Raw genomic sequence first — 54,804 nt, forward strand, 5'->3', positions numbered from 1 at the left:
AGGCGGCATGACGCAGACCCCCGACTCCCGGCGCGGCGCAAAGAACGAAGGTCTGGTCGACGGCGAATTCCTGCTGACCACCGACGACTTCCGCAAGATCGCTCAGATCCTGCACGCCCATGCAGGGATCGCGCTCAACGAAGGCAAGGCCGCCCTGGTCTATTCGCGCCTGGCCAAGCGCCTGCGCACCCTTGGGCTGCACAGCTTCCGCGAATACTGCGCCCTGGTGGAGGACGCCGACAGCCTGGACGAGCGCCAGGCCATGATGGCGGCCCTGACCACCAATGTGACGCGCTTCTTCCGCGAGCCGCACCACTTCGATCACCTGCGCGACAAGGTGATGCCGGAACTGGCCGCCCGCGCGCGAGCCGGTGGTCGGGTGCGCATGTGGTCGGCCGCCTGCTCCAACGGCCAGGAGCCGTATTCCATGGCCATCACGCTGCTGTCGGTCCTGCCGGAAGCTGCGCGGCTGGATGTGAAGATCCTGGCCACCGACATCGACCCGAACATGGTCGCTGAAGGCAAGGTCGGCTGCTACCGCGAGGACGCGGTCTCCCCCGTGCCGCTGGAGCTGCGCCGGCGCTGGTTCGAGAAGGTTCCCGCCGCCGACGGCCGCATCTGGTCGGTGTCGCCGGAACTGCGCGACCTGGTGGCCTTCCGCGAATTGAACCTCATCGGCGACTGGCCCATGCGCGGGCGTTTCGACGTGATCTTCTGCCGCAATGTGGTGATCTATTTCGACGAACCGACCCAGGAGCGCATCTGGAGCCGCTTCGTCCCGGCCATGGCGCCGGGCGCCACGCTCTATATTGGGCACTCCGAGCGGGTCTCCGGCCCTGCTGTGGCGACCCTGGAGACCGCAGGCCTCACCACCTATCAGCTGAGGGCCGCCAGATGACAGTTCGTGTACTGATTGTCGACGACTCCGCCACGATGCGCAGCCTCATCGCGGCCACGCTGCGCCAGGACCCCGAGATCGAGGTGCTGGGCTTCGCCAACGATCCCCTGGAGGCCCGTGAGGCGATCAAGCGGTTGAATCCCGACGTGATCACCCTCGACGTCGAGATGCCGCACATGAACGGTCTCGACTTCCTCGAGAAGATCATGCGGCTGCGCCCGATGCCCGTGGTCATGGTCTCCACCCTGACTCAGGCCGGCGCCGAGGCGACCCTGACGGCCATGGAGCTCGGGGCTGTCGATTGCGTCGGCAAGCCCGGCGCGGGCCATACCGCCGTCGAAGCCTTCGCCGATCTCGCCGAGAAGGTGAAGGCCGCCGCCCGCGCCCGGGTGCGCCCCTTCGTCGGGCACGTCACCAAGGTGGAGGACACGCGGTCCTACAGGGCTGACGACATCATCGTGGCCATCGGCTCGTCCACCGGCGGGGTCGAGGCGCTCATGACCATTCTTTCGGCCTTCCCGGCCACCTGCCCGCCCACCGTGATCACCCAGCACATGCCGGCCACCTTCACCCGCTCCTTCGCCGAGCGGCTGGACCGGGTGTCCGGCGCCAAGGTGGCCGAGGCCTGGGACGGCGCCCGGCTCGCCCCTGGCCATGTCTATCTGGCGCCCGGCGGCGAAGCTCATCTTGAGGTGTCGGGAACCACCCACCTGTCCTGCCGCCTGCGTGCGGACGGCCCCGTCAGCGGCCATCGTCCTTCGGTCGATGTGCTGTTTGAATCCGTCGCCCGTCTGAACCGCCCCGCCCTTGGGGTCATCCTGACCGGCATGGGCCGAGATGGCGCCCAGGGCCTCTTGTCCATGCGCCAGGCTGGGGCCCGCACCCTGGGCCAGGACGAGTCCAGTTGCGTCGTCTACGGCATGCCCCGCGCGGCCTACGAGATCGGCGCGGTGGAAAAGCAATCGCCGCTTGCTCGCATGAGCTCGGCCATCCTTGGAATATGCGCGGCCGCCGAACCGCAAAGGAGCGCCTGATGCCCGCCCCCGGAGCCATCAAGACCTTGATCGCCGATGATCAGCAGTCCATGCGCTCGCTGATCCGCACCAGCCTGAACGCCTTGGGCATCAACCAGACGCGGGAGGCCGCCGATGGCGAGGACGCCCTGCGCCTGCTGCTGGCCCAGCCGGTCAATCTGGTGATCACCGACTTCAACATGCCCAAGCTCGACGGGCTTGGCCTCCTGCGGGCCATCCGCGCCCATGGGCCGATCTCCAAGACCGCGGTCATCATGCTGACCGGCCGCGCCGACCGCGAGCTGGTGCAGCGGGCGGTCCAGTTCGGCGTGAACAACTATCTGGTCAAACCCTTCACGACCCAGATCCTGAAGGAAAAGATCGAAGCCGTTTTCGGACCCCTCGAATGATTGTTGAGAACATCTCGAACCGGCCCGGACGGCGAGTTCACGTGGTGCAGGGCGAGCACTATGTGACCGACGATCCCGAAATCACCCTGACCACCATCCTGGGCAGCTGCGTGGCGGTCTGCCTGTGGGATCCTCAGCGGGGCGTCGGCGGGATGAATCACTTCCTGCTGCCCGAGGGCAAGGCCGAGGGCGCCAATGAGGGCCGCCGCTACGGCGCCTTCGCCATGGAGCTCTTGATCAACGAGCTGCTGCGCATGGGCGCGCGGCGCGAGAACATGCAGGCCAAGCTGTTCGGCGGAGCGCGCATGTTCAGCGGTCTTTCGGACGTCGGCGCCTCCAACGCCGCCTTCGCCGAGCGCTTCCTGCGGGACGAAGGGATTCCGGTGGTCGGCACTAGCCTGGGCGGCTTTGGCGCCCGGCGTATCCAGTTCTGGCCGGTCAGCGGCCGGGCCCAGCAGAAGACCGTCACCGACACCAACGAACTCAAGGAAGTCGCCAAGCCGCGCGCCCCTGCGCCGCTGCCGGTGGCCGAAGGCGCGGTGGAGCTGTTCTGATGCGCCCAGCCCAGGTCGCCGCCCTCGCTCCTCCGGTCCTCGCCGCCCTGGCGGCGGAGCTGGACCACGCCGGAGAGCTGTGCGCGCGCCTGGAGGATCTGGTCACCCGCCTGGCGGCCGCCGTCGAAGGCGAACCGCGGGCCCTGGCGCTCAGCGAGGCCCAGACCCTCGATGTCCTGACCCAGCACCTGGCGGCCCTGTCGGTCTTCACCCGGGGCCTGTCAGGCGAACTGACCAGCGCCCGCACGGTGGACCCTGACGTGGTCCTGGCCCAGGTGCCCCTGAGCGACTTGGCCGGCCGGCTTCGCGCCTGCCTTTATAGCGCCACCCTGATCCCGCCCCCCAAGGACAATGGATCGGGCGACCTTGACCTGTTCTGAGGCCGCCCAGCCATGAGCCTTCATCCCGACATCCGGATGAACCTGGCGCGGTCCAACGTCCTGCTGATTGACGACAATGCGCAGGCCCTGGACGTGCTCGCCTCGATCTTCCGCGGCTTTGGCGTCCTTCGGCAGGTCAAGTGTGGTTCGGCCGCCGAGGCTCAGACCATCCTGCGCAGCCGGGAGATCGACCTGATCGTCTGCGACACGGTCATGCCCGACATGGACGGCTACGAGTTCGTGCGCTGGCTGCGCCGGGAGGGGCCGGAAGAGGCGCGTTTTTCCCCGGTCATCATGCTGACGGGTCACGCGGCGCGGAGCACCGTCGAGAGCAGCCGCGACTGCGGCGCCAATTTCATCGTCTCCAAGCCCTTCACGCCGGAGGTCCTGCTGCAGCGGATCTATTGGGTGGCGAAGGACGAACGGGCCATGGTGCGGAGCGACACCTATGTCGGCCCCGACCGCCGGTTCCGCAATATCGGCCCGCCCCTGGGGGTCAAGGGCCGCCGCAAGGACGACCTGTCCACCCATGTGGGCGCGGCCAAGGATCCGAACATGGATCAGGACGAAATCGACATGTTGCTTAAGCCACAAAAGGCCGCCCTATGAGCGAGGCTGAAGTCTTCAAGGTCAGGAACCGCCTGGCCCAGCACGTCACCGAGCCCGGCGGCATGACCGCCGGCATGGCCAACAGCCGCGCCGGGCGCGAGCTGGCGGCCCAGCAGGGCCGCTCCTATGAGGCCATCGGGGAAACCCTCGAGACCCTGGAATGGCTGTGCGACACCCGCGATGCGCCGATGGATTCGGTCTATGACCTCTCGACCCAGGTCCTCGATATCGCCGGTCTGTTCGACGACAAGCAGCTCTGCCGCGCGGCCTACAGCCTGTGCGAACTGGCCGACAAGCTGCGCACCCGCGACGAGGCGGACTGGGCTTCGATCAAGCTCCACGTCAACGGCATGCGGCTGATCTGGAATACCGAGGCGGCGGGGCGCGACAATCTCAACGCCATGGTCGAAGGCCTCTGGGCCCTGACCGATCGCCTTCGCGTGGATGACGCCGGCGGCGAGGCGACGCCCGCCGACTGACGAGAACGCCGCCCCCGAAGCGCAAGGCTCCAGGGGCGGGTCTCAGGCCGATCAGGCCTCGTTGGAGAAGATCACCGTGCCCGAGGCGGCGAACATGCCGCCCACCCCGTGGCAGACGCTGATCTTGGCGCCATCCACCTGGGCCGGCGCAATGCCGCGCATCTGACGAACGCTCTCCTGCAGGGCGTACATGCCGTACATCCCTGAGTGCATGTAGGAGAGGCCGCCGCCATTGGTGTTCAGCGGCAGCTTGCCGCCGATGGCGGTGTTGCGCTCATTGATGAAGTGCTTGGCCTCGCCCGGCTTGCAGAAGCCGAGGTCTTCCAGGCCGTAGAGCGGCAGATGGGCGAAGGCGTCGTAGATCATCAGGTGATCGACGTCGGCATGGCTGATGCCGGCCTCGTCAAAGGCCTTCTTGCCCGAGACCCGGAAGGCCTTGGACGAGGTGAAGTCCTCCATCTGGCTGACCATCGGGGTCTCGACGCTCTCGCCCGTGCCCAGCACATAGACCGGCTTCTGCGGGAAGTCCTTGGCCCGCTCGGCGCTGGTCAGGATGAGCGCGCCGCCGCCGTCGGTGACCAGGCAGCACATCAGCTTGCGGAACGGCCAGGCGATCATGTCGGAGTTGAGCACGTCGTCGACCGTGATCGGGTCCTTGTAGGAGGCGCGGGGGTTCTTGGCCGCCCACTCCCGCTGGATCACCGCCACATTGGCCAGGTCTTCCTCGGTCACCCCATAGGTCTTCATGTAGCGAAGCACCGGGATGGTGAACATGGTCGGGGGAGCCGTAACGCCATAGGGCATCTCGAACTGGCCCATGAGGCTGGAGGCTGCGCGGCCGAAGCCGCCGACACCCACCCGCGAACGGCCGGATTCGCCATGGGTGATCAGGACGGTGTTGCACAGCCCTTCGTTGATCGCCGCGGCCGCATGGCGGACGTGCAGCATGAAGGAACAGCCGCCGACGCTGGTGCCGTCGGCATAGGTGGGCGTGATCCCCAGATACTGGGCGAGCTCCACCGGCGAGATGCCGGCGCAGGCCACGCCGTCGATATCGGTGGGCTTCAGGCCGGCGTCGGCCATGGCGTTGAGGGCGGCGTCGGCGTGCAGGCCGATCACGGACACGTCCGGAATCTTGCCCATCTTGGTGGTTTCAGCGGCGCCTACGACCGCGACAGATTTCTGCTTCATGGTCGCCTTACCCCTTGGCCGGCTGGAAGAACGGCAGCGTGATGGTGTCGCTCATCTTCTCGAAGACGACCTCGAGAGGCATGTCGAGCACCAGGGCCTCGGGCGTCTGGGGGCAGCCGACGATGTTGGTCATCATCCGCGGGCCTTCTTCGAGCTGCACCACGGCGATGGCGTAGGGCTCGGTCCCCATGTCCGGGCGGGGGCGATGATTGATGACGTAGGAATGCAGGGTGGCGCGGCCGCTGGCCTTGAAGACCTCGACATTGCGCGAGCCGGTCTTGGGCGCGAAGGGGCGCGGGGGGAAATAGGCTTCACCGGTCTCCTTGCAACGCTGGAGCAGCAGCTCCCCGTTGCGGGTCCCGTCCCAGAAATGCTGGGTCTCCGGAGTCGGCTCCGGCAAAATGCGAGGCGGCATACGTCTCCATCCCTCAAAAATGTTTTCAAAAATCCCGGCCTGTTCCGGCCGAGCGGGCGCCAGAAAAGACGAGTGCGGCCCGCTTGTCGACCAGCTTAGAGCCTTGAGCGCGTTTCGTCCGATAACCGGGTCCCACTTATCAGGACAGGCTCTAGATCGGAGAGCCTGAAAGACGTCGCCGCTCGGCGCCCGCCACGAGCTCGCCCCAGACCTCGGCCTCCAGGGCCTTGGCCTCGGCGTCGTCGCGGCGTTCGAGCTCGGCGTGCAGGGCGATCAGGGCGACCCGCAGCTCGGCGTTGGCGCTCTGTAAGGCGCTCAGGCGAAGGCTCGTATCGCGACCCCCGGCCAGCTCCACCAGCCAGCGGCGGCGCGCATTGTCCTGGCTGAGCCGGGCGCCGGACCCCAGCAGGGTGCGCAGGGCGACGTTTTCCTGGACGAGGATTTCGGCCGCGCCGTCCCACATCTCGGCGGCCAAACCCAGCAGCATGGCCGAGAGGCCAAGCTCCCCGGCCCGCTGGGCGGCGGGGATCTGTGGCGCGGCGTTACGGGCGACGCGGCCCGCCAGATCGGCGAGCACCTGGGAGACATCGGGTTTCATAGGCGTCCCATCACATGCAGGGCGGCGCGGTCCTGGGCGTTGATCAGGGCCCAGGCCGGATAGACCAGGATCGGGTCGCGGTTGGCGCCGTCCATCCAGGCCCGGGCGCTGGAGACCCAGATGGCCTGGCCCTTCACGCAGGCGAACAGCTCCCACCACTTCAGCGCGGCAGGATCGACGCGCAGGCCGCTGGCCCTTTCCCAGGCGACGATGGCGCTCTCGCGCGGCAGCAGCCCGCCGGGCATGCCCTGACCGAAATACCAGACCGGATTGAAGCTCCAGCCCAGGTCCTCCAGCGGATCGCCCAGGTGGCACATCTCCCAGTCCAGCACCCCGTGGACGCCGCCCTGGTCGTCATAGAGGAAGTTGCCGGTGCGATAGTCGCCGTGCACCACGCCGACCTTCTGGGCCGGCGGCGGCGGATTGGCCCGCAGGTGGCGGATAGCCGCGCGGATGATCGGCAGGGGCTCGCTCTCGTCGGCGTCGAGCACCCCTTCCCAATGATCCAGTTCGCGCCGCCAGCAGTCCTCGGCGGCGACCGCAGGCAGGGTGTCGCTCAACTGAACCGCCGCCGCGTCGGCCGCGGCGATCTGGCCGAGGATTTCCCATTTCCGGGCGCCCAGGACCGCATGGGTCTCCAGATAGGGCGACGCCCACAGGGCGCCGGGTCCCGCCTGGAATCCGGCGATCTCCTCGGCCACGAAGAACGGGCTGCCCAGCGCGTCGCTTCCCTCCTCCAGCCACAGCATCTCGGGCACCGGCACGCCCGTGCCGTGAAACGCCCGATAGGCCTCGAACTCCACGCGGCGTTCGGTGTCGATCAGACTGTCGGCCGGGTCCCGGCGCAGGATCAGCCCGCGACGACGCGGCGCGCCGTCCGCCTCGGTCCACGACAGGGTGAAGCGATAGGTCTGGCGCGAGGCGCCGCCGGTGATGCGGGCGACCTCGGTAATCGCCACGTCACGGGCCTGCGGCATCTGGCCGGCGATATAGCCGGCCAGCCGCGTGGTCAGTTCAGCCTCCTCCATGGCTAGTGCATGCGGAAGCGGATGGGCAGGGTCTTGGGTCCGTTGACGAAGATGGCCTGGGACATCTTCGGTTCGCCGGCCAGCTCCAGGGACTCGAGCCGGGGAATCAGCTCCTCCCAGAGGATGCGCATCTCCATCTTGGCCAGGTGCTGGCCCAGGCACAGGTGCGCCCCATAGCCGAAGGCCAGGTGGCGGTTGGGCTTGCGATCGACGCGGAAGGCCTGGGGATCGTCGAACACCGCCTCGTCCCGGTTGCCCGAGGCGTAGCAGAGCATCAGCCAGTCCTGGGCCGCCAGGTCGCGGCCGGCCATGTGGGTCGGCTCGGCGACGGTGCGCATGAAGGTCTTCACCGGGGTCGTCCAGCGGATGGATTCGTCCACCAGGCCGGCGATCAGCGAGGGATCGGCCTTGAGTTTGGCCAGTTCGGCCGGGTTCTCGGCCAGGCCCCAGATGGCCCCGCCGGTGGAGGACGAGGTGGTGTCATGGCCGGCCGTGGCGACGATGATGTAGTAGCTCATCGCCTCGAATTCCGAGATCGGCTGGCCGTCGATCATGCTGTTGGCGATGACGCTGGAGAGGTCGTCGGTGGGGTTGGCGCGGCGGTCGGCCGATAGCTTGCGGAAATATTCGAAGAAGTCGGTGATGACGCCGGGCGTCAGCTTCTTGCCGGGATCGACGTCCTCCTTGCGGGCCAGTTCCGGGTCGGCGGCGCCGAACAGTTCCTGGGTCAGCATCAGCATCCGCGGCTCGTCCTCCCGCGGCACGCCCATGATCTCCATCACCACACGCAACGGATAATGCAGGGCCACTTCGCGGACGAAGTCGCACTGTCCGCCGGTGGCGGCCATCTGGTCGACGGCGGCCCTGGCGACGCCGCGGATGCGATCCTCCATGGCCCGCAGGTTCTGCGGCATGAACCACGCCTGGGTCAGCGCCCGGTACTTGTGGTGGTCAGGGGCGTCCATGTGGATCAGGGTGCGCAGCAGGTGCGGGCTGCCCCCGGTCATCTCGCGGATCTTGGCGTCGGTCTCCTGGTTGACGATGGTGGGCGACTTGTCACCGTTCAGGAACAGGGCGTTCTGGCGGCTGATCTCCAGGATGTCCGCATGCCGGGTCGCCACCCAGAAGGGCTCGAAACCCTTGGGCTCAGCGCGCCCGAAGGCGTTGTTGGCCCTCAGCCAGGCATAGGTTTCGTGAATACGCCCGTCCGCATAGGCCGCGGGATCGACGAGAATTTGCGCATGTTCGTCTGGTATGCGCGTCGCTGTTTCAGTCATGATCGCCCTGGACGGTATGCTTACGCGACGGAATGCTTACCTAGCGGCAGCAATTTCATTCCCCGACGTCAGCAGCCCGACACCTCCCTTGCTTTGTTCTATTTGGACAATTGATACTGCGAGCCTGAGCGCCGTCGCAATACCGACAATCAAATGGACGTAAGAAAGAGCGCCAGGAGGAGGACGCCATGCTGACCAAGGCCGACGATTTTCCCATCCATCAGACGGCCGAGCCGGTCGCCTATGCGGGGACCGACCGCAACTTCTACGACCGCTACTTTTTCAACGGCTACAGCCCCGATGGAGGGACGTATTTCGCCGTCGCCTTCGGCGTCTATCCGCACCTGAACATCGCCGACGCCCATTTCAGCGTCATCCGCGACGGGACGCAGCACTGCCTGCACGCCTCGCGGGTCCTGCATTCCGAGCGGCTGGACCTCAGCGTGGGTCCGATCTCGATCGAGGTGATCGAGCCGCTGCAGACGCTGAAGGTGACGGTGAAGGACGGCGAGGGCCTGGCGGCCGAGATCACCTTCACCGGCCGGGCCTTTCCCATCGAGGAGCCGCGGTTTACCCGCCGCAACGGGCCGCGGGCCTTCATAGACTATACCCGCATGACCCAGAACGTACGCTGCGAGGGCTGGATCGAGGTGGACGGCGAGCGGCGCGACCTTCCGGCCGGCACGGTCGGCTCCCGCGACCGCTCCTGGGGGGTGCGGCCGGTGGGCGCGCCAGATCCGCAGCCGCCGGTCCCCATGACCATGACCGGCTTCTTCTGGCAGTGGACCCCGCTGAACTTCGCCGACCGCAGCATCTTCTTCCACGTCAACGCCGATCCGGACGGCGCGGCCTGGAACACCCGCGCGGTGGTCCTGCTGGACGGCGCAGCCCAAGGCGGCGGCCAGCACACCGAGGCCGCCTGCATGACCGGCGTCGAACTGATCCCCGGCACCCGCCACGCCAAGGGCGGGGTGCTGGAGATTCCCATCGACGGGGGCGTAGCCAAGGTGAGCTTCGAGCCCTTCCTCACCTTCCTCATGCGCGGCATCGGTTATTCCGGCGCCTGGCGACACGGGGCCTATAAGGGCGAACTGGTGGTCGAGCGCGAGGATATCGACCTGGCGGCCGCCGACATGGGCGCGCCCGAGCACGTCCACATCCAGGCCCTGTCGCGGGTGCGGCTGACCTGGCCGGGCGAGGCCGAACAGAGCGGCCTGGGGGTCTTCGAACAGCTCATCGCCGGCCCCTATCGCCCCTATGGCCTGGGATGAGTCCTTGCCAACGGGGGCTCTTGCTGGTCGGGTCGACGGCGAGCCCCTGAGGACCCTGCGCCATGCGACGGATGCTGTCCCTGATGTTCGGCGCCACGCCGGCGCCCCGGCCGGCGGGTCAGCCCCCTGATCCGCCGTCGGGTCGGTCCTCGCCCCCTCCGGCGTCGGGGCCGGCAAGCGAGGGGGTCGAGCGGACCTGGACCTCCACCGACGGGCTCGAACTCTCAGCCCGGGACTATGCGCCGGCCGCGGGCCCGGCCCGCCTGCCGGTCATCTGCCTGCACGGCCTGACGCGCAACAGCCGCGACTTCGACGGCGTCGCGCCCGCCATGGCCGCCGCCGGCCGCCGGGTCCTGGCCCTGGATGTGCGCGGCCGGGGTCGCTCGGCCCACGACCCCAACCCGTCCAACTACAACCCCGCCGTCTATGCCGGCGACGTGGCGGCCCTGATGACCGAGGCCGGAATCGCCAGGGGGATATTCCTGGGCACCTCCATGGGCGGCTTGATCGCCATGACGCTGGCCACCCTGCGCCCGGACCTGATCGCCGGCGCCATCCTCAACGATATCGGACCCGAGATCGCCACCGAGGGCCTGACCCGCATCGGGAGCTATGTGGGCGCCGCCGAGCCCGCCGCCTCCTGGGCCGAAGCCGCCCAGCGGTCGAGGGCCGTGAACGGCGTCGCCCTGCCGAACCTGAGCGACGCGGGCTGGATGACCTTCGCCCGCCGCACCTGGCGCGAGATCGAGCCAGGCAGGATCGTTCCCGACTACGACCCCGCCATCGCCCAGGCCTTCGCCGGCGCGCCGGCCGGATCGACCCAGTCCAGCCCCGACCTCTGGCCGCTGTTCATGGCCCTGGCGATGAACCGGCCCCTGCTGCTGATCCGCGGGGGCCAGTCCGACCTGCTGACCACCGGAACCGCTGGGCGGATGCAAGCCCTGGCCCCACAGATGCGCCGCCTGGATATCGACGGCGTCGGCCATGCCCCGACCCTGGACGAGCCGGAGGCCCGCAGCGCCATTCTCGACTTCCTGAAGACCGCCCCCTGAAGAGCACCTCTTGAGGGCATCGCCTGACGGCTCCGGCGATCAGGCTTGCCTTATGCGGCGCGCAATTGGCACTATCGGCGGATTGCACCGAAGGGGGCCGCGGATTTTTCAACGCCGGCCCAATTTTTGAGAGATTGAGACTTTGACGATTTTGGCTCAGGCGGCGAACGCCTCGCCGTCGATGGATTCGGATTCATTCGCCTCGGTCGACGCCCTCGTGGAGGGCCTGGCCAGCGTCGGCTATATCGCCTCGCGCCGGATCGCCACGGCGCTCTACATGTCGGTCCACCTGCAGAAGCCGATCCTGGTGGAAGGGGTCGCCGGCGTCGGCAAGACCGAGCTGGCGCTGTCGACCGCCACCCTGCTCGGCCTGCCGCTGATCCGCATGCAGTGCTATGAGGGCCTGGACGAGTCCAAGGCCCTGTACGAGTGGAAGTACGGCAAGCAGCTCCTCTACACCCAGATCCTCAAGGACCGCATGGGCGCCGAACTGGCCGACGCGGCCGGCATGGACGAGGCCATGGAGCGCCTGCACGGCATGGGCGACATGTTCTTCTCCGAGCCCTTCCTGGAGCCCCGGCCCCTGATGAAGGCTCTGCGAGAGGATGACGGCTGCGTGCTGCTGATCGACGAGATCGACAAGTCCGACGAGGCGTTCGAGGCCTTCCTGCTGGAAGTGCTGTCGGCCTACCAGGCCTCGGTGCCCGAGCTCGGCGTGATCAAGGCCAAGACCCCGCCCATCGTCTTCCTGACCTCGAACAATGTCCGCGACCTGGGCGACGCGCTCAAGCGCCGCTGCCTGCACCTGCACATCCCCCTGCCCGAGGCGAGCCTGGAGCGGCGGATCGTCGCCAGCCGGGTGCCGAACATCGAGGAACGCCTGACCCACCAGCTGGTCGGCTTCGTGCACGCCCTGCGCGAGATGGACCTGCGCAAGTCGCCCTCGATCTCCGAGACCGTCGACTGGGCCCGGGCGCTGATCCTGATGCATGCCGACAGCCTGGACGCGGCCATGGTGCGCGACACTCTGAACGTGATCCTGAAGTATGAGCAGGACATCCAGATGGTCGAGCCGCAGGTCAGCGAACTGCTGCGGACGGCCCAGACGACTCCTTAAGGCGCCGCCATGCAGCACCAGATGGAGGACTTCATCCGCGCCCTGCGGGCCGCCGATGTGCGGGTCTCGCCGGTGGAGTCCATCGACGCCCACGAGGCCGTGGCCCGCATCGGCTATGCCGACCGCGAGCTGCTGAAGGACGCCCTGTGCGCCACCCTGGCCAAGAGCGAGGACGAGGTGCGCCGGTTCGACCGGGCCTTCGACGCCTTCTTCGCCCGGGACCCGTTCGACTTCGCCACGCCGCCCCCGCCGCCGGAAGGCGGTGAGGCCGCGCCGCCTGAGGCGAAGCTGGAGGATGTGTCCGAAGAGGCCGCCGGCTCCGAGCTGGCCCAGATCATCCTGGCCGGCGATTCGACCGCGCTCACCCAGGCCATGGAGCGCGCCGCCCAGGCCGCCCAGGTCTCGGAGATCCGTCTGTCGACCCAGAAGAGCCGGCTGACCCGGCGACTGCTGGACGAGATGGGCGTAGCCGAGATCGAGAAGATCATCAGCCAGGCCCGCAGGCTCGAAGGCGAAGGCGGCGCCGCCCTGGCCGACCGGCTGGAGGCCGGCCGCAAGGCCGTGGCGGCCGAGGCCCAGCGCTATGTCCAGCGCCAGCACGATCTCTATGCCGCCGAGAGCGGCCGCCAGCTGCGCGAGGAGCTTCTGGCCCGCAAGGCGTTGAACGCCGAGGGCGGCATCGATCCGGTCGATCTGCAGGTGATGCAGGCCCTGGTGCGCAAGATGGCCAAGCGCCTGGCCGACCGATACTCCCGCCGCCGCAACCGGGCCCGCAAGGGGCACCTGGATGTCCGCCGGACGCTGCGCCAGTCGATGGCCTATGGCGGCGTGCCGTTCAACGTCGTCTGGAAGACCGAGCGGGTCGACAAGCCCAAGATCATCGCCATCTGCGACGTCTCCAAGTCGGTGGCCGCGGCCGCCCAGTTCCTGCTGACCTTCCTCTACAGCCTCAATGAGGTGGTCGACCGGATGGACGCCTACGCCTTTTCCGGCCGCATGATCCCGGTGAACCAGATCCTGGACGAGCACGGGGTGGACAAGGCGATCCTAGAGGTCCTGAAGCTGATCGGCTTCCAGCAGACCGACTATGGCCGCGCCCTGCAGGATTTCGCCGAGAACCATCTCGACAAGCTCGACCGCCACACCACGGTGATCTTCCTAGGCGACGCCCGGTCCAACTATGCCGATCCGCGCCTGGACATCATGCGCACCATCCACGAGCGGTCGCGCTCGGTGATCTGGCTGAACCCGGAGCCCGAGAGCTACTGGAATCAGGGCGACAGCGTGATGAACCGCTACCTGCCCTTCTGCCACCTGGCCAAGACCTGCAACACGCTCGACCAGCTCGAACGCATCATCGAAGACGTCCTGCGCCAGTACGTCCCGCACTGAGGGGGCGGTCAGGTGCGGCGTGGGCAGGTGAGCGATTGAGATTCGGCTGTCGGTCAACCAGCCGGGTAGGTACGCATCAGGCGCTACGATTTCTCACTGGCCAAGCCCCGCCGCCTAAGAAGCGCATGTGTTAAGCGACTGAGTCATTCCCCCCATCCGCCGACGCGGGTAATTGCCTCCTCAAGCTGCATCAGCAGCGGGCGGCGGTAGGCAATGGTCTTATCCTGCGGCCTAATAAGAGCCACGAGGTCGGCGCGGCTCACTCGGACTTTGTTTATCCCACGGATGAAGTCGTTGCGCCAAAGCCACGCCAGAAGATCCGCCGACTGTAGGGGGACTATCTTTGTCTTCTCGACGAAGGTGTGACTCCCGTACGCGAAGCGCCGACGTGCTTCTGCGTCCTGGAACACCTCGTGCATAATCCGGTTTGCTTCACGTTGATCTCGGTGGCCTGCCTCGAAGAAGTAGGCGATCTCACCTCGGAAATTGGTACGCTTCCGCCAGTCGCTAACTGCAGCAAGGCAGCCCCGCAGGCAGAATGAGTATGCCCCGCCGATGCTTGGCTTCGGGGTGATAATCTCGTTGTACTCTCGCTCATCTACGGTGACCGAAAAGCCGAACACCGCGCAGTCATGGATCGTGGCAATCAACTGCTTCTCGATCGCGATGCGCTTCGGCTTGTCCATGTGGTCAAACGGGTGATTGCCGGGCGCGAAGTCCACCATGTGGAAGAAGGGAATTTTCTCCCGCTTCAGGACTTTCCCCCACTCCCTTGTGAAGCGGTTTGCTCCTGCTTTCAGGAAGAGATATCCGGCCACGCACATGACAGGTGACCCGTCGTGGGTCCCGCTCTCATCAATGTAGACCTCTGCAAACGCCGCCACAGCACCCCGCCCGGAGACACGACAAAAGGAGAATGCGCAGCGATTGGCTGTCAGATCAGATAAGCCGCCTACCCCGCCACCAACTCCCCCGCCTTCAGCGGCAAGCTCCGCACCCGCTTGCCCGTCGCCGCGAAGATGGCGTTGGTCACAGCCGGGACCACGGGCGGCAGGGCCGGTTCGCCGAGGCCCGTGGGCGGGTTGTCGGACTTGATGAAGTGGGTCTCGATCACCGGGGCGGCGTCGATGCGCAGCAGGGGGAAGGTGTCGAAATTGCTCTGCTCGACCTGGCCGTCCTTGATGGTGATCTCGCCGAACATCTCCGAGATGCCGTCGATCACCGAGCCTTCGATCTGGTTGAGCGCGCCCAGGGGGTTGATGATCTGGCGGCCCACATCGGCGGCGACCCAGACCTTGTGGACCGTAACCGCGCCGTCGTCGGCCACCGAAACCTCGGCGACCTCGGCGAAATAGCCCAGGTGGCTGTAGTGGAAGGCGATGCCCTTGCCCCGGCGCGCCGGCAGGGCGCCGCCCCAGCCGGACTTTTCCGCCGCCAGTCGCACGACGGCGGCCATGCGGGCCGCATCATAGCCCGAGCGGGCGTCGTCGCCGACGAGACCTTGATCGCCCAGCAGGCGCAGGCGCATCTCCACCGGATCGATCCCGCCGGCATGGGCCAGTTCGTCGATGAAGGACTGCACCACAAAGGCGATGGCGTTGCTGCCCGGCGCCCTGAGCGGACCCGTGGGCACGCCGAGCGGCATCATCGAGACGTCGAGCCTGTAGTTGTCGATGAAGCGGGCGGGGAATTCGGTCGGCGCCATGCCGGCGCTGCGGGCGGTGGCTTCGCCCTCGCCGAAGGTGACGAAGTGGTTGGCCCAGGCGGTGACGTTGCCTGAGGCGTCGATCCCGCCGCGGAAGTGGTGGAAGCCCGCCGGACGGTAGAAGTCGTGGCGCATGTCGTCTTCGCGGGTCCAGACCAGCTTGACCGGCGCCCCGATCTCCTTGGCGATCCAGGCGGCCTCGGCCATGTAGTCGTTCATCAGCCGCCGGCCAAAGCCGCCGCCCGACCGGGTCATGTGGACGATGACGTTTTCCGGCGCGAGGCCCAGCGTCTTGGCGACGATCTGGCGGCCGGGCTCGGGCAGCTGGGTCGGGGCCCAGATCTCCATCTTGCCGTCATGGAAGTGGGCCGTGCAGTTCTGCGGCTCCAACGTCGCGTGGGACAGGAAGGGATAGAAGTAGTCGGCCTCCACCGTCTTGGCCGAACTGGCCAGCGCGGCCTCCACGTCGCCGTCACTGCGCAGGCTCTTGCCAGCCTTGGCTTCGACCAGGCTGCGGGCCTGTCCCGCATAGCCCTGGCTGGACTGGCTGGAGGTCGCATGCTCCGCCCACTGAACATTTAGCGCTTTGCGGCCCTTGTTGGCGGCCCACCAGCTGTCGGCGACCACGGCCACGCCGGGCAGCAGGCCGTCGAACTCGGTCCCGCCCTCGACCACGAAGGCCCGACGCACGCCTTTGACCGCTTGGGCTGCGGCCAGGTCGGCGCTGGCCACCTTGGCGCCAAACACCGGGGCCTTGGCGTAGGCGGCGTACAGCATGCCCGGCAGGCGCATATCGATGCCGAACAGGGGCTGGCCGGTGACGATGGCGGCGGTGTCCACCTGGGGGATGGGTTGGCCGATGATGCGATAGGCGCTCGCATCCTTCAGCGGCACGCTGGACAGCTCCGGCGCGGTCAGGCCTGCGGCCTTGGCGGCGAGGGACCCATAGGGCGCCCGGCGGCCGCTGGCGGCATGGACGACGACGCCCGGCTCGGTGGTCAGGCTGGACGCCTCGACGCCCCAATCAGCGGCGGCGGCGGCCAGCAGCATGGCCCGGCCGGCAGCGCCCACCTGGCGCAACTGGTCCCAGTGCAGGGGCGTGGCCATGCTGCCGCCGGCGAACTGCCGGCCATAGGCGACCGGGTCGTTGTCGGCCTGGACGGTGCGGACATTGGCCCAGTCCACGTCCAGCTCCTCGGCGATCAGCATGGGCAGGGAGGTCTTGATCCCCTGGCCGATCTCCGGGTTCTTGGAGACGATGGTGACGATGCCGTCCGTGGCGATCTGCACATAGGCGTTCAGCGCCGTCGGCGTGTCAGCCGCCACGCCCTTGCCGCCGAGGCTGAAGGCCAGGACCAGGCCGCCCGCGCCGCCGCCGGCCAGGACGGCCCGGCGGGAGGGGGAGAAGCCTTCGGCGATGTTCGAGATGATGCCCATGGTCCTCAGGCCTCCTGGCCGGCGGCGCGCTTGATCGCGGCGCGGATGCGCACATAGGTGGCGCAGCGGCAGATGTTTCCGGCCATGGCCGCGTCGATATCGGCGTCGCTGGGCGAGGGATTTTCCGCCAGCAGGGCGGTGGCCGACATGATCTGGCCCGGCTGGCAGTAGCCGCACTGGGCCACGTCCAGCTCGCTCCAGGCCTGCTGAACGCGGCGGCCGACCTCAAGACCGGCCGCGCCTTCGATGGTGGTGATCTGGGCGGCGCCGATGGCCTCGACGGGCGTCACGCAGGCGCGGATCGGCGCGCCGTCGGCATGGACCGTACAGGCGCCGCACTGGGCGATCCCGCAGCCGTACTTGGTCCCCACGAGGCCCAACGTATCGCGCAGCACCCAAAGGAGCGGCGTATCGGCCTCCACGTCGGCGGTCATCGCCTTGCCGTTGACGTTGAGCTCGTAGGCCATGCCCCGTCCCCTTGTTCTCGTTTCCTCAGATACCGAGAGTACGGGGTGCGCAGGGGCGGTGTAAACGCCTGTTCGAGCGCCGCGTCAGAGCTGCGGGATCTGAATGACGGCGTCCGGCAGCTCGTTGGGATTGTCGTTCGGGTCGGCCGGGAAATGCTCGGCCAGGATATCGCCCACCTGGGTGACGGCCGCCGCCAGGCCGTCGCCGGGCCGCCCGGCCTTGGCCTCGGAGACCAGGGTGGCGATGGCGTCGTCCCAGCGCTTCTGATCCACCACGGCGGCGATGCCCTCATCGGCGATCAGCTCGGCGGCGTGTTCGGCCAGGGAGATGAAGATCAGCACACCGGTGCGCTCGCGGGTCTGGTGCAGGTTGCGGGCCAGGAACAGTTCCTGGGCATGGCACCGCGTGCGATCCAGCTTGACGCTGCGCGGCGTCATGAACCGACGGACCGGCTCCAGCGAGCCCACCGCCGCGACCAGGATGAACAGCACCGCCTGCAGGACCAGGGTCGCGGTCAGCGCGCCACGCACCGCCATCTCGGCCGCCGCGCCGGCCTGGGCTGCGGTCCAGGGCGCAAAGGCGTCGGGGACCGAAACCTGCACCCCGGCCAACAGCAGGATGGCGGGCGCCGCCAGCGCCGTCAGGCCCGCCCACAGGAACGGGGTCTCGCGATAGTCGGAGGATTCCTCGGCGATGACGCAATAGAGCTCGCCGCGGGTGCGGGTCTCGGCGGCGCGGACGGCCGCCTTGACCTTCTGGGTGTCCTGATCGCTTAGCATCTCACCAGCTCCCCGAGGATCCGCCGCCGCCGAAACCGCCGCCGCCGCCCGAGAAGCCGCCGCCGCCAAACCCGCCGCCCCCGCCGAAACCACCACCGCCGCCGCCCCCGCGACCGCCGCTGCTGGAGAGCAGCAGGGGCAGGAGCCACCAGAGGCTGCTCCCCCGACCCCGCCGTCCGCGGCCTCGCCCGAAGGCGCCCATGAAGCCGCCGATGATCCAGAGCACGATGAACAGGACGAAGATGATCGGCGCGATCAGGCCCTCTTCGGCTTGGGGCTGTTCGGCCGCCGCCGCGGCCCGGGCCATGGCCTCGTCTTCCGGCAGGGCCAGCTGATCGATGATGGCCTGGGTCCCGGCGATCACGCCCTCTTCCATGGCGCCGTCGCGAAACTGCGGCAGGACCACGGCCTGGAGGATGGTGGAGGACAGGGCGTCGGTGAGGATCGGCTCCAGACCATAGCCCACCTCGATGCGGACCTTGCGCTGGTTGGGGGCGACGATGAACAGGGCGCCGGAATCGGTCTCGGCGTCGCCGATCCCCCAATGACGGCCGAGCTGATAGCCGTAGTCCTCGATCTCATAGCCCTGAAGATCGGCCAGGGTGACCACCACCAGCTGGCGGCCGGTGGAAGTTTCCAGCGCAGCCAGTTGCTGGGTCAGCTGCGCCTCGGTCTGGGCCGACAGCATGTTCGCGCCATCGACCACGCGTCCGGTCAGCGCCGGAAAGCTGGGCGCGGTCTGGGCGTGTCCCGTCCCGGCCAACGCCAGGACGAGACCAAAGGCCAGGGCGCAGAGCGCGCCAAGCGACTTCATTGGGCCGGCGCGGGCTCAGCGGCAGGGGCCGGCGCCGGAAGCGGCGCGGGCGCGGGAACCGGAGGCTGCGCGGCCGGCGCCGCCGGCTGTTCGAAGGTCACCGTCGGCGCGGTCTGCGCCGAGGCCGACGCCTCGAAGGTCTGCATGGGCTCGGCCCAGCCATGGACCGTGTTGGCCCAGATGGCGCCCGGGAAGGTGCGGATCTCGGTGTTGTAGTCGCGCACCGCCTCATTGTAGTCGCGCCGGGCGATGGCGATACGGTTTTCAGTGCCTTCGAGCTGGCTCTGAAGGGCCAGGAAGTTCTGGTTGGACTTCAGCTCCGGATAGCGCTCCTGAATCATCATCAGCCGGCCCAGCACGCCCGACAGCTGGTTCTGCGCCTCGGCGAACCGCTGGAACTGCTCAGGGTCGGTGACGGTGTCGGCGTTGACCTGGACCTGGGTGGCCGAGGCCCGCGCCTCGGTGACGGCCACCAGGACCTCACGCTCCTGGGCGGCGAAGCCCTGGACGGTGGAGACCAGGTTAGGGATCAGGTCCGAGCGGCGCTGATACTGGTTCTGCACCTCGGCCCAGGCGGCCTTGGCGCGCTCGTCCTTGGTGGGAATGGTGTTGATGCCGCAGCCGGCGAGCGCCAGCGGGACGGCGATCAGGACGGCGACGCGGGCGAGGCGGGCGAACAGTCGGGTCAAGGCGGGCGCTCCAAAGCGGTGATGGCGCAGTTTCGCCGCGAATGTGGGCTGCGCCTTGATCCTGCGCAATGGGCGTCGCACGCCTCAGGCGCTGAGCGCCTCCTCGACCTGGGCCAGCCGGTCCTTGCCGAAGAACATCTCCTCGCCCACGAAGAAGGTAGGAACGCCGAATGCGCCCCGGGCGGCCGCGGCTTCCGTCCCGGCCAGCAGCTCGGCCTTGACGTCGGGGTCTTGCGTCGCCTCCAGCAGGCCGCGGGCGTCGAGGCCGGCGGCGGAGAGGACTTCGGCCACCACGGTCGGATCATCCATCTTGCGTCCGTCCTCCCACATGGCCGCCAGGACGGCCTCGATATAGGGGGTTTCGACGCCGGCCCGCCGGGCGGCGACCAGGCCGCGCATGATCAGCAGGGTGTTGACCGGAAAGTGCGGGTTCATCTGGAAGGCCGAGAGCCCATGGCGGGCGACGAACCGCCGGGTCTCCAGGTTTTCATAGGCGAGCTTGCCCTTCACCTCGGCGAAGGCCTGCACCGGCGACTGATTGCCCGTCAGCTTGAAGAGGCCGCCCAGCAGGACCGGCCGCACAGCCAGGTCGGCGCCGGTGCGGGCCAGGATCGGCGGCAGAGCGCGCCAGGACAGGTAGGCGTTGGGACTGCCGAAATCGAACAGGAATTCCAGGGTGGCGGCCATAGGGGCTCTCTCCTTGCTCACCAGCTCTCCGACCACGGACGAAGATCGAGTTCATGGGTCCAGGCCGACCGCGCCTGGCGGTGCAGGGCCACATAGGTGGCGGCGATGTCGGCGGGCTTGAGGATGGAGTCCTCGGCCAGACGCTTTTCGATGTCGGGCATGTTGCTACGGCTGAACACGCCGTCGATGGCGCCGTCCACCACGATGTGGACCACGTGGATCCCTTGCGGCCCCAGTTCGCGGGCCAGGCTCTGGGCGACCGCGCGCAGGCCGTGCTTGGCCGCGGCGAAGGCGGCGAACCCGTCGCGCCCGCGCACCGAGGCCGTGGCGCCGGTGAACAGGATCGTCCCGCGCCGCCTTGGCGACATCACCCGGGCCGCCTCGCGGCCGGTGAGGAAGCCCGCGAAGCAAGCCATCTCCCAGACCTTGGTGAAGACCCGGCTGGTGGTTTCCAGGATCGGAAAACGCACATTGGCCCCGATGTTGAACACCACCACCTCGATCGGTCCGACCTCGGTCTCGATGCGGTCGAACAGGGCGGCCATCTCGGCCTCGTCCCGGGCGTCGACGCCATAGGCGCGGGCCTCGCCGCCAGCGGCGATGATCTCGTCGGCCAGGCTCTGGAGCTGGTCGCCGTTGCGGGGCCGCCGCGTGACGCAGGCCACCAGGCCCTCGGCGGCGAAGGCTTTGGCGATCGCCCCGCCGACCCCATCCCCGGCGCCGATGACCACGCAGGCGCCTCTCGGTTGATCGACCATGAGCTACTCCGTTCTGAATTCGAACTCAGGTTCGTATTGAATTTGAACGGAGTCAATCGCATCATTGACGGGCAGCAGGAGGCGCTTCGATGAGATGGGATGATCTGGCCCGCGAGCCCTGTTCGGTGGCGCGGTCCCTAGCGGTGATCGGCGACCGCTGGACCCTGATGATCCTGCGCGACGTCTTCTTAGGCGTCCGCCGGTTCGAGGCGTTCCAGGCGAGACTGGGCATTTCCCGCAGCATCGTCACCGAGCGGCTGAACACCCTGGTGGCCGAGGGCGTGCTGGAACGCCGCCCCTATCAGGACCGCCCCGTCCGCCACGAATACCGCCTGACCACCAAGGGCCTGGACCTGCATCCTGTGATCATGGCCCTCGTCGACTGGGGCGACCGCCACTATGCCGGCGCTGATGGCCCGCCGATCCTGCGTCGACACAAGGGCTGCGGTTGCGACTTCCACGCCATCCAGGTCTGCTCCGAATGCGGCGACCCCGTCACCGCCCGCGACGTGGAGGCCAGGCCAGGCCTGGCGCCGGACCGATAGACGCAGGCTAGACCGATGATCGCCCTCGACCACATCGCCATCTGGACCGACCAGAGAGATGAGCTGCTGCGGATCATCGCCAAGGCCACCCATCTGGGGATTGTCGACGGCTACGCGCCTGGCGGGACGCTCGTGGCCCGCGGCGTTCGGTTCGCCAATGGGCCATTCCTCGATGTCCATCAGGTCGGGCCAGGGCCAGATGGCGTCCGTCCCTATCACCGGCTGCTTGGCCTGAACGGCGACATCGACCAGATCGAACGCCAAGTCACAGCCGTCGGCCTGCGCGCCAAGGCGGCCCGCCGGGCCGATGCGGCGCAGCCAGAACTTGAGGCGCCCTGGGACCTGCTGTCGTTCCGAAAAGGACAGGGGCTGGCCTCCCAGATGTTTGTGATCGCCTACCACCCTGGCGCCCCCAGCCCGCCGGACTTCGCAAGTCCGCTCTACGATCCCACAGCGCCAGGGGCAGGCGCGGCCATCCTCTCCCGCGTCTGGCTTCCCGAGGCTGACCTGGAAGCGGCCCGTGGAGTTCTCGCGGCCTTGGGGACCCAGCCCCTCGGCCCTGTGCGATCTCATCTACCGCCCTATGAAGGCGCGGGGTTCGACCTGGGCTCAACCCAGTTGATCCTCGCGACTCCCTGGGGACCGCCGCAGGCGATACGGCTGGACATCCGCGCCGCGCACGACGGGGCGAACGTGGTCTCGCCCTGCCCTGAGGTGACAGTCGTCCTCAACGACGGCCTTGGTTCCTAAACCCCTTCAAGCCGGGGAAGGAAGGGTCAGCCGCTGAGCTGTTCCAGCATTGCGGCGCGCGCAATGTCCTTGGGGCGGCCGAACAGGCGGCAGATCTCGATGAGTTCTTCCCGGTCAGGCAGGGGCAGGGGGTGGGGCGCCCAGGCCACCAGGGTCCGGGTCCTGGGCGAGACCCGCCGCCATCCCTCTGCGGTCCGGACCTCCAGGCCCGACATGATCTCGATACGCAGGTCGTCTGTCTGCGCCTTGGCGAAATAGGCCGAACGAAACCGCTCGCCAGCGCCCTCGATGCGGGCGGCCCCGAGACGGGCGGCCAGTCGTTCGGCGTCAGCCTGTCCGAGCAGGAGGTCCACGTCCTCCGCCTCGATGTCCGCAGCTCCCATCAGCCTCATGGCGGCGCTGCCGAAGATCCACCAGGGCCCATCAAGTCCGCCCGCCGCCAGCGACAGGCGATCCAGCGTTCGGACCAGGGGCGCGGGCAGGTCGAGCGGCGCGATCATGTCCGGGTCGCGAACTCCGCGTCGCCGGTGGCGGCCACCTGGGCGTCGTCGAAGGAGGCGTGGGCCGAGGTGTAGAGCCGTGAATAGAGGCCCTCATTGGCCATCAGAACCTCATGCGGCCCCTGCTCCAGGATGTGGCCCTGCTGCAGGACGATGATCTTGTCGGCGTCGCGGATCGTGGCCAGGCGGTGGGCGATGACGATGCAGGTCCGGCCCGCGAACAGCACCTTCAACGCCTTCTGGATCGCCTGTTCGGTGAAGGAGTCGATGTTGGCCGTGGCCTCGTCGAGGATCAGGATCTGCGGGTCGGCCACCAGCGCCCGGGCGAAGGACAGCAACTGCCGCTGGCCCAGCGAGATATTGCGGCCCCGCTGGCCGAGCTGGGTGTCGTAGCCCTCGGGCAGGCGCATGATGAAGTCATGGGCCGAGACCGACTTGGCCGCCGCGATCACGTCCTCGCGGGTGGCGCCTTCGGTGTTGTAGCGGATGTTCTCCTCGATGGTGCCGCTGAACAGGAAGGGCTCCTGCAGCACCATGCCGATGTTGCGGCCGAGCGACTCCAGCGTCACGTCGCGCACGTCGCGGCCGCCGATCAGCACCTGGCCCTTGTCCACCTCATAGAAGCGGTGGGCCAGCGCGATGATGCTGGTCTTGCCTGAGCCCGTGGGGCCGACCAGGGCCACCACCTGGCGGGGCTTCACCTCGAAGCTCACATTGTGCAGCACTGGCCGGGCCGGGTCATAGCCGAAGGTGACATTGCGGAATTCGACCGTCGGCTCGAAGTCGGCCAGGGGTTCGGCGTCCGGCTTGTCGACGATCGTCACCGGGACATCGAGCACTTCGAAGATGCGATGCCCCGCGGCCATGGCCCGCTGCATGATGGTGTACTGCATGGACAGCATGCGGACGGGGTCGAAGAACCGCTGCACATAGAAGATGAAGGCGACCATGACGCCGACGTCGAGGCGGCCCCCGAGCACGGCGTTGCCACCGACGACGATGACGATGCCCATGGCGAGGCCGGTCAGAACGTCCACCGTCGGGACCATCACCTGGGTCATGGCCGCCGAGTTGTTCTGGGCGTTCATGTTCTCCCGGGCCTTCTCCGAATAGAGCTCGAAGTTCATCGCCTCGCGACGGCTCTCCTGGACGGTTCGAACCCCCTGGATGTTCTCGGCGAGCGCGCTGTTGGCCGTGGACGAGGCGTCGCGGGCCTCACGGAAGGTCTTCTTGGAAAAGGGCAGCCAGATGGCCCGGACGACGATCAGGGCCGGGATCACCGTCAGGGTCAGCAAGCCCAGTTGCAGGTCCATGCTGAGCAGGGCGACCGTGATGCCGATCAGGAGCGCGATGTCGCCCACAGCCCCGGTCGTGCTCTCGAGGAACTCCTGCAGGGCGTTCACGTCCCCCTGAAGCCGGGCCATGATTCGGCCCACATGGGTCTTGTCCATGAAGGACAGGGACACGTCCTGGAAGTGGCTGAACATGGAGCGGCGGACGTCGAAGATGACCCGCTGGGCCAACCGCGAACTCATCCACTGTTCCAGGAAGAAGGCCCCGGCGTTCAGGATCACCACGCCGACGAAGATGGCGATGATCTGATCCAGCCGCGCATTGTCGCCGCCGCCGACCGCGGCGTTCACCGCCTGGCCGATCATATAGGGGATGGCGATGGCTGTGGCCGCGGAGATCAGCACGGAGATTTGCGCGCCGATGACGAAGGCCTTGTGCGGCTTCAGATAGTGGACGAACCGCCCCAGGACCTTGGGGTTGATCGAGGCGAAGATCTCCTCGGCGTCATCGCTGCCCAGCGTGGCCCGGGGCCGGCGGGGCGTCTGCGAGGCGACGTCGGTCCCGCGATCGAAGACGAAATCGCTCATGCCCGCACCCCTTGGATCTGGTTGGCGACCACTTCGGGATCGGCCGTCGGCTCCGGCGGAAGGTCTTCGGACAGCCCCACATGATCGGCGCGGGTCTGGAGGGCGTAGAGGTCGGCATAGACGCCGCCGGCCGCCACCAGGCTGCGGTGGTCGCCTCGCTCCACCACGCGGCCCTCATCCAGCACGATGATCTGGTCGGCGTGCATCAGGGACGAAAGCCGGTGGGCGATGATCACGGTCGCCTTGGCCTTGGTGGCGCTGGCCAGGGCGTCGCGGACCTTGCGCTCGGTGACCGCGTCGATGGCGGCGGTGGAGTCGTCGAAGATCATGACGCCGGGCCCCGGCACCACGCCGCGGGCGATGGACATCCGCTGGCGCTGGCCGCCGGACAGGGCCACGCCCCGCTCGCCCACCCGGGTCGTGTATCCCGTGGGAAGGCCCGCGATATAGTCGTGCAGCTGGGCGGTGCGGGCGGCGCCGACGATGCGGTCCTCCTCGGCCCAGGGATCGGCATAGGCGACATTGTTGGTCACGGTGGTGTCGAACAGGAAGGCCTCCTGCTGCACCAGGCCGACATATTCCCGCAGCGAGGCCAGGCTGACCTCGCGGATGTCCTGGCCGTCGATGGTGATACGGCCGCCGGTCACGTCGTAGAAGCGGGGGATCAGGTTGGCGATGGTCGACTTGCCGCTGCCCGGCGCGCCGACGACGCCCAGGGTCTGGCCCGGCCGGACCTCGAAGCTGACATCGCTCAGAACCGGGCGGCCCTCGTCATAGGAAAAGTCCACATGCTCGAAGCGCAAGATTCCTTGCGTCGGCGCGAGCGGCCGGGCGCCCGGCGCGTCGGCGATCTCGGGCTCCAGGTCCAGGACCTCGAACACCCGGCCGCCGGACGAGGTGGCCCGCGCGGCGGAGGCGAAGATCATGGCGATCTGCCGGATCGGCGCCTGCAGCAGAGTCATATAGGCGAGGAATTCGGTGAGCCGGCCGACCGACATGGCGCCGGCGATCACCTGGTGGCCGCCGTACCAGAGCAGCAGGGCCATGGAGCCGTAGTAGCTCAGCGTCATGGCGGTGATCGCCCGGAAGCGCAGGGTGATGCGCTTGAACGAATATTGCAGGGCGTTGTCGGCGGCGACGTCGAACTTGCCCATCTCGAAGGCCTTGGCCGAGAAGGCGCGCACCACCCGGATGCCCTGGAGGTTCTCCTCCATGGTCAGCGTCAGCACCGACATGAGCTGCTGGACCCGCAACCAGGTCACCCGCAGCATGATCCCCATCCGCGCCAGCACCCAGCTGGCGAACGGCACGAAGGCCAGGGCCAGGAAGGCCATGGTCACGTCGGTCGAGAACATCATGAAGGCCGAGACCGACAGCAGCATGACCAGCGTCAGGGTCTGCATCATGCCGCCCTGGATGAAGGCCCGCGTCCCCTCCAGGTCCAACATGCCCCGGGTCACCAGGTCGCCGGAGTGAATCTTGTCGTGGAAGCCGAAGGACAGGCGCTGGAGCTGCTGGAAAAAGGACAGCCGCAGGTCGTAGGCCACCTTCTGGCTGACCTTTTCGGCCACATAGCCGCCATAGCCGGTCAGCAGTCCGCGCAGGCTCGCGGCGCCGAGAACAAGAAGAGCCGTGCTGACCAGGGCGCGCTGCACATCCTCGGTGCTGGCGGCTTCACTGGCGAGCAGCAGATGGGCCTGGTCCACCGCCTGGCCGAACAGGCGCGGCAGGGTGAGGCTGAACAGGGCTGCGCCGATGGAGCAGCCGACGGCCAGGGCGACCAGGCCTGGATAGCGCAGGGCCAACCCCATGATTCTGCGCAGCACCCGGGGCATAGCCGAGACGTCAATCGACACAGAATCCGCCGCCGCATCCCTGGGGGAGGGGCGTGAATCACTCATCTGAAAATGTCCAATCTTGATATGACGCCATCATGCGGCGCCACCAGGGGTCGCGCCACCATCTTTTGACGCGCCCGCCAAATAGTCAGCCTACGTGACATCCACCCCCATGCGGGCGGCCAGACAGGGCAGACAAGTTGGCGTCAGGCCGCCAGGGGTCTGGCCTGTGGCGTCAGGGTGACGGGGTTCTGCGGCGCCTGGGGCCTTGGCCGGATCCGCTCGCCCTTCAGCCAGATCTTCAGGGCCTCCCAGTGGATCGCGCCCATGACGCCCAGCGTCATCCAGGGGTGGGCGAGCCAGGCGGCCAGCAGATGGCGGTCTTCCAGGGGCCGGGACTGGCCCACGAAACTGGCCGACAACAGAGGTCCCCCGGCGTCGGCCACGTCGATGCTCACCGCCAGTCCGCCCGGACCCGGCGGGCGGACCTTGAAGGCGTAGGTCAGGTCCATGTCCATGAAGGGCGAGACGAAGAACACCTTGTCGGCGGTCTGGCGCACGACGCCGCCTGGCCCGTCATCCGCCACGGGGATCAGATAGCTGTGGCGGTCGCCGAACGTGTTGTTGACCTCATAGAGGATCGCGCAGAGCGCCCCGTCCGGCCGATGGCAGAAATAGACGCTCAGCGGGTTGAACACTCCGCCCAGCACCCGCGGCATGCAAAGCAGACGCACCGCCCCGCCGGCCTCAACGCCCGCCTCGGCCAGATGCCGTTCCACCTGCATTTTCAGCGGAGTGTCGGAACCATCCCCATGGTCGCGGGTCTGGAAACTGGTCAGGCCAGGCGCATCGAAGCCGAACAGACGGAGGCCCCGGGCCAGCGCCGGACCTTCATCCAGGTCCAGCAGCAACATGAAGATGCGATAGCGCAGGGCGTGCGCCCGTGGGCGCGTCCGTCGGTGAGCGACGAGGCCGGGATAGAGGGCGCTGGCGCGCTGGCTCACGCGGCGGCCTCGGCCAGGGCGCCGGGAGCCTGAGTCGCCACGTGGATGCGTCCGGACTCGTCCTTCACCGACCAGGGCCGGCGCACGCCGCCCAATTGCTCGGCCACGGCCAGGCCCGACTGCAGGCCGTCCTCATGGAAGCCATGCCCGAAGTAGGAGCCGCAGAACCAGGTCCGCTTCACGCCTTGCAGACCCCAGAGCTCCTGCTGGGCGGCGATCGCCCCGCCATCGAACAGGGGATGGTCATAGACATCGGTGCGGATCACCGCGTCGGCCGCGATCTCCCGGGTCGGGTTGAGGGTGACGAACAGTTCCGGCTTGGCCGGCAGGCTCTGAAGCCGGTTCATCCAATAGGTGACGCAGCCCTCCTGTGGGGCGTTGCGGCGGCCGATGTGGTTCCAGCTGGTCCAGGCCGCCCGGCGGCGCGGCATCAGGGCCGGATCGGTGTGCAGCACCGCCAGGTTGCGGGTGTAGCGGAAGGCCGATAGGAGCCGCGTCTCCTCCGCCGTGGGATCCTCCAGCAGGGCCAGGGCCTGATCGCCGTGGGTGGCGATCACCACCTCGTCGAAGCGCTCCACCTGACCGCTCGCCAGGCGGATATCGACCCCGCCGGCCTCGCGCCGCACGCCGGTGACCCGCACGCCCGTGCGCACCTCGCCCCGGAAGGCGTCCACCAGCTTCCCGACATAGGCGCGGCTGCCGCCCTCGACCGTCCGCCAGAGGCCGCGGCCGAACACCTGCATCATGCCGTGGTTCTGGAAGAAGCGGATCAGGGCCGCGGCCGGATATTCCCGGATCGCCGCGAGCGGCGTCGACCAGATGGCCGCCGCCTGGGGCAGCAGGTGGTCGTCGCGGAAGGCCTGGCAGTAGCCCTTCTGCTTCAGATAGTCGTCCAGGCTGGTCAGGGGCGAGTCCAGCTCGGCCAGATCCTTGGGCCCGTTGCGGTAGAAGCGGGTGACGTCCCGCAGCATGCCCCAGTAGCGGGCGCTGAAGAAGTTGCGTTTCTGGGCGAAGAGCGAACCGGACGAGTACTCGAACGCCCCGTCATCCAGGGAGACGCTGAGCGCCATGTCGGCGTCGATGCTGGGCGTCTCCAGATGCTTCAGCAGGGCGGTGAAGTTCGGATAGTTGTCCTCGTTGAAGACGATGAAGCCGGTATCGACCGGGATCACGCCTTCGGGGCCGCCGGGCGCCTCCACCGTGTGGGCGTGGCCGCCGACGCGGCCGTCGCCTTCGAACAGGGTCACCTCGTGGCGAGAGCTCAGGAGCCAGGCGGCGGAAAGTCCGGAAACGCCGCCCCCCACAACGGCGATACGCAACGGCCTGGAAGTGCTCTCTACGCCCACGGGAACTCCAATCTCTCGTCGGTGACGCCACGGTGCGTCCCGGCGAGAGGCGATACGGCGCGAATGCGCCATCGGATGCAGCCGGAACGGCGCATCCGAACCTCCGCCTTGCGCGTAATCAAGGGAAGGTTTGGCTTGAGGGTTCCGCTTCTACCCCCGGGCCCGAACCCCCGTAGCCAGGAGCATCGCCCGTGAGTTTCATCAGTTCGACCGTCCAGGCCTTCGAGGGCGCGCCCATCCCCGATATCATGCGCCGGGCGGCGATCGAACTGCTGGTGGCCAACGCCCGTCGGCAACTGGGTCAGTCCGGGCCGGACGCTGAAACCGCCTTCGCCCAGGAAATGGCCCAGCGGCCCATCGCCGAGCACGCCGCCGCAGCCAACGACCAACACTACGAACTGCCGGCCGCCTTCTTCGAGAAGGTCCTTGGACCGCAGCTAAAGTATTCCTCCTGCCTCTATGGCCGCGGCGTCGAGGACCTGGCGGCGGCCGAGGAGAACGCCCTGTCCGAAACCGCCGAGCATGCGGGACTGGCCGATGGCCAGGAGATTCTGGAGCTGGGCTGCGGCTGGGGCTCCCTCACCCTCTGGATGGCCCGCGCCCTGCCGAACGCCAGGATCACGGCGGTGTCGAATTCCGCCAGCCAGGGGGAATTCATTCGCGGCCGGGCCGCCGCCCTTGGCCTGACCAACATCACGGTGCTGACCGCCGACATGAACGTCTTTGAGGCCCCTGGCCGATTCGACCGCGTCGTCTCGGTGGAGATGTTCGAGCACATGGCCAACTGGCGCGCCCTGCTGACCCGGGTGCGGGGCTGGCTGAAGCCGGACGGCCGGGCCTTCATCCACGTCTTCACCCACCGGACCACGCCCTATCGTTTCGATGTCGAGGACGAGGCCGACTGGATCGCCCAGCACTTCTTCTCCGGCGGCGTGATGCCGAGCCACGGGCTGATGGCCCAGTTTCCCGACCTGTTCGAGGTCGAGGCCGACTGGCGCTGGTCGGGCCAGCACTATGAGCGCACGGCCCTCCACTGGCTGGAGAGCTTCGACCGCCATGACGCCGCCCTGCGCGAAGTGCTCGCCGAGGTCTATGGGGATGCGGCGCCCCTGTGGCGCCGCCGCTGGCGGCTGTTCTTCCTGGCCACGGCCGGCCTGTTCGGCCACCGGGACGGGCAGGAATGGGGCGTCAGCCACTATCGCCTGAAACCCTCGGCCTGAAGGATAAGACCATGCTGAAATACGTCATCGGCTATCTGGGCACGGGCCTGGCCTTCGCCCTCATCGACGCGGTCTGGCTGACCACGGCGGGACCAAAGCTCTATCGACCGACCCTTAATGCGGTGCTGGCCGACCAGTTTTCCCTGCCGCCGGCCATTGCCTTCTATCTGATCTACATCGCCGGGATCATGATCCTGGCGGTCAGCCCGGCGGTGCGCGACGGCGTCTGGACCCAGGCGCTGACCACCGGCGCCATCCTCGGCTTCCTCTGCTACGCCACCTACGACCTGACCAATCAGGCGACCCTGAAGGTCTGGGCGACCCACATCACGCTCGCCGACATCGCCTGGGGCACGGTGCTGACCGGCGCCTCGGCCACCGCCGGCTACTTCGTCACCCGCTGGGCCGAGCGCACCTTCTAGGCCCTGACGCATCTCCCCTCGCCCGCTCAATCCGGCCCAAGTTCGGATCGGGCGGGCGTTGTCGTTGCGGAATTCCGCTGTCATTGTGAGCGCCGATGACGGTTCGGCGGGCGGGCAGGCATATTGCGTCTGCGCCCCTCCGGTGAACGGCCGTCCGCAACGATAATCAGATGCGACCTGCGTCCCGAAGCTTCGGACAGCAGGCGCCGGGAGGAATTTGATGGAAGATTTGAAAGAGCGCGTCGGCCTGGAAGAACGCCTGGATCAGGCGGCGATCAACGGCATGACCATGGCCGTCTGGGCCGATGTCCAGCCCGACAAGCCCGCGGTCATCGACCCCTACGGCCGGACGCGGACCTTCGCCGAGGTCAACGCCAACGCCAATCGGCTGGCCCGCCTCTTCCGTCAGCACGGCGTGAAGCCCGGCGACAGCCTGGCCCTGGTCTGCTCCAACCGCGCTGAATTCATTGAAGTCCTGGCCGCCACCATGCGGGCGGGCGTCCGCATCACGCCGGTCAACTGGCACCTGAACGCCGACGAAATCGCCTACATCATCAACGATTGCGAAGCCAAGGTGCTGGTCGGCGACGCCCGCGTGGCGGTGATGGCCGAGGCCGCCGGCAACTGCCCTAACGCCACCCTGAAGCTGTCGGTCGGCGGCGCCATCGACGGCTTTGTCGAGTATGACGCGGCCCTGGCCGATCTGGACGGCTCCGACATCGAAGACCCCGTCCTGGGCAACCAGATGATGTACACCTCGGGCACCACCGGTCGGCCGAAGGGCGTCTTCCGCCCCGTCGCCGCGGTCACGCCTGCGAGCATCCTGGCCGGCCGCGGCTACGACGACACCTCGATCCAGCTCTGCGCAGGCCCGGCCTATCACGCCGCCCCGCTGGCCTTCGATGTCCGCGCCGCCATGGGCACGGGCTCGACCCTGATCTTCATGGACAAGTGGGATTCAGAACAGGTCCTGCGCACCATCAGCGAGCAGAAGGTCACCCACCTGCACATGGTGCCGATCATGTTCCAGCGCCTGCTGGATCTGCCGGCCGAGGTGAAGGCCAAATACCCCGTCGACCACGTCCGCTACATCGTCCACGGCGCGGCGCCCTGCCCGCCCGAGGTCAAGCAGGCCATGATCGAGTGGTTCGGCCCGGTGCTCAGCGAGTACTATGCCGGCTCCGAAGGCGGCGCAGGCTTCACCATCAATTCCGAGGAGTGGCTGAAAAAGCCCGGCTCCGTCGGCAAGCGCCCGGCCATGCTGCAGGTCCGCATCATCGACGAACAGGGCAATGACTGCCCCAACGGCGTGCCCGGCACCATCTATCACCAGCTGCCCCCCGGCGGCGGCTTCCAGTACTACAAGGACGAAGCCAAGACCCAGGCCTCCCGGGTCGGCGACTTCTTCACCATGGGCGACGTCGGCTATTTCGATGAGGACGACTACCTCTTCCTCACCGGGCGCAGCGCCGAGACCATCATCTCGGGCGGCGTGAACATCTACCCGCAGGAAATCGACAACGAGCTGATCAAGCACCCGGCCGTCGCCGACTCCTCCACCGTCGGCATCCCGCACGCCGAATGGGGCGAGCAGGTGAAGGCGGTCATCATGCTCAATGAAGGCTACGAGCCCAGCGACGACCTGGCCCACGAAATCCTCGACTTCGCCCGCAAGGCCCTGCCCGGCTTCAAGGTCCCGCGCAGCCTGGACTTCGTCACCGAGCTGCCCCGCAGCGAAGCCGGCAAGATCCAGCGCAACAAGGTCCGCGCCCCCTATTGGGAAGGCCGCGCCCGGCAGATCTGATCGCAAGGCCAAGCCGCGCCGGACCGCGCCGGCGCGGCGAAACCTTGCGAAAACATCCGTGTTTGGCGTGACCTCGGGGGCCGTGGCATGTACCGCCGCCTAAAGACCCGCGAGTAACGCCATGCCGATTCCGTTCATTGACCTGCAGGCCCAGCGCAAGCGCCTCGGCGAACCGCTGGAAGCCGCCATCCTCGAGGTGGTGCGCTCGGGCGCCTATGTCATGGGACCGCAGGTCACAGCTTTCGAGGCGGCCCTCGGCGAATTCGGCCAGGCGCCGCATGTGCTGTCCTGCGGCTCGGGCACCGAGGCGCTGATCCTGCCGCTGATGGCCTGGGGGATTGGCCCCGGGGACGCGGTCTTCTGCCCCTCGTTCACCTTTGCGGCCACCGCTGAGGTCGTGCCCCTGGTGGGCGCCTCGCCGGTCTTCGTCGACATCCTGCCCGACACCTACAATATGGACGCCGCCCACCTGGACGCGGCCATCGCCGCGGTGAAGGCCGAAGGCCAGCTGACGCCCAAGGCGGTGATCGCTGTCGACCTGTTCGGCCAGCCCGCCGACTATCCGGCGATCAGCGCGGTCTGCCGCAAGCACGGCCTGAAGCTGATCGCCGATTCCGCGCAAGGCTTCGGCTGCACCCTGAATGGCCATCACCCGCTGCATTGGGCCGATGTGGCCACCACCAGCTTCTTCCCGGCCAAGCCGCTGGGCTGCTACGGCGACGGCGGGGCGGTTCTCTGCAAGGACGCGCGCCTGCACGACCTTTTGGTCTCTCTGCGCGTGCACGGCCAGGCGGTGAAGTCCGACCTCGAGGGCCGCACCTTCGACCACGATCCCAAGTATCTGAACATGCGGATCGGCATGAACGCGCGGATGGACACGGTCCAGGCCGCCGTCCTGCTGCAGAAGCTCTCCATATTCGCCGACGAGATCGAGGCGCGGAACCGCGTGGCCGACCGCTACGCCCAGGGCCTCTCCGACGTGGTGCGCACACCCCCGGTGATCGACGGCGGCGTCTCGGTCTGGGCGCAGTACACCATCGAGACCGACGACCGCGACGGTCTGGCCGCGTATCTGAAGGCCGCCGAAATCCCCACCGCGGTCTATTATCCGATCCCGATCCACAAGCAGGGGGTCTATTCCGGCTATCCTGTGGGGCCGGGCGGCTTGCCGGCGACGATGGCGGCGGCCGAGCGGGTCATCAGCCTGCCCATGCACCCCTATCTGGAGGCCGACGTGCAGGATCAGATCATCGCCGCGGTCCGCGCCTTCGCTGGTCGCAACGCATGAGCGGACCCGCCCTGGACGGAGACCGTCCGAGCCCGGACCAGATGGCCGCCGCCTTCGAGGCCCGCGCAGACTCGCGGGACCTGATCATCGGCGTCATCGGCCTCGGCTATGTGGGCCTGCCCCTGGCTGAGGGCTTCATCGGCAAGGGGTTCCGGGTTCTGGCCTATGACCCGGACGCCGCCAAGGTCGCGGCCCTGCAGGCCGGGCGCAGCTATATCAAGCACATCTCCGACGGCCGGGTCGCGGCCATGGGCGCCACCGGACGGCTGGAGGCCACCACCGATGAGGCGCGCCTGGCCGCCGCCGACGCCCTGCTGATGTGCGTGCCCACCCCGCTGAACGTCCACCGGGAGCCGGACCTTTCCTATGTGGCCGACTGTGCGAAGACGATTTCGCGGCATCTGCGCCGGGGTCAGCTGGTGGTGCTGGAATCCACCACCTATCCCGGCACCAGCGAGGAACTGATCCGACCGATCCTGGAGGCCGCCACCGGCCTGAAATCGGGGACCGACTTCGCCATCGCCTACAGCCCCGAGCGGGAAGATCCCGGCAATATCGACTTCGGGGCCACCACAATCCCCAAGGTGGTCGGGGCCGACACCGAGGCCGAACGTCGGATGGCCATCGCCGTCTATTCGCCGCTGACCCAGGTAGTGCCGGTCAGCGACCTGAAGACCGCCGAGGCGGTCAAGCTGACCGAGAACATCTTCCGCCTGGTCAATATCGCCCTGGTCAACGAGCTCAAGGTCGTCTTCGAGAGCATGGACATCGACATCTGGGAGGTGATCGATGCGGCCAAGACCAAGCCCTTCGGCTACATGCCCTTCTACCCGGGGCCGGGACTGGGCGGGCACTGCATCGCCATCGACCCCTTCTACCTGACCTGGAAGGCCCGCGCCCACGGCGAGGCGACTCGCTTCATCGAACTGGCCGGCGACGTGGTCGCCGCCCTGCCGCGCCGGGTCGTGGAGGCGGTGTCCGAGGCCCTGTCCAGCCGCGAGGGCAAGGCGGTACGCGGCGCCCGCATCCTGGTCGTCGGGCTGGCGTACAAGAAGAATGTCGACGACATGCGCGAGAGTCCCTCGCTGCATGTGATCCGCCTGCTGCGCGAGCGCGGCGCCCTGGTCGACTATTACGACCCGCACATTCCGGTCGTGCACGATAACGGCGAGCACCCGGAGGTGGCCGGCATGGCCTCCATCGGCTGGGACGAGGCCGACCTGGCGACCTATGACTGCGCCGTCATCTGCACCGACCACGACATGGTGGACTACGCCGCCCTGACGACGGCCGTCCCCCTGGTCATCGACACCCGCAACGCCGTCGGCCGCCTAGCCCCGGACATGGCCGGCCTAGTCCGCAAGGCCTGAGGAAGAGCCATTACCCCATTCGTCACCCTCGGCTTGACCCGAGGGTCCATGCACACCACGGCCAATCCCGTGTCATGAATGGTCGGATCAAGCCCGACCATGACGGTAGAAAGAGCCCCTACTTGAACCAGCAGAGCTGTTCGGTAGTGGCCAGCAGCACGCCGTCGCGGGACCAGAGCGCCCCGTGCTGATCGAAGAAGCCGCTCTCGAACCGGCGCCCCTTGGCCTCGCCCAGGATGAAGTCGCCGCCCACCGCCTCCAGCTCCGCCGGGGTGGCGTGGAAATAGACGCTCATGCTCACCGTCGAGGCCGGCCGCCGCTCGGCGCTGCGATAGAAGATCCGCGGGGCGAAGACGTCGGCCAAGCCCGCCAGCAGCACATAGTCCAGCGGCCTCGACTGATGGTCGCGCATCCAGTTGCGGGTCAGGCTGTCGGGGTTCTCCTGCAGCGGCGCCGAACCCTGGACGGCGCGCTGCTCGAACATGGCGGTGAAGAAACCCGGGCGGGTGGGGATGCTCTCGATATCCTCTGGCGCCTTCACGCCCTCGGGGAAGCTCGCCTCATGGGTGGAAAAGGTCTCCCGCCGCTGGCCGAGCGTCACCATGGCCATGGCCACCGGGGCGCCGTTCTGGATGAGCTCGGAGGTCCAGAATTCCACCGACTTGCCCTGCCGGGCCGGCCGGGTGGAGAGCTGCAGCGGGCTGTCGTCCAGGCCGCCCATCAGATTGACCGTCAGGCCCACCGGCGTGCCCCCGTGGTCGCTTTCGGCCAGCACGGCCTTCAGCAGCAGGGCGGCGGTCCATCCGCCCCAGGGGCCGATCATGTTCCAGTAGCGCTTGTCGATCCGCGAATCCCACAGGCGCGGGCCGGCGGGGCTCAGGGGCAGGGATTCGTCGAAATCGTACAGGCGCACGTGCGCGGCGTCGTCCACGGGCAATTCCTCGAATGAATGCGGGCGCGGCGGGGAGGCCGCGATCAATGGGCCGCTTCTAGAAAAGGCGCCGTAGGGGAAGGCTAGCGATCGGACGCCCAACGCCCGGAACGAAAGAGAGCGCAGCCAAGGCCACGCTCTCCTCCATCAGGATGAGGCCGGTACTCCCCCAAGCCCGGCTACGTCACAGCAAGGGATGCGACGCTCCTAACAGGCTTTTTCCCGGTAGAGGCCCAGCAAGTGGTTCATGCGCTGCTGCTGGGGCGAGACGGTGGGCGCGGCGACCTCGCCGCCGGCGGCGACGGCCTGGCCTACAGCCTGGGAGCTGGAGTCGGCCACCGCGCTCAGCGCCTGGGCGGCGAAGGGGCTGAAGGCCCCACCCACCATGCCGCGGGCCAGCCCGTAACGGGCTGCGCCGCCCAGGACGCCGCTGGCCAGGCCGCCGGCCATGCCCCGGCCCTGCTTGGCGCGCTGGGCCTCCTTGGCGGCTTCGGCCTGCTCGGCCATCAGCTGGGCGTTCAGCGTATTGGCCTCAGCCCCGATCTGCTCGCAGCTCATGGCCCGGTCGCCGGGACGCAGCACCTGGTAGACGCTGGGGTCGACCATCGGCGCAGCCGGCAGGACGGCGGGCGCGGCGACAGGCGGCAGGCTTTCGGCCGGCGCCGGCGGCAGGGTGGCGACGTCCGGGGTCTGGGCGACCGCGGCACCGGCGGCCAGCGCCAGGGCGGCCGTGGCGCAGATCAAGCGCTTCATGGTTCAGGTCTCCATAGGACAGAAGGTGGCGGGAAAGATCATTGGCCGCGCGCCTTGCGAATCTCGGCCACCAGGGCGGCGTTGAAGCCCTGGATGGCGGCGCGGCTGAGGGCGGCGTAGCGCTTGGGCGAGACCTCGGCGTCGTAGACGAGGCTCTGGCGATAGATCGAACCGAAGCCGACGCTGACCAGGGCGTTATGGGTGGCGATGGAGTCCGACCGGTCGGCGGTCTGGGCCAGGATGCCGAAGGGCTGTGGGGTGAAGGCGCCCTTGGTGGTGAACCAGCCGGGCATGGCGCCGCCGCTGTTGTTCCCCCAGACGAAATCCACCTGCGACTTCGGATTGATCCCGAAGCGGAGCTCGGCGTCCACCGAGGCCGAGCCGCTGTAGGTGCGCCGGCCCGTGCTCTCCATGTCGATATAGTCGATGAGCAGGCGCGGTGAGATGATGATGGCGTCCAGGTCGCGACTGGCGCGGCCGAACCGCATCAGCGCCCCCGACGCCGCCACTGCGCCCATTCCGGTCTCGAAGGCGTGTCCCTTGATCGGCGGCAGGTGGCGAGGGCCATAGACGACCCAGGCCTTGGTGGCGCGGCTGTCGATGATTCCCTGGCCGCCCACAGGCGCCTCATATCGGGCGAGGCCCTGCATCTGCTCAGACGCCTGTTGGGCCGCCGGATCGACCACCTCGAACCCGGCCGCCTCGAGCTGGCGCACCAGGTCGGCATAGGCCTCGTCGGCCAGGTCGCGGGCCATCTCGTCGGTCACGCCGATCAGACGGGTGGCGATCTGGGTCCGCCGCTGGCTGGTGTCGAGGCCAGCCCCGCCACCAAAGGCGCTGGCGCTGGCGCCCTGGACGAAGGCCAGGGTGTAGCCCGGAATGGCGATCTTCGGCCGGTTGGCCAGATAGCGGGTGGATTGGCCCTGCAGCGCCACCGGCAGGGGCGGCGCCGTGGCCGGCATCATGTCGAGCTGGGCCAGGCTGACCTGGCCGCCGGATTCGGCGCCGACATAGGAGCGTCCCACCGCGCCGCTGACCGAGGTCGAGCCGGTGCGTCCCGACGAGGCGTCCTGGGCGGGCGTCGTCCCCGGCGGCGGGGTGTAGAGAGCGCCGAAAGGATCGGACTGACTCGCGGCCGGGCCGCCGAACGGCATTGCCAGAAGGCCGGCGAAACAGAGGGCGCTCAGGCCCGGGGGGCGGCGGCGGAACGCGCGGCGCATGGGGGAATGGCCTTGGGGTCAGTGGAACGAGGCGTGTCGCCCCTTTCCTGCGCCCTGCGGCGGGGCGTCGCATGATCCAAACGGACTAGGCATGGCGCGGGCCGTGCGTCCGGCGCCTTGCGAACGCCGCCTCGTCATGGGAAGGCTTGGCGTCAAACGTTTGTTTTAAGTCATTAGGGAGACGGCCATGAAGGCTGCGGTCTATTACGAGAACGGTGGTCCCGAGGTCCTGAAATATGAGGAAATCCCGGACCCGGCCTGCCACCCCAAGGGGGTGATCATCCGTGTGGAAGCCATCGCCATCGAGGGCGGCGACACGCTGAACCGCTGGCGCGGCCCGCTGATGACCAACCCGCACGTGGTCGGCTATCAAGCCGCCGGCGAGATCATCGAGATCGGCGAGCAGGTCACCAATGTGAAGGTCGGCCAGAAGGTCGCGACCGTGAACAACTGGGGCAGCCACGCCGAGCTGCGCTCGGTTCCCGCGCGCAACTGCTGGCCCGTTCCCGACGGCTTCGACCTGCGCAAGGCCGCCGCGATCCCCGTCACCTTCGGCACGGCCCATGACTGCCTGTTCGAGTTCGGCCGCATGAAGAAGGGCGAAACCGTCCTGGTGCAGGCCGGCGCGTCCGGCGTCGGCGTCGCCGCCATCCAGCTGGCCAAGCGGGCCGGCGCGGGCCTCATCCTGGCCACGGCCTCGTCGGACGAGCGGCTGGAGAAGCTCAAGCGCCTCGGCCTCGACCACGGCATCAACTACACCCGCGACGACGTGGTGAAGGAGGTCAAGCGCCTGACCGACAACAAGGGCGTCGACGTGGTCGTCGATTCCGTCGGCGGCTCGACCCTGCAGGGCTCGATCAATTCGCTGGCCTATCGCGGCCGGGTCTCGATGGTCGGCGCAGCCGGCCGCGAGCCCATGGTGGTCGACGTGGGCACGATGATGGGCGGCAACCGCGCCCTGTCCGGCGTCTTCCTGGGCGCCGAGATCGGCACCGACCGAGTGCATAACAACATCCAGCAACTGATCGAGGACGCCGCCCGCGGCGAACTGGAAGTGATCATCGACAAGGAATTCCCCCTGTCGGACGCCGCCGGCGCTCACGCCTATATCGAGAGCCGCCAGGCTGTCGGCCGGGTGGTGCTGGTCCCCTGATCGCCCCATGATCGGACGGCGCGGGCCTGGCCTGCGCCGTCCACATTCCCTTTCTCAGACCGGGAGGCCGCCATGCCCCGCGCCGCCGTCAATGGCATCGAGATCGAGTACGAGACCTTCGGACCGGGCGATGCGCCGGCCGTCCTGCTGATCAACGGCCTGGGGTCGCAGATGACCCGCTGGCCCGTTCCCTTCTGCGACAAGCTGGTCGCCCGCGGCTACCGGGCCATCCGGTTCGACAACCGCGATGTGGGCCGCTCCACCTGGTTTCAGTCCGGCGACCGCTACACCCTGTCGGACATGGCCGCCGACGCCGCGGGCCTGCTGGATCACCTGAAGATCGACAAGGCGCACATCGTCGGCGTCTCTATGGGCGGCATGATCGCCCAGACCTTCGCCATCGAGCACCCTGACCGGGCCCTGTCGCTGACCTCGATCATGTCGGCCACCGGCGCCCCCGGCAGCATGGACTCCACGCCCGAGGCCGCCGCCGTGCTCACCCAGGTCGCCCCCGATCCGACCGTCGATGAAGAGGCCTTCGTCGCCCATGGCATGAAGAACGCCCGGACCATCGGCAGCCCCGCCTATCCCTGGACCGACGAAGCCCTGCGCGAACGCGTGCTGTCGGAAATGCGCCGGGCCTATAATCCCAAGGGCGTGCAGCGCCAGCGCGGCGCCATCGGCGCCAGCGGCGATCGCACCGAGAAGCTGGCGAAGCTGGACATCCCCACCGTCGTCCTGCACGGCGAGGTCGACCCCCTGATCCCCAAGGCCGGCGGCGAGGCCACCGCCCGGGCGATCCCGGGCGCGGAGCTGCGCATCATTCCGGGCATGGGCCATGACCTGCCCGAAGCCCTCTACGACACCATTATCGACGCCATTGTCGCCGCCGCCGACCGGGCGCGCTGAGCCCTTTTCGCAGGAGAATTTCATGGGACGTCTCGCAGGCTTTTCGGCCGTGGTCACCGGCGCGGCCAGCGGCATCGGCCGGGCCAGCGCCCTGCTTTTCGCCAAGGAGGGCGCCCGGGTCGTCTGCGTCGACCGGGCTGACGCGGTTGAAGAGACCGCCGCCTCCATCCAGGCCCATGGCGGCCAGGCGGTGGCCATGACCGGCGACGCGGGCGACGAGGCCTTCGTGGTCTCCTACATCCAGCGGGCGGTGGATGAGTTTGGCGGCCTGGACGCGGTCTACGCCAATGCCGGGATCACCGGCGGGCCGACGCCCTTCTTCGAGCTGACGCCGGAAATCTGGACCGAAGTGCTGCGAATCAACCTGATCGGCCCCTTCCTGGCCATCAAGCACGCCAGCAAGGTGATGATCCCCAAGGGCAAGGGCTCCATCGTCTGCACCGCTTCGGTGGCCGGCATCCGGTCGGGCGCGGGCCCGGCCTCCTATTCGGCCTCCAAGGCCGGCGTCATCAACCTGGCGACCACCGCGGCCAACGAACTCTATGGCACGGGCGTGCGGGTCAACGCCGTCTGCCCCGGCCTGATCGAGACCGGCATGACGCAGAGCGTGTTCGACTACGCCCGGTCCCGCGGCAGCGAGGACAGGATCGGCCAGCTCAATCCGCTGAAGCGCGCCGGCGTCCCCGACGAAATCGCCCACATGGCCCTGTTCCTGGCCAGCGACGAGGCCTCCTATGTGAACGGCCAGGCCATCGCCGTCGACGGCGGCCTGTCGTCGTCGCACCCCGTCGGCAAGCGCGGCGGGCCCCGATAGGTGCCATCCTCAATGGGGCGCGAGGGTTTTGCCTTGCGCCCCGGCGAGCGCTAGAAGCGGCGCTCCATCGCTTCTAGACCAGACCAAGACCTCCAGGACCGCCCATGGCCGGACATTCAAAGTTCAAGAACATCATGCACCGCAAGGGCCGCGCCGATGCGGTGCGGTCCAAGCTGTTCTCCAAGCTCAGCCGCGAGATCACCGTGGCCGCCAAGTCGGGCATGCCCGATCCGGCGATGAACTCCCGCCTGCGCCTGGCCGTGGCCAACGCCAAGGCCGAGTCCATGCCCAAGGACAATATCGACCGGGCGATCAAGAAGGCGTCCGGCGCCGACGCCGAGGCCTATGAGGAAATCCGCTATGAGGGCTTTGGCCCCGGCGGGGTGGGCCTGATCGTCGAGGCCCTGACCGATAATCGCAATCGGGCGGCGGCCAATGTGCGGGCCATCTTCTCCAAGAACGGCGGCAATCTGGGGGAGACGGGCGCCGTCTCCTTCATGTTCGACCGGGTGGGCCAGATCGTCTATCCGGCCAGCGTCGGCTCGGAAGACAAGATCATGGAAGCCGCCATCGAGGCCGGCGCCGAGGACGTGGAGTCCGACGAGGACACCCATACCATCTACACCGCCTTCGAAGACCTCTCCGACGTAGCCCAGACCCTGGAAGCCGCGCTGGGCGAACCCAAGTCCACCGCCATCGCCTGGCGGCCTAAGACCCTGACGCCGGTGGAGGGCGAACCGGTCGCCACGCTGATGAAGCTGATCGACGCCCTGGAGGACGATGACGACGTCCAGAACGTCTATGGCAACTACGACATCTCCGACGAGGATCTCGAGACCTACGCCGGCTGAGCCTGCCGCCAAAAAAACTGACACAGGCGACAGGCGCGGGCCTCAGGTGCTAGAAGCCGCGCCCTCATGACCCTGCGCATCTGGATCGAAACCAATCATCAGGCCCCCTACCGCACCGGCGGCTGGGCCTGGCTCCGTCAGAACGGCAAGGCGATTTCCGGCGCCGCCGGCGGCGATCGGGACCTGGACGCCGAAGGATTCTGCGTCCGCGCCCTGCAGGCGGCCCTGATCGACCTGCCCGCCGACGAGGGCGTCGCCCTGCACCTCTCAGACCCCCTGCTGATCGAGGGCGTCCGCACCATGTCGGCCAGGCGAGCGGCCGGCTGGAAGGACGAATCCGGCGCAGCTGACCCGGAGGCGGAAGGCTGGGAAGTGATCGCCCAGGCGCTCGCGGGCCGGACGCTCAGCCTCGTCCGCACCCAGCCCGCCGACGCGCGCACGCCGGCCGGTTTTGCGGCGGCCTGGGCGGAGCTCGCCCGGGACAAGGCCAAGACCAAGGGGACGTTCAAGAACCCGATCCCCCGCCCGAACCTGACCAAGATCCGCGGCCTGTAGGGGGAGCTTAAAGCCCCCTTAACCCTGCGGCGGGCTAATCGGCCGGTAGGAACAATCCCCGAACACGCCTATAGAGAGCCCATGGCCGCCGTGCGAATCCTTGGACTGGACCCCGGCCTCCGCCGCACCGGCTGGGGGGTGATCACCATCGAGGGCGCACGCCTGGCCCATGTGGCCCACGGGGTCATCGCGCCCAAGGACTCCCTGCCTTTTTCCGAACGCCTGCTGGTCCTGTTCGAGGCCATCAGCGCCATTGTCGCCGACCACGGCCCCGATGAGGCGGCGGTGGAGGAGACCTTCATGAACAACAACGCCGCGTCCGCTCTGAAGCTCGGCCACGCCCGCGCCATGGCCCTGGTGGCGCCGGCCCGGGCTGGCCTGCCGGTCGCCGAATATGCCGCCACCGTGGTCAAGAAGGCGGTGGTGGGCACCGGCAGCGCCGACAAGGACCAGGTGGCCTTCATGATCGCCCGGCTGCTGCCGGCGGCCAGCGGCGTCACCGCCGACGCCGCCGACGCCCTGGCCGTGGCCATCGCCCATGCGCACGCCCGCACGGCGCGCAGCCTGGCCGCCCCCCCGCGCACGAGGCGGGTGGCGTGATGATCGGCCGGCTGCGGGGAACAGTCGCCGAGATCGGCGAAGAGGACGCCCTGATCGACGTGCTTGGCGTCGGCTATGTGGTCCGTTGCGGCGCCCGCACCCTCTCGCGCCTGCCGCCGGTCGGCGAAGAGGCGGTGCTGCACATCGAGACCCAGTGGAGCGAGCAGGCGGGCATGCGCCTCTATGGCTTCCTGACGCGGGACGAACGCCGCACCTTCCTGATCCTCAAGGAGATTCAGGGGGTCGGTCCCAAGGCCGCGCTCGCCGTGCTGGACGTCCTGCCCCCGGCCGAACTGGCCGCCGCGGCCGGGCGCCAGGACAAGGCCGCCATCGCCCGCGCGCAAGGGGTGGGTCCCAAGCTCGCCCTGCGCATCGCCACCGAGCTGAAGGACAAGCCCCTCACCGACCTGCCGATCAGCGCCTTTGCGCCGGGCGCAGGCGCGGCCGAACCAGCGCCCGCGCCCTCGGCCTCGGGCGAGGCCGTCGCGGCCATGATGGGTCTCGGCGTCGCTGAGCCCCAGGCCCGGCGCCTGGTCGAGGCCGCCGCCGCGCGCCTGGGCGAGGAGGCGCAAGCGGCCGCCCTGATCAAGGCCGCCCTGCAGGAGCTTGGCCGATGAGCCGGCTGGTCAGCGGCGAGGCCGCCCCGGCCGAGGGCACCGACCGGGCCTATCGCCCCCAGACGCTCGCGGAATTCGTCGGCCAGGAGCAGTCCAAGGCCAATCTGCGCATTTTCATCCAGGCCGCCCGGGATCGCGGCGACACCCTGGATCACGTCCTGCTGTTTGGTCCGCCGGGGCTCGGCAAGACGACGCTGGCCCAGATCATCGCCCGGGAGATGGGGGTGAACTTCCGCGCCACCTCGGGTCCGGTCCTGGCCAAGGCCGGGGACCTTGCCGCCATCCTGACAAATCTGGAGGCCGGCGACGTCCTCTTCATCGACGAGATCCACCGCCTGGCGGCCAATGTTGAGGAGATCCTCTATCCCGCCATGGAGGACCACGTCCTGGACCTGATCATCGGCGAGGGTCCCTCGGCCCGGTCGATCCGCATCGATCTCGCGCCCTTCACCCTGGTCGCGGCGACGACGCGGGCCGGCCTCTTGGCCACGCCACTGCGCGACCGTTTCGGCATCCCCGTCCGCCTGGAATTCTACACGCCGGCCGAGCTCATCAAGGTGCTGGCCCATGCGGCGGGCAAGATGGGCGTCAGCCTGACCAAGGACGGCGCAGCCGAGATCGCCGCCCGGGCCCGGGGCACGCCCAGGGTCGCTGGCCGCCTGCTGCGCCGGGTGCGCGACTTCGCCGCCGCCGAGGGCGCGGTCGCCATCGACAAGGGCGCGGCCGGCCGCGGGCTGGCGCGACTTGAGGTGGACGAGGTGGGACTGGACTCCCTCGACCGCCGCTATCTGCGCGCCCTGATCGACAACTATGGCGGCGGGCCGGCCGGGGTGGAGACCCTGGCCTACGCCAGCGCCGAGGCCCGCGACGCCGTCGAGGATGTGATCGAGCCCTATCTGATGCAGCAGGGCTTCATCCAGCGCACGCCCCGGGGCCGGGTGGCCTGCGCCAAGGCCTATGCGCACCTCGGCCTGACGCCGCCGCCCCAGCCGCCGGGCGCCGGCCAACCGACCCTGTTCGACGAGTAAGACGGAGGCCCGACGCGATGACGCCCGCCCAAGGCGAACCCTCCGCCGGCTGGATCGAAGGCCGCGAACACGTCCTGCCGGTGCGGATCTATTACGAGGACACCGACTTCACCGGCGTCGTCTATCACGGCAATTATCTGCGCTACTTCGAGCGCGGACGGTCCGACTTCCTGCGGCTGGCCGGCGTGCGCCACGCCGAGCTGCTGGACCAGGAGACGCCGGCGGCCTTCACCATCGTGCGCATGGAGCTCGACTTCAAAGCCCCGGCCCGGATCGACGACGCCCTGCAGGTGCGCACCACCTATGACCGGGTGAAGGGACCGCGGCTGTTCATCAGCCAGAGGATCGTCCGCGGCGAGACCCTGATCGCCCAGGCCGCGGTTCTGGCCGCCTGCATCGGCCTGGATGGCCGGCCCCGCAAGCCGCCACCCGGCATGGCGGCTGCGCTGGAGCCCTATTTCGCCCCCGACGCGGCAGGATCCGGCGTCGCATAACGCGCGTATAAGTGACGGGGTGGGTCTGCTGATTCACCTTGTCGGCAAACGATTCGAAGCGATCAGCCATTCTGGGCGTTAGGCAGGGTTCGGTAAGGTTATTGCTGTTCCACTGGCGCGCGTAGGGACGTGATCGTCATGGATCGGCGCCTTAAGTTCGCCACCGCCACGTTCCAAGCCAACCCTAGGGCGCAGTCCCGCCCTCGCCAACGGAGCCCAGACCGCATGGACCCCGCCGCTTCCGCCACCTTGACGGCTGACAGCTTTTCCATGGTCGCGCTGTTCATGCGCGCCGACTGGATCATCAAGGCCGTGATGATCGGCCTGGGCCTCGCCTCCCTGTTCTCCTGGGCGGTGATCATCGACAAGCTGCTGCGGTTCAGCGCCCTCAATCGGCATGCCGACGCGTTCGAGGACCAGGTCTCTTCGGGCCGGTCCCTCGAGGAAATCGCCAACGAAGCCGGCGAGCGCCCCCGCCACGCCCTGCCCCGCATGCTGCAGGCCGCCCTTCGCGAATGGCGCGAGGCCCGCACCAAGGGTCTTTCCAGCGACACCCAGGCCGGCTTCCTGATCCAGCGGATCGACCGGGTGCAGGACGCCATCATCGCCCGCGAAGCCTCCCGGGTTGAGGAGGGTCTGCCCCTCCTGGCCATCGTGGCGACGGCCTCGCCCTTCGTCGGGCTGTTCGGCACCGTCTGGGGGATCATGGACGCCTTCCAGGCCATCGCCATCCAGCAGAACACCAACCTGACCGTGGTGGCGCCCGCCATCGCCGAGGCCCTGTTCGCCACCGCCATCGGCCTGGCCGCCGCGATTCCGGCCTATATCGCCTACAACAAGTTCTCCTCCGACGCCGCCCGCTATTCCGGACGCCTGGAAGGCTTCGCCGACGACCTGGCCACCGCGATCCAGCGGCGGCTGAGCGACCGGGCCTGAGTCCCCATGGCGCTCTCCTCCCACGACGCCTATTCGGCCGGCGGCGGCCGACGCAGACGGCGGTCCAGCCGCCGCGGCGCCCTGTCGGAAATCAACGTCACGCCCCTGGTGGACGTGATGCTGGTGCTGCTCATCGTGTTCATGATCTCGGCGCCTCTGCTGACAGTCGGGGTTCCCCTCGAACTGCCCAAGACCGAGGCCAGCGCCATACCCGATCAGTCCGAACCCCTGACCGTCTCGGTGCGCGCGGACGGCGCGGTGTTCATCGACGAGGAGGAGACGCCCTTCGAAAGCCTGTCGCCGCGGCTGGTCGCCATGGCCGACGGCTCGACGGAGCGCCCCATCTATGTCCGCGCCGACGGGCGGGCCTCCTACGCCACCGTCGCCCAGGTAATGGCCGCCCTGGCCAGCTCGGGCTTCACCTCCATCAACCTGCTCACCGAAACCGGCGGCCCCTCTTCGGGCGCGGATCAGACGGCGCGCTGAGGCCAGCTCATGCGCGATGAGCGGTCGAATCTCAGCTCAGCCCTCATAATCTCGGCGATCCTGCACGTCGCCGTGGTTGGCGTAGCCCTGATTCCCTGGCCTTGGGCGCGCGAATTGACCGTCGGGGCGGTGGTCCCGATCAAGGTCGTGAGCTCGATCCCTGACAATCCTCGCCCCGCCGTTCAGGGGCCCGAAGATCAGGCCGCCCAGACCGAGGCGCCAGAGCCCGACGCGCCCCTGGATGCGCCGGCGGCCGCCCCTGAGCCACAACCTGAACCCCAGCCCGCGCCGGCCCCCCAGCCTGCGCCTCAACCGCAACCCGCGCCCAAGGCTCCGCCGCCGAAGCCTGCGCCAACGCCGAAACCTGCGCCGACCCCGACGCCAAAACCCGCGCCCGCGCCGACGCCGAAACCTGCGCCAGCGCCCACGCCTGCGCCGCCTCAGCCCGCCCCCAAGCCCGCACCCAAGGCTGCGGCGCCGGCCAAGAAAGACAGCGGTCTGGATCTGGACGCCCTGGCCGACAGCCTGAAGGGGTCGCGCAGTTCCGCCGCCAAGGGGACCAGCCGCCCGGAGACCGCGACCCAGCCCCGTTCCACCACCGGCAGCGGCATCTCGGGCGCAGCCATGTCGGGTCTGTCCGAGGAACTCCAGCGCCGCTGGAACCCCAACTGCGAGGTCGAGGCCGCGCGCAATGTCCGCGTCCGCGTCACCTTCCGCCTGGGCAGCGACGGCCGCGTGGTCGGCGATGTGCGGGCCGGCGGACAGGAAACCTCATCGGACCCCGTCGTCCGCGCCGCCGCCGAGCGCGCCATTCGCGCGGTCTATAGCGCCGCCCCCTTCACCACCCTGCCCCGCGAGTTCTACGGTGATCAGATCGCCGTGAGCTTCAACGCCGCCCAGGCGTGCGCCGACAACTAAGGAGCATTCGAGCCCATGCGTCTAAGGACCCTGTTCGTCGCCCTGACGGCGGCCCTGCTGTCGGCGGCGACGCTGGCCAGCCCAGCCCGCGCCCAGATTGAGGTGGACGTCAACCGCGGCGACATCCAGCCGTTGCCCGTCGCCGTGCCGGCCTTCACCGGCGAGCGCGGCGCCGAGATCGCCCAGGTGATCACCAGCAATCTCGAGCGCTCGGGCCTGTTCCGCCCGATCGACCCGGCCGCCTTCATCGAGCGTGACCTCGATATCCGCTACCAGCCGCGCTTCGCCGAGTGGAAAACGATCAACGCCCAGGGCCTGGTCAATGGCGAGGTGACGGTGGACGCCACCGGCCGCCTGACCGTGAACTTCCGCCTGTGGGACGTCTTCTCCGAACAGCAGCTCCTGGGCATGCAGTTCACCTCGACCTCGGAAAACTGGCGCCGCGTGGCGCACAAGATCTCCGACGCCGTCTATGAGCGGCTGACCGGGGAAAAGGGCTATTTCGACACCCGGGTGGTGTTTGTCGCCGAGAGCGGCGGCCGGGTGGACCGGGTCAAGCGCCTGGCGATCATGGATCAGGACGGCGCCAATCCCAGCTATCTGACCGATGGCTCCTATATCGTCATGACGCCCCGGTTCTCCTCCACCAGCCAGGAGATCACCTATATGGCCCTGCGGCCGGATGGGTCGTCGATCTACCTGTTCAACCTGGAAACCGGCCGTCGGGAAGCGCTCGGAAACTTCAGCGGCATGGTGTTCGCGCCGCGCTTCTCCCACGACGGCAGCAAGGTGGCCTTCTCGGTCGAACGGGGCGGCAACACCGACGTCCACGTGATGGACCTGCGCAGCCGCTCCACCAGCCGCCTGACCAGCGACCCGTCGATCGACACCTCGCCGTCCTTCTCGCCGGACGGGGCGCGGATCACCTTCAACTCCGACCGGGGCGGCTCGCCGCAGATCTACGTGATGAACGCCGACGGATCAGGCGCCATGCGGGTGTCCCGCGGCGGCGGGCGCTACATGACCCCGGTCTGGAGTCCCACGGGGGAATTTATCGCCTTCACCAAGCAGGCCGGCGGCCAGTTCCACATCGGCGTCATGCGGCCGGACGGCTCGGGTGAGCGCCTTCTCACCACCAGCTATCTGGATGAAGGCCCCACCTGGGCGCCCAATGGCAGAGTTTTGATGTTCTCGCGTGAAACGCCTGGCGGACCTTCGCGTTTGTGGAGCGTTGACGTCACAGGTCGCGTCGTCCGGCCGGCGCCCTACCCGCAATCCGGGTCGGACCCCGCATGGTCGCCGCTGCTCAACTAATAAGTGAAGGCAGGAGAAGGTTTTTGAAGTTGTTGGCCTAGCTTGACTTCGGCATGTACAAACAGCTTCTCACCGTGACACTGGCGCCGGGCGCGCCGCGTATTATAACTTCTTTATAAGGAAAGACTGCGTGATGACGACCAGCACCATGACCAAGCGCGCCGCCAAGTTTGCGATCATCGCGCTTGCCGCCGCCTCTCTGACCGCTTGCGCCTCGCGGCCCAAGCCGGAAGCTGTCGGCCCGACGCCGCCCCCGCCGCCGCCGCCGGCCAGCCAGCCGGGCACGCCGCCCCCGCCGGTGAGCCAGGGCGCCCTGCCCGGCACGCAGCAAGACTTCGTCATCAATGTCGGCGACCGCGTCTACTTCGACTTCGACTCCTATTCGGTCCGCGGCGACGCCGCCCAGATCCTGGAAGCCCAGGCCGCCTGGCTGAACCGCTACCCCGCGGTGATGATCCGTATCGAAGGCAATGCCGACGAACGCGGCACCCGCGAATACAACCTCGCCCTGGGCGCCCGCCGCGCCAACGCCGTGCGTGACTTCCTGGTCGCCCGTGGCGTCTCGTCGAGCCGCATCAACACCGTGTCCTACGGCAAGGAACGCCCGATCGATCCGGGCACGAGCGAGGACGCCTACCAGCGCAACCGGAACGCCCACACGGCGATCACCTCGGGCGCCAACTAAGACCTGAGCTGAACCTGACCTAGCGGAGGGGACCCATACGGGTCCCCTCTTTGCTGTCGGCCGTCCCTGGCCCTTGGCGCCACGGGCCGGGTTGGCCCATGGTGGCGCCAGCGCCGCAATTTCGGCCCTTCGTCCTCATAGATGATCTGACCATGACGCTTCGCAGCCGCTTCGCTCTGCCCGCCGCCCTGGCGCTGTCTCTGATGACCCTGGGGCCCGCCTTCTCACCGCCCGCCTTGGCGCAGACCTCGATGAGCGATCCCCTGGACGCTCGGGACGCTCGGCGGGTCGAGCGCATGGAGCAGGTGGTGCGCGAACTGCGCGCCATCGTCTTTCAGGGACGCGACACCGGCCGGCCCGTGGTCGTCCAGCCCGCCGAGACAGACTACCGCCTCGCCGACCTTGATCGCCGGCTGAGCGATCTGGAAGCGGTGCTGACCCGCATCAATGGTCAGATCGAGACCAGCAGCTTCGAGCTACGCCAGGCGACCGAACGCAATGCGGCCCTTGAGGCCCAGCTGACGGCCCTGACCGAACGGATCGCTACGCTTGAGGCCTATACGGGCGCTCCGGTGGGCGGCGGCGGTGGCGGCGGCACGCCGCCCGGCTTCGGAGCTACGCCCGCGCCCGGCGCAAGCGCCGGCGGCGGTGGCGGCCCTCAGGCCGACTTCGACCGCGCCCGCGGCCTGATGCTCAGCGGCGACTATGACGCCGCCGAGGCGGCGTTCGAGGGCTTCACCGCCAACCACGGCGGATCGAATCTGGCGGCGGAAGCCAACTATTGGCTGGGCAAGACCCTGGTGGTTCGCGGCGCCGATGGCGAGGCGGCCAGCGCCTTCATCGCCGCCATTCGCGGTTGGCCGACGACGGCCTGGGCGCCGGACGCCGTCCTGGAGCTGTCCCGCTCGCTGATCGCGCTGGAGCGCAATCCCGAGGCCTGCCAGACCCTGGGCGAACTCTCCCGCCGCTATCCCAACGCCGCCCCGTCCATCAAGTCGCGGGCGACCGCGGCCCGGACCCAGGCGCGGTGCGGCTAGCCCAGACGCCTTTTGCGGTCGAAGGCCCCCCGGGCCAGGCGGCCCTGAGCCATCATCTGCGTCGCGACAGTTCGGCCCCCCTGGCGGTGGCCTATTCCGGCGGTGGCGACAGTCTGGCCCTGCTGCTGAGCGTCCAGGCCTGGGCGCAGACCCATGGCCGGCAGGTGATAGCTCTCCACGTCGACCACCGGCTGCAGGCAGCGTCGAGCGCCTGGGCCGATCACTGCGCCGCCGTCGCCGCACGGCTGGGCGTGGCCTTCCAGCATCTCGTCTGGACCGGTCCCAAACCCGAGACCGGCCTCCCCGCCGCCGCCCGCGCGGCCCGTCACCGTCTGCTGGCCCAGGCCGCACGCGACCTCGGCGCCCGGGTGCTCCTGCTCGGCCATACCCTTGATGATGTCGAGGAGAGCCGCCTGATGCGGTCGCAGGGCGCCTCTGCGCCCGAGCCCAGGACCTGGGCGCCCAGCCCCGCCTGGCCAGTGGGCCGCGGCCTCTTCGTGCTTCGGCCCCTGCTGGGCGAGCGCAGAGCGGCCCTGCGCGCCTATCTCTCCCACCAGCCCCACGCCTGGATCGAAGATCCGGCCAACGAAAATCTCGCCTATGCGCGGACGCGGGCAAGGGTCGCCCTGGCCGAAGGCGGGGTGCGAGATCTGCCCCCCCCGCGCCAGGCCGACATCCGCGCGCTCGTCGCCGCCGCCCATATTCATCCGCTGGGCGCGGTGAGTTGGCCTCGGGACGTTCTGGCCGCCCAGCCGGACGCCATCGCCGTGCGAGCCCTCTCCATCGCCTGCCTGTGCGCGGCCGGCTCTGTCCGACCACCGCGAACCACGGCGCTCGCGCGTCTGCTGGCGCGGATGAGGACAGCTGAGGTGTTCACGGCCACCCTGGCCGGCGCTCGGATCGAAGCCGGCGCGCAAAGCGTCATGATTGTGCGTGAGGCCGGCGAGGCGGCTCGGGGCGGTCTGATCGAGCAGGCGCTGACGCCGGGACCTGCCCAGGTCTGGGACGGCCGGTTCGAGATCGTGACGTCCCGCCAGGGCCTGCGGATCCGCGCCCTCGCGGGGCTAGCCGCCCAACTGGCGCCAGCGGAGCATAGGGCCCTCGCCGCCCTGCCCCCCAGCCTGCGCCCCACCCTGCCTGCCGTGGTCGATGAGGCCGGGCAGGTCGCCTGCGCCGTCCTTCAGCCCATGGGCGGCGTCGAGATTCGCAGCCTGGTCACCGGACGCCTCCGGGCCGCCGCCGGCCTGGTCGCCCAGGAACCTGCCGCCTAGAGCGACTTGAGGATGCCTTCGACCATCTTCTTGGCGTCGCCGAACAGCATCATGGTGTTGTCGCGGAAGAAGAGCTCGTTATCGACCCCGGCATAGCCCGAGCTCATGCCCCGCTTCACGAACAGCACGGTGCGGGCCTTTTCCACGTCCAGGATCGGCATACCGTAGATGGCCGAGGTCGGATCGGTCTTGGCCGCTGGATTGGTCACGTCGTTGGCCCCGATGACGAAGGCCACGTCGGCGGTGGAGAACTCCGAATTGATGTCCTCCAGCTCGAAGACCTCGTCATAGGAGACCTGGGCCTCGGCCAGCAGCACGTTCATGTGGCCGGGCATGCGGCCGGCCACCGGGTGGATGGCGTACTTCACGTCGACGCCCTCGGCCTTCAGCACGTCGCCCATTTCACGCAGGGCGTGCTGGGCCTGGGAGACGGCCATGCCGTAGCCCGGCACGATGATCACCTTGCTGGCGTTCTTCATGATGAAGGCGGCGTCCTCGGCCGAGCCCTGCTTGACCGGCCGGGTCTCGACCTGACCGCCGCCTCCGGCCGCAGAGTCGTCAGCGCCGAAGCCGCCCAGGATCACCGAGACGAACGAGCGGTTCATGCCCTTGCACATGATGTAGGACAGGATCGCCCCCGACGAGCCCACCAGGGCGCCGGTGATGATCAGGGTGGTGTTCTCGAGCGTGAAGCCCAGCGCCGCGGCCGCCCAGCCGGAATACGAGTTCAGCATCGAGACGACGACGGGCATGTCGGCGCCGCCGATGGGGATGATCAGGGTGATCCCGATCAGCAGGGCCAGGGCGAAGATCGCCCAGAAGGCCCAGACCGCCGCGCCGCCGCTCAACACCAGCACGACCACCAGGGCGACGATCGCCCCGGCGATGGCCAGGTTCAGCAGGTGGCGGGCCGGCAGCAGGATCGGCGCGCCGGACATGTTGCCGTTCAACTTGGCGAAAGCGATCACCGAGCCGGTGAAGGTCACAGCCCCGATGGCCAGCCCCAGGGACAGCTCGATCAGCGAGATCAGGTGGATCTCGCCGGTGACGCCGATGCCATAGGCCTCGGGCGTATAGATGGCCGCCACCGCCACCAGACAGGCGGCCAGACCCACCAGGCTGTGGAAGGCCGCCACCAGCTGGGGCATTGAGGTCATCGGCACCTTTCGCGCGATCACCGCGCCGACGCCGCCGCCGATGGCCACGCCGCCGACGATCAGGGCCAGGGTCAGGGCGTCCAGCGCCCCTTGACCCAGCAGGGTGGCCATGGCGGTGCCGACCGCGATGGCCATGCCGATCATGCCGTTGCGGTTGCCCGCCCGGCTGGTCTCGGGACTCGAAAGGCCCCGCAGCGCCAGGATGAAGAGCACCCCGGAGACGAGGTAGAGAATGGCCGCGAGATTGGCGTTCATGATCGTGCCCCCTAAGGCCGGCTCTACTTCTGCTTCTTCTTGTACATGGCGAGCATGCGCTGGGTGACCAGGAAGCCCCCGAAGATGTTCACCGCCGCCAGCGCTGCGGCCAGGGCGCCCGCGCCCTTGGAGATCATCACGCTGCCGCTCAAGGCTGCGCCCTCGGCCCCGTGGGCGGCGGCGGCCAGCAGGGCGCCGACGATGATTACCGAGGAGATGGCGTTGGTCACCGCCATCAGAGGCGTGTGCAGGGCCGGCGTCACGCTCCACACCACGTAATAGCCCACGAAGATGGCGAGCACGAAGATCGCCAGGCGGAAGACGGTGGGATCGACAGATTCCATAGGGATCGTCCTCTCTCTATCGGGATCAGCTGGCCAGGGCGGGGTGAACCACGGCGCCGCCTCGGGTCACCAGGGCCGCCTTGAGGATTTCGTCCTCGAAGTCCGGGGCGAAGGCGCCTTCCTTGTCGAGGAACAGGCCGGCGAAGGCGAACAGGTTGCGAGCATAGAGGGCCGAGGCGTCGGCGGCGATGCGGCCCGGCAGATTGGCGTAGCCGACGATCTTCACCCCACCGGTCTCCACGACCTGACCCGCCACGGAGCCCTCGACATTGCCGCCCTGCTCGACGGCCAGGTCGACGATGACCGAGCCTGGGCGCATGGAGGCCACCTGGGCGGCGCTGACCAGTCGCGGCGCCGGCCGGCCCGGGATCAGGGCGGTGGTGATCACCATGTCCTGCTTGCGGATGTGTTCGGAGACCAGGGCCGCCTGCTTGGCCTGGTATTCGGCGCTCATTTCCTTGGCGTAGCCGGCGGCGGTTTCGGCGGCCTTGAACTCCTCGTCTTCGACGGCGACGAACTTGGCGCCGAGGCTTTCGACCTGTTCCTTGGCCGCAGGACGCACATCGGTGGCCGTGACCACCGCGCCCAGACGCCGCGCCGTGGCGATGGCCTGCAGGCCTGCGACGCCCGCCCCCATCACAAAGACCTTGGCGGCGGCGACGGTGCCGGCCGCCGTCATCATCATCGGCATGACCTTGCCATAGGCGTTGGCCGCCTCCAGCACCGCGCGATAGCCGGCCAGATTGGCCTGGGAGGACAGCACGTCCATCACCTGGGCCCGGGTGATCCGCGGCACGAATTCCATCGAAAAGGCGCTGAGCCCCTTGGCCGCCAGGTCGTTCAGGGTCGCCTTGTCCTGGTGGGGATTGAGCATGCCGACCACCAGGGCCTCGGCCTTCAGGCCGGCGATCTCCTCAGGCGTCGGCCCGCGGACCTTGAACAGGATGTCGGCCTTGGACAGGGCCGCGGCCAGATCGGGCGCGATCTGCGCGCCGGCCGTCTCGTAGTCGCCGTCGGGATAGGAGGAGGTCGCCCCGGCGCCGGCCTCGATCACCACGCCGAAGCCGGCGGCGATCAGTTTCTTGACCGTGTCGGGCGTGGCGGCGACGCGGGTCTCCCCGTCGCGACGTTCCTTAGTGACGGCGATGACGGCCATGCCTCAAATCCCCCGGGTCGGTAAAGCCGGCGGACCTTAGGGACGTCACGGGGGCCTTGTCCAGACGTCGATCAGCGATCTTCAAACGCGCGTTTGAATTCCCGCGATGGATTTTGGGCATGCGAAAGCCCACGCAGGCTGCTCGCCTGCGCGGCGCTCGATCTTGGGAAGCGTGGCTAGTGCGCCGCGTCCGGCTTGTCGCGCAGCAGCACGACGCCGATCACGGTCAGGACAACGGCGCTGATCAGGCCGGCGAAGAAGCCGCCCGGCGTGCAGAACCACACCGTAAACAGCAGCAGCGCGGCGGCGATCGCCAGGGAGCCCCACTTGGT

The 54,804-nt window shown here is 68.4% G+C and carries 60 protein-coding genes (2 of these 60 only partly in view); 35 read left to right on the forward strand and 25 right to left on the reverse strand.

Going from position 1 to position 54,804, the window contains the following annotated elements; translation table 11 throughout:
• The 8 genes in view from Q8L83_RS12900 to Q8L83_RS12935 are tightly spaced (at most 12 nt apart) and all read left to right on the forward strand, a layout consistent with a single transcriptional unit that may run on beyond the window.
• Positions 1-11, forward strand: the final stretch of a protein-coding gene (locus tag Q8L83_RS12900) for a chemotaxis protein CheW (protein ID WP_300577294.1). It extends 457 nt beyond the left edge of the window; the window shows 11 of its 468 coding nt (coding positions 458-468); its start codon lies beyond the left edge, outside the window; its stop codon occupies positions 9-11.
• Positions 8-898, forward strand: coding sequence for a protein-glutamate O-methyltransferase CheR (locus tag Q8L83_RS12905; RefSeq protein ID WP_305287554.1), 891 nt, complete (start codon positions 8-10; stop codon positions 896-898). The genes Q8L83_RS12900 and Q8L83_RS12905 overlap by 4 nt, the downstream gene beginning before the upstream one ends.
• Entirely contained in the window at positions 895-1,932 is a 1,038-nt protein-coding gene (locus tag Q8L83_RS12910) for a chemotaxis response regulator protein-glutamate methylesterase (protein ID WP_305287556.1), read from the forward strand. The genes Q8L83_RS12905 and Q8L83_RS12910 overlap by 4 nt, the downstream gene beginning before the upstream one ends.
• Positions 1,932-2,321: a response regulator gene (locus Q8L83_RS12915; protein ID WP_304712850.1), complete on the forward strand. Its 390-nt coding sequence runs from the start codon at positions 1,932-1,934 to the stop codon at positions 2,319-2,321. The genes Q8L83_RS12910 and Q8L83_RS12915 overlap by 1 nt, the downstream gene beginning before the upstream one ends.
• A complete protein-coding gene (locus Q8L83_RS12920; protein ID WP_305287558.1) occupies positions 2,318-2,875 on the forward strand; it encodes a chemotaxis protein CheD in 558 nt (185 codons plus the stop codon). Before Q8L83_RS12915 ends, Q8L83_RS12920 begins: the two co-directional genes overlap by 4 nt.
• The gene (locus tag Q8L83_RS12925) at positions 2,875-3,255 is read left to right on the forward strand and encodes a hypothetical protein (protein WP_305287559.1); all 381 of its coding nucleotides are present in this window, start codon (positions 2,875-2,877) and stop codon (positions 3,253-3,255) included. The genes Q8L83_RS12920 and Q8L83_RS12925 overlap by 1 nt, the downstream gene beginning before the upstream one ends.
• 12 nt (positions 3,256-3,267) lie before the next feature.
• Positions 3,268-3,864, forward strand: coding sequence for a response regulator (locus tag Q8L83_RS12930; protein WP_305287561.1), 597 nt, complete (start codon positions 3,268-3,270; stop codon positions 3,862-3,864).
• Complete coding sequence (locus Q8L83_RS12935; protein ID WP_305287563.1) at positions 3,861-4,343, forward strand: hypothetical protein; 483 nt, start codon at positions 3,861-3,863, stop codon at positions 4,341-4,343. Before Q8L83_RS12930 ends, Q8L83_RS12935 begins: the two co-directional genes overlap by 4 nt.
• Before the next feature lie 51 nt (positions 4,344-4,394).
• Here Q8L83_RS12935 and Q8L83_RS12940 read toward each other — a convergent pair whose 3' ends face one another.
• The 5 genes from Q8L83_RS12940 to Q8L83_RS12960 form a co-directional block, all read right to left on the reverse strand.
• A complete protein-coding gene (locus tag Q8L83_RS12940) occupies positions 4,395-5,534 on the reverse strand; it encodes a thiolase domain-containing protein (protein WP_305287565.1) in 1,140 nt (379 codons plus the stop codon).
• 7 nt (positions 5,535-5,541) lie between these two features.
• Positions 5,542-5,949, reverse strand: coding sequence for a Zn-ribbon domain-containing OB-fold protein (locus Q8L83_RS12945; RefSeq protein WP_304712856.1), 408 nt, complete (start codon positions 5,947-5,949; stop codon positions 5,542-5,544).
• Between the two features lie 151 nt (positions 5,950-6,100).
• On the reverse strand, positions 6,101-6,547 hold the full coding sequence (locus Q8L83_RS12950) for a hypothetical protein (RefSeq protein ID WP_305287567.1): 447 nt from the start codon (positions 6,545-6,547) through the stop codon (positions 6,101-6,103).
• A complete protein-coding gene (locus tag Q8L83_RS12955; protein WP_305287569.1) occupies positions 6,544-7,575 on the reverse strand; it encodes a phosphotransferase family protein in 1,032 nt (343 codons plus the stop codon). Before Q8L83_RS12955 ends, Q8L83_RS12950 begins: the two co-directional genes overlap by 4 nt.
• 2 nt (positions 7,576-7,577) lie before the next feature.
• Positions 7,578-8,852 carry a cytochrome P450 gene (locus Q8L83_RS12960; protein WP_305287571.1) on the reverse strand — a complete coding sequence of 425 codons (1,275 nt, stop codon included), beginning with the start codon at positions 8,850-8,852 and terminating at the stop codon, positions 7,578-7,580.
• Positions 8,853-9,040: 188 nt separating this feature from the next.
• Here Q8L83_RS12960 and Q8L83_RS12965 point away from each other — a divergent pair, with 188 nt between their 5' ends.
• The 4 genes from Q8L83_RS12965 (at position 9,041) to Q8L83_RS12980 (ending at position 13,684) form a co-directional block, all read left to right on the forward strand.
• The gene (locus Q8L83_RS12965; RefSeq protein WP_305287573.1) at positions 9,041-10,123 is read left to right on the forward strand and encodes a hypothetical protein; all 1,083 of its coding nucleotides are present in this window, start codon (positions 9,041-9,043) and stop codon (positions 10,121-10,123) included.
• 62 nt (positions 10,124-10,185) lie between these two features.
• Positions 10,186-11,175, forward strand: coding sequence for an alpha/beta fold hydrolase (locus tag Q8L83_RS12970; protein WP_305287575.1), 990 nt, complete (start codon positions 10,186-10,188; stop codon positions 11,173-11,175).
• 181 nt (positions 11,176-11,356) lie between these two features.
• The gene (locus Q8L83_RS12975; RefSeq protein ID WP_305287577.1) at positions 11,357-12,292 is read left to right on the forward strand and encodes a MoxR family ATPase; all 936 of its coding nucleotides are present in this window, start codon (positions 11,357-11,359) and stop codon (positions 12,290-12,292) included.
• 9 nt (positions 12,293-12,301) lie between these two features.
• Positions 12,302-13,684 carry a VWA domain-containing protein gene (locus Q8L83_RS12980; RefSeq protein WP_305287579.1) on the forward strand — a complete coding sequence of 461 codons (1,383 nt, stop codon included), beginning with the start codon at positions 12,302-12,304 and terminating at the stop codon, positions 13,682-13,684.
• 143 nt (positions 13,685-13,827) lie between these two features.
• On the opposite strand, the gene Q8L83_RS12985 is transcribed toward Q8L83_RS12980, so the two are convergent.
• The 8 genes from Q8L83_RS12985 to Q8L83_RS13020 all read right to left on the reverse strand — a co-directional run bounded on the left by Q8L83_RS12985 (position 13,828) and on the right by Q8L83_RS13020 (position 21,021).
• Positions 13,828-14,568 (reverse strand): DUF3800 domain-containing protein, encoded by a 741-nt coding sequence (locus Q8L83_RS12985; RefSeq protein WP_305287581.1) that lies wholly within the window; start codon positions 14,566-14,568, stop codon positions 13,828-13,830.
• A 68-nt stretch (positions 14,569-14,636) separates the two neighbouring features.
• Positions 14,637-16,826: a xanthine dehydrogenase family protein molybdopterin-binding subunit gene (locus Q8L83_RS12990; RefSeq protein WP_305287583.1), complete on the reverse strand. Its 2,190-nt coding sequence runs from the start codon at positions 16,824-16,826 to the stop codon at positions 14,637-14,639.
• A 5-nt stretch (positions 16,827-16,831) separates the two neighbouring features.
• Positions 16,832-17,293: a (2Fe-2S)-binding protein gene (locus Q8L83_RS12995; RefSeq protein ID WP_305287585.1), complete on the reverse strand. Its 462-nt coding sequence runs from the start codon at positions 17,291-17,293 to the stop codon at positions 16,832-16,834.
• Positions 17,294-17,377: 84 nt separating this feature from the next.
• Positions 17,378-18,073 (reverse strand): TPM domain-containing protein, encoded by a 696-nt coding sequence (locus Q8L83_RS13000; RefSeq protein ID WP_305287587.1) that lies wholly within the window; start codon positions 18,071-18,073, stop codon positions 17,378-17,380.
• Between the two features lies 1 nt (position 18,074).
• Complete coding sequence (locus Q8L83_RS13005) at positions 18,075-18,887, reverse strand: YgcG family protein (protein ID WP_305287589.1); 813 nt, start codon at positions 18,885-18,887, stop codon at positions 18,075-18,077.
• Positions 18,884-19,576, reverse strand: coding sequence for a LemA family protein (locus Q8L83_RS13010; RefSeq protein WP_305287591.1), 693 nt, complete (start codon positions 19,574-19,576; stop codon positions 18,884-18,886). The genes Q8L83_RS13005 and Q8L83_RS13010 overlap by 4 nt, the downstream gene beginning before the upstream one ends.
• Before the next feature lie 84 nt (positions 19,577-19,660).
• The gene (locus tag Q8L83_RS13015; protein WP_305287592.1) at positions 19,661-20,263 is read right to left on the reverse strand and encodes a 2-hydroxychromene-2-carboxylate isomerase; all 603 of its coding nucleotides are present in this window, start codon (positions 20,261-20,263) and stop codon (positions 19,661-19,663) included.
• Between the two features lie 17 nt (positions 20,264-20,280).
• Positions 20,281-21,021 carry an SDR family oxidoreductase gene (locus Q8L83_RS13020; protein WP_305287594.1) on the reverse strand — a complete coding sequence of 247 codons (741 nt, stop codon included), beginning with the start codon at positions 21,019-21,021 and terminating at the stop codon, positions 20,281-20,283.
• Between the two features lie 89 nt (positions 21,022-21,110).
• Here Q8L83_RS13020 and Q8L83_RS13025 point away from each other — a divergent pair, with 89 nt between their 5' ends.
• Together Q8L83_RS13025 and Q8L83_RS13030 are read left to right on the forward strand one after the other, a co-directional pair.
• A complete protein-coding gene (locus Q8L83_RS13025) occupies positions 21,111-21,566 on the forward strand; it encodes a helix-turn-helix domain-containing protein (RefSeq protein WP_305287595.1) in 456 nt (151 codons plus the stop codon).
• Positions 21,567-21,581: 15 nt separating this feature from the next.
• Complete coding sequence (locus Q8L83_RS13030) at positions 21,582-22,316, forward strand: hypothetical protein (RefSeq protein WP_305287596.1); 735 nt, start codon at positions 21,582-21,584, stop codon at positions 22,314-22,316.
• 26 nt (positions 22,317-22,342) lie between these two features.
• Here Q8L83_RS13030 and Q8L83_RS13035 read toward each other — a convergent pair whose 3' ends face one another.
• The 5 genes from Q8L83_RS13035 to Q8L83_RS13055 form a co-directional block, all read right to left on the reverse strand.
• Positions 22,343-22,816 (reverse strand): hypothetical protein, encoded by a 474-nt coding sequence (locus Q8L83_RS13035; protein WP_305287597.1) that lies wholly within the window; start codon positions 22,814-22,816, stop codon positions 22,343-22,345.
• Positions 22,813-24,696, reverse strand: a complete 1,884-nt coding sequence (locus Q8L83_RS13040; protein ID WP_305287599.1) for an ABC transporter ATP-binding protein — start codon at positions 24,694-24,696, stop codon at positions 22,813-22,815. Before Q8L83_RS13040 ends, Q8L83_RS13035 begins: the two co-directional genes overlap by 4 nt.
• Positions 24,693-26,552, reverse strand: coding sequence for an ABC transporter ATP-binding protein (locus tag Q8L83_RS13045; RefSeq protein ID WP_305287600.1), 1,860 nt, complete (start codon positions 26,550-26,552; stop codon positions 24,693-24,695). Before Q8L83_RS13045 ends, Q8L83_RS13040 begins: the two co-directional genes overlap by 4 nt.
• 188 nt (positions 26,553-26,740) lie before the next feature.
• Complete coding sequence (locus tag Q8L83_RS13050; protein ID WP_305287602.1) at positions 26,741-27,538, reverse strand: DUF1365 domain-containing protein; 798 nt, start codon at positions 27,536-27,538, stop codon at positions 26,741-26,743.
• Positions 27,535-28,857: an NAD(P)/FAD-dependent oxidoreductase gene (locus tag Q8L83_RS13055; protein ID WP_305287603.1), complete on the reverse strand. Its 1,323-nt coding sequence runs from the start codon at positions 28,855-28,857 to the stop codon at positions 27,535-27,537. The genes Q8L83_RS13050 and Q8L83_RS13055 overlap by 4 nt, the downstream gene beginning before the upstream one ends.
• A 218-nt stretch (positions 28,858-29,075) precedes the next feature.
• Between Q8L83_RS13055 and Q8L83_RS13060 the strand changes: the two genes are divergently transcribed.
• The 5 genes from Q8L83_RS13060 (at position 29,076) to Q8L83_RS13080 (ending at position 34,988) form a co-directional block, all read left to right on the forward strand.
• The gene (locus Q8L83_RS13060; protein WP_305287605.1) at positions 29,076-30,104 is read left to right on the forward strand and encodes a cyclopropane-fatty-acyl-phospholipid synthase family protein; all 1,029 of its coding nucleotides are present in this window, start codon (positions 29,076-29,078) and stop codon (positions 30,102-30,104) included.
• 11 nt (positions 30,105-30,115) lie between these two features.
• Positions 30,116-30,526: a DUF2177 family protein gene (locus Q8L83_RS13065; protein WP_305287607.1), complete on the forward strand. Its 411-nt coding sequence runs from the start codon at positions 30,116-30,118 to the stop codon at positions 30,524-30,526.
• Positions 30,527-30,746: 220 nt separating this feature from the next.
• A complete protein-coding gene (locus Q8L83_RS13070) occupies positions 30,747-32,330 on the forward strand; it encodes an AMP-binding protein (RefSeq protein WP_305287609.1) in 1,584 nt (527 codons plus the stop codon).
• A gap of 121 nt (positions 32,331-32,451) precedes the next feature.
• Positions 32,452-33,618, forward strand: a complete 1,167-nt coding sequence (locus tag Q8L83_RS13075) for a DegT/DnrJ/EryC1/StrS aminotransferase family protein (protein ID WP_305287611.1) — start codon at positions 32,452-32,454, stop codon at positions 33,616-33,618.
• A complete protein-coding gene (locus Q8L83_RS13080) occupies positions 33,615-34,988 on the forward strand; it encodes a nucleotide sugar dehydrogenase (RefSeq protein ID WP_305287612.1) in 1,374 nt (457 codons plus the stop codon). The genes Q8L83_RS13075 and Q8L83_RS13080 overlap by 4 nt, the downstream gene beginning before the upstream one ends.
• A 118-nt stretch (positions 34,989-35,106) precedes the next feature.
• Here the strand turns inward: Q8L83_RS13080 and Q8L83_RS13085 are convergent, their stop codons facing one another.
• The 3 genes from Q8L83_RS13085 to Q8L83_RS13095 all read right to left on the reverse strand — a co-directional run bounded on the left by Q8L83_RS13085 (position 35,107) and on the right by Q8L83_RS13095 (position 37,892).
• A complete protein-coding gene (locus Q8L83_RS13085) occupies positions 35,107-35,919 on the reverse strand; it encodes a thioesterase family protein (RefSeq protein WP_305287614.1) in 813 nt (270 codons plus the stop codon).
• A 207-nt stretch (positions 35,920-36,126) separates the two neighbouring features.
• Entirely contained in the window at positions 36,127-36,672 is a 546-nt protein-coding gene (locus Q8L83_RS13090) for a hypothetical protein (RefSeq protein WP_305287616.1), read from the reverse strand.
• A gap of 38 nt (positions 36,673-36,710) precedes the next feature.
• On the reverse strand, positions 36,711-37,892 hold the full coding sequence (locus tag Q8L83_RS13095; protein WP_305287618.1) for a hypothetical protein: 1,182 nt from the start codon (positions 37,890-37,892) through the stop codon (positions 36,711-36,713).
• A gap of 187 nt (positions 37,893-38,079) precedes the next feature.
• Here Q8L83_RS13095 and Q8L83_RS13100 point away from each other — a divergent pair, with 187 nt between their 5' ends.
• From Q8L83_RS13100 to tilS, 16 genes are all read left to right on the forward strand, one after another.
• Positions 38,080-39,045, forward strand: coding sequence for a zinc-binding alcohol dehydrogenase family protein (locus Q8L83_RS13100; protein ID WP_305287620.1), 966 nt, complete (start codon positions 38,080-38,082; stop codon positions 39,043-39,045).
• A 72-nt stretch (positions 39,046-39,117) separates the two neighbouring features.
• Entirely contained in the window at positions 39,118-39,954 is an 837-nt protein-coding gene (locus Q8L83_RS13105; RefSeq protein ID WP_305287622.1) for an alpha/beta fold hydrolase, read from the forward strand.
• A gap of 22 nt (positions 39,955-39,976) precedes the next feature.
• The gene (locus Q8L83_RS13110; protein ID WP_305287624.1) at positions 39,977-40,768 is read left to right on the forward strand and encodes an SDR family NAD(P)-dependent oxidoreductase; all 792 of its coding nucleotides are present in this window, start codon (positions 39,977-39,979) and stop codon (positions 40,766-40,768) included.
• A gap of 104 nt (positions 40,769-40,872) precedes the next feature.
• Positions 40,873-41,619, forward strand: coding sequence for a YebC/PmpR family DNA-binding transcriptional regulator (locus tag Q8L83_RS13115; protein WP_305287625.1), 747 nt, complete (start codon positions 40,873-40,875; stop codon positions 41,617-41,619).
• 66 nt (positions 41,620-41,685) lie between these two features.
• Positions 41,686-42,174 carry a hypothetical protein gene (locus Q8L83_RS13120; RefSeq protein ID WP_305287627.1) on the forward strand — a complete coding sequence of 163 codons (489 nt, stop codon included), beginning with the start codon at positions 41,686-41,688 and terminating at the stop codon, positions 42,172-42,174.
• Positions 42,175-42,255: 81 nt separating this feature from the next.
• Positions 42,256-42,774 (forward strand): crossover junction endodeoxyribonuclease RuvC, encoded by a 519-nt coding sequence (gene ruvC, locus Q8L83_RS13125; RefSeq protein WP_305287629.1) that lies wholly within the window; start codon positions 42,256-42,258, stop codon positions 42,772-42,774.
• Positions 42,774-43,391 carry a Holliday junction branch migration protein RuvA gene (gene ruvA / locus Q8L83_RS13130; protein WP_305287684.1) on the forward strand — a complete coding sequence of 206 codons (618 nt, stop codon included), beginning with the start codon at positions 42,774-42,776 and terminating at the stop codon, positions 43,389-43,391. The genes ruvC and ruvA overlap by 1 nt, the downstream gene beginning before the upstream one ends.
• Positions 43,388-44,419, forward strand: a complete 1,032-nt coding sequence (gene ruvB, locus Q8L83_RS13135; protein ID WP_305287631.1) for a Holliday junction branch migration DNA helicase RuvB — start codon at positions 43,388-43,390, stop codon at positions 44,417-44,419. The genes ruvA and ruvB overlap by 4 nt, the downstream gene beginning before the upstream one ends.
• 17 nt (positions 44,420-44,436) lie before the next feature.
• Positions 44,437-44,913 carry a tol-pal system-associated acyl-CoA thioesterase gene (gene ybgC, locus Q8L83_RS13140; RefSeq protein WP_305287633.1) on the forward strand — a complete coding sequence of 159 codons (477 nt, stop codon included), beginning with the start codon at positions 44,437-44,439 and terminating at the stop codon, positions 44,911-44,913.
• Between the two features lie 225 nt (positions 44,914-45,138).
• A complete protein-coding gene (tolQ, locus tag Q8L83_RS13145; protein WP_305287635.1) occupies positions 45,139-45,849 on the forward strand; it encodes a protein TolQ in 711 nt (236 codons plus the stop codon).
• Between the two features lie 6 nt (positions 45,850-45,855).
• Positions 45,856-46,335: a biopolymer transporter ExbD gene (locus tag Q8L83_RS13150; protein ID WP_305287637.1), complete on the forward strand. Its 480-nt coding sequence runs from the start codon at positions 45,856-45,858 to the stop codon at positions 46,333-46,335.
• Between the two features lie 114 nt (positions 46,336-46,449).
• Entirely contained in the window at positions 46,450-47,253 is an 804-nt protein-coding gene (locus Q8L83_RS13155) for an energy transducer TonB (RefSeq protein ID WP_305287639.1), read from the forward strand.
• Positions 47,254-47,268: 15 nt separating this feature from the next.
• On the forward strand, positions 47,269-48,567 hold the full coding sequence (gene tolB, locus Q8L83_RS13160) for a Tol-Pal system beta propeller repeat protein TolB (protein ID WP_305287641.1): 1,299 nt from the start codon (positions 47,269-47,271) through the stop codon (positions 48,565-48,567).
• 133 nt (positions 48,568-48,700) lie between these two features.
• On the forward strand, positions 48,701-49,252 hold the full coding sequence (pal, locus tag Q8L83_RS13165) for a peptidoglycan-associated lipoprotein Pal (protein ID WP_305287643.1): 552 nt from the start codon (positions 48,701-48,703) through the stop codon (positions 49,250-49,252).
• A 152-nt stretch (positions 49,253-49,404) separates the two neighbouring features.
• Positions 49,405-50,289, forward strand: a complete 885-nt coding sequence (ybgF, locus tag Q8L83_RS13170) for a tol-pal system protein YbgF (protein ID WP_305287645.1) — start codon at positions 49,405-49,407, stop codon at positions 50,287-50,289.
• The gene (tilS, locus tag Q8L83_RS13175; RefSeq protein WP_305287647.1) at positions 50,280-51,560 is read left to right on the forward strand and encodes a tRNA lysidine(34) synthetase TilS; all 1,281 of its coding nucleotides are present in this window, start codon (positions 50,280-50,282) and stop codon (positions 51,558-51,560) included. The genes ybgF and tilS overlap by 10 nt, the downstream gene beginning before the upstream one ends.
• Here tilS and Q8L83_RS13180 read toward each other — a convergent pair.
• The 4 genes from Q8L83_RS13180 to Q8L83_RS13195 form a co-directional block, all read right to left on the reverse strand.
• Positions 51,557-52,972, reverse strand: a complete 1,416-nt coding sequence (locus Q8L83_RS13180) for an NAD(P)(+) transhydrogenase (Re/Si-specific) subunit beta (RefSeq protein ID WP_305287649.1) — start codon at positions 52,970-52,972, stop codon at positions 51,557-51,559. The two genes, tilS and Q8L83_RS13180, sit on opposite strands and share 4 nt — an antisense overlap.
• 23 nt (positions 52,973-52,995) lie before the next feature.
• Positions 52,996-53,316 (reverse strand): proton-translocating transhydrogenase family protein, encoded by a 321-nt coding sequence (locus Q8L83_RS13185; protein WP_305282348.1) that lies wholly within the window; start codon positions 53,314-53,316, stop codon positions 52,996-52,998.
• Positions 53,317-53,341: 25 nt separating this feature from the next.
• A complete protein-coding gene (locus Q8L83_RS13190) occupies positions 53,342-54,472 on the reverse strand; it encodes a Re/Si-specific NAD(P)(+) transhydrogenase subunit alpha (protein ID WP_305287651.1) in 1,131 nt (376 codons plus the stop codon).
• A 176-nt stretch (positions 54,473-54,648) separates the two neighbouring features.
• Positions 54,649-54,804: the 3' portion of an aa3-type cytochrome c oxidase subunit IV gene (locus Q8L83_RS13195; RefSeq protein WP_305287653.1), read on the reverse strand. The gene runs 84 nt beyond the window's last position; 156 of the gene's 240 nt are visible here — the last part of the coding sequence; its start codon lies off the right edge, out of view; its stop codon occupies positions 54,649-54,651.

It is taken from the genome of Phenylobacterium sp., assembly GCF_030680185.1.
GTDB lineage: Bacteria > Pseudomonadota > Alphaproteobacteria > Caulobacterales > Caulobacteraceae > Phenylobacterium.

Coding starts and splice junctions, on each gene's coding strand:
- Q8L83_RS12905 (WP_305287554.1), top strand. CDS start 8: ATGACGCAGACCCCCGACTCCCGGCGCGGCGCAAAGAACGAAGGTCTG.
- Q8L83_RS12910 (WP_305287556.1), top strand. CDS start 895: ATGACAGTTCGTGTACTGATTGTCGACGACTCCGCCACGATGCGCAGC.
- Q8L83_RS12915 (WP_304712850.1), top strand. CDS start 1,932: ATGCCCGCCCCCGGAGCCATCAAGACCTTGATCGCCGATGATCAGCAG.
- Q8L83_RS12920 (WP_305287558.1), top strand. CDS start 2,318: ATGATTGTTGAGAACATCTCGAACCGGCCCGGACGGCGAGTTCACGTG.
- Q8L83_RS12925 (WP_305287559.1), top strand. CDS start 2,875: ATGCGCCCAGCCCAGGTCGCCGCCCTCGCTCCTCCGGTCCTCGCCGCC.
- Q8L83_RS12930 (WP_305287561.1), top strand. CDS start 3,268: ATGAGCCTTCATCCCGACATCCGGATGAACCTGGCGCGGTCCAACGTC.
- Q8L83_RS12935 (WP_305287563.1), top strand. CDS start 3,861: ATGAGCGAGGCTGAAGTCTTCAAGGTCAGGAACCGCCTGGCCCAGCAC.
- Q8L83_RS12940 (WP_305287565.1), bottom strand. CDS start 5,534: ATGAAGCAGAAATCTGTCGCGGTCGTAGGCGCCGCTGAAACCACCAAG.
- Q8L83_RS12945 (WP_304712856.1), bottom strand. CDS start 5,949: ATGCCGCCTCGCATTTTGCCGGAGCCGACTCCGGAGACCCAGCATTTC.
- Q8L83_RS12950 (WP_305287567.1), bottom strand. CDS start 6,547: ATGAAACCCGATGTCTCCCAGGTGCTCGCCGATCTGGCGGGCCGCGTC.
- Q8L83_RS12955 (WP_305287569.1), bottom strand. CDS start 7,575: ATGGAGGAGGCTGAACTGACCACGCGGCTGGCCGGCTATATCGCCGGC.
- Q8L83_RS12960 (WP_305287571.1), bottom strand. CDS start 8,852: ATGACTGAAACAGCGACGCGCATACCAGACGAACATGCGCAAATTCTC.
- Q8L83_RS12965 (WP_305287573.1), top strand. CDS start 9,041: ATGCTGACCAAGGCCGACGATTTTCCCATCCATCAGACGGCCGAGCCG.
- Q8L83_RS12970 (WP_305287575.1), top strand. CDS start 10,186: ATGCGACGGATGCTGTCCCTGATGTTCGGCGCCACGCCGGCGCCCCGG.
- Q8L83_RS12975 (WP_305287577.1), top strand. CDS start 11,357: ATGGATTCGGATTCATTCGCCTCGGTCGACGCCCTCGTGGAGGGCCTG.
- Q8L83_RS12980 (WP_305287579.1), top strand. CDS start 12,302: ATGCAGCACCAGATGGAGGACTTCATCCGCGCCCTGCGGGCCGCCGAT.
- Q8L83_RS12990 (WP_305287583.1), bottom strand. CDS start 16,826: ATGGGCATCATCTCGAACATCGCCGAAGGCTTCTCCCCCTCCCGCCGG.
- Q8L83_RS12995 (WP_305287585.1), bottom strand. CDS start 17,293: ATGGCCTACGAGCTCAACGTCAACGGCAAGGCGATGACCGCCGACGTG.
- Q8L83_RS13000 (WP_305287587.1), bottom strand. CDS start 18,073: ATGCTAAGCGATCAGGACACCCAGAAGGTCAAGGCGGCCGTCCGCGCC.
- Q8L83_RS13005 (WP_305287589.1), bottom strand. CDS start 18,887: ATGAAGTCGCTTGGCGCGCTCTGCGCCCTGGCCTTTGGTCTCGTCCTG.
- Q8L83_RS13015 (WP_305287592.1), bottom strand. CDS start 20,263: ATGGCCGCCACCCTGGAATTCCTGTTCGATTTCGGCAGTCCCAACGCC.
- Q8L83_RS13020 (WP_305287594.1), bottom strand. CDS start 21,021: ATGGTCGATCAACCGAGAGGCGCCTGCGTGGTCATCGGCGCCGGGGAT.
- Q8L83_RS13025 (WP_305287595.1), top strand. CDS start 21,111: ATGAGATGGGATGATCTGGCCCGCGAGCCCTGTTCGGTGGCGCGGTCC.
- Q8L83_RS13030 (WP_305287596.1), top strand. CDS start 21,582: ATGATCGCCCTCGACCACATCGCCATCTGGACCGACCAGAGAGATGAG.
- Q8L83_RS13035 (WP_305287597.1), bottom strand. CDS start 22,816: ATGATCGCGCCGCTCGACCTGCCCGCGCCCCTGGTCCGAACGCTGGAT.
- Q8L83_RS13040 (WP_305287599.1), bottom strand. CDS start 24,696: ATGAGCGATTTCGTCTTCGATCGCGGGACCGACGTCGCCTCGCAGACG.
- Q8L83_RS13065 (WP_305287607.1), top strand. CDS start 30,116: ATGCTGAAATACGTCATCGGCTATCTGGGCACGGGCCTGGCCTTCGCC.
- Q8L83_RS13070 (WP_305287609.1), top strand. CDS start 30,747: ATGGAAGATTTGAAAGAGCGCGTCGGCCTGGAAGAACGCCTGGATCAG.
- Q8L83_RS13075 (WP_305287611.1), top strand. CDS start 32,452: ATGCCGATTCCGTTCATTGACCTGCAGGCCCAGCGCAAGCGCCTCGGC.
- Q8L83_RS13080 (WP_305287612.1), top strand. CDS start 33,615: ATGAGCGGACCCGCCCTGGACGGAGACCGTCCGAGCCCGGACCAGATG.
- Q8L83_RS13090 (WP_305287616.1), bottom strand. CDS start 36,672: ATGAAGCGCTTGATCTGCGCCACGGCCGCCCTGGCGCTGGCCGCCGGT.
- Q8L83_RS13095 (WP_305287618.1), bottom strand. CDS start 37,892: ATGCGCCGCGCGTTCCGCCGCCGCCCCCCGGGCCTGAGCGCCCTCTGT.
- Q8L83_RS13100 (WP_305287620.1), top strand. CDS start 38,080: ATGAAGGCTGCGGTCTATTACGAGAACGGTGGTCCCGAGGTCCTGAAA.
- Q8L83_RS13105 (WP_305287622.1), top strand. CDS start 39,118: ATGCCCCGCGCCGCCGTCAATGGCATCGAGATCGAGTACGAGACCTTC.
- Q8L83_RS13110 (WP_305287624.1), top strand. CDS start 39,977: ATGGGACGTCTCGCAGGCTTTTCGGCCGTGGTCACCGGCGCGGCCAGC.
- Q8L83_RS13115 (WP_305287625.1), top strand. CDS start 40,873: ATGGCCGGACATTCAAAGTTCAAGAACATCATGCACCGCAAGGGCCGC.
- Q8L83_RS13120 (WP_305287627.1), top strand. CDS start 41,686: ATGACCCTGCGCATCTGGATCGAAACCAATCATCAGGCCCCCTACCGC.
- ruvC (WP_305287629.1), top strand. CDS start 42,256: ATGGCCGCCGTGCGAATCCTTGGACTGGACCCCGGCCTCCGCCGCACC.
- ruvA (WP_305287684.1), top strand. CDS start 42,774: ATGATCGGCCGGCTGCGGGGAACAGTCGCCGAGATCGGCGAAGAGGAC.
- ruvB (WP_305287631.1), top strand. CDS start 43,388: ATGAGCCGGCTGGTCAGCGGCGAGGCCGCCCCGGCCGAGGGCACCGAC.
- ybgC (WP_305287633.1), top strand. CDS start 44,437: ATGACGCCCGCCCAAGGCGAACCCTCCGCCGGCTGGATCGAAGGCCGC.
- tolQ (WP_305287635.1), top strand. CDS start 45,139: ATGGACCCCGCCGCTTCCGCCACCTTGACGGCTGACAGCTTTTCCATG.
- Q8L83_RS13150 (WP_305287637.1), top strand. CDS start 45,856: ATGGCGCTCTCCTCCCACGACGCCTATTCGGCCGGCGGCGGCCGACGC.
- tolB (WP_305287641.1), top strand. CDS start 47,269: ATGCGTCTAAGGACCCTGTTCGTCGCCCTGACGGCGGCCCTGCTGTCG.
- pal (WP_305287643.1), top strand. CDS start 48,701: ATGACGACCAGCACCATGACCAAGCGCGCCGCCAAGTTTGCGATCATC.
- ybgF (WP_305287645.1), top strand. CDS start 49,405: ATGACGCTTCGCAGCCGCTTCGCTCTGCCCGCCGCCCTGGCGCTGTCT.
- Q8L83_RS13180 (WP_305287649.1), bottom strand. CDS start 52,972: ATGAACGCCAATCTCGCGGCCATTCTCTACCTCGTCTCCGGGGTGCTC.
- Q8L83_RS13185 (WP_305282348.1), bottom strand. CDS start 53,316: ATGGAATCTGTCGATCCCACCGTCTTCCGCCTGGCGATCTTCGTGCTC.
- Q8L83_RS13190 (WP_305287651.1), bottom strand. CDS start 54,472: ATGGCCGTCATCGCCGTCACTAAGGAACGTCGCGACGGGGAGACCCGC.